Genomic DNA, 56385 nt, shown 5'->3' on the forward strand with positions numbered 1-56385 from the left:
GCCGAAGCGGAAGAACTCCTCCTGGCTCTTGCCGGACCGGGCAAAGGCCGAGGCCACGGGGCCGGGCATCTTGCGCACAATGGCCAGCCGGGCGGCGTTGGCCTCCAGCACGCTTTGTTCCTCATCCCGCAGGATGCGGGACACGCGGGCGCTCTGGGCGGCCCGGGCCGCATGGCTCACGGTGTGGGAGGCCACTTCTTCCGGCGAGAGATGATCCACGAGATCCGCGGTTTTGAGTTTCTCCGCCGCCGCCGCGGAGGCAATGGCCACCGCATCGGACTCGGTCACCCCCAGGTCCCGGGCAAACTGTTCCACCGTCTGCCAGGACAACACCGGGGCGATGCTTCGATAATGCTGATGAAACAGCGCATCCTCATACGGGTTCGGATGGTAGGGCGTCAGCATGATGAAGCGTCGCAACGGCAGGGGCACGGCCTTGAGCTTCTCGGCCATGATGTTGAACATGGCCGTGGGCACGCGGGAGCGGATATCCACGGCCGTGAGCCCGAACTCGGGATCCTCGTACAGGTAATTGATGGAGTTCTGCAGGGTGACGGGCACCTTGCGCAGGCTTCGGCCCATGAGCGACAAAAGCGAGCCCACGGAGCTCTGCAGGGCGACATAAGTGGAAATGGACACGAGCCACGGTCCTGGTTCGGGTGGCGAACCCGCTAAAAATAGCGCAGAGCGGCCAGGGGGGCAAGCGGCCCTGCGGCAAGGCGTCATGTGCCCCGGTCCAGCATACCGCTGGAGCCAGGCCGTGTTATTCCCTGGAGGTGCGGGTACGCTGCAGCTGGATCCGGCGCGGGGTGAAGCCGAAGCGGCCATACCAGTTGAGGGCCCGCTCGTTGCCGGCCACCACGGCCAGGGAGATGGGCGCGGCGCCGTGTTCGTCCAGCCAGTGCAGCGCCTGACGCATGAACTGCTCGCCCAGACCCGCGCCACGGTGTTCGCTGGCCACGAAGATGGAGTCGATCTCCCCGGCGCCAGTGGCCGTAATGCTGCTGATGCAAAAGCCCACGGCCACGTCGTCCACCATGCCCAGCTGCACCAGCAGGCCGCCGCTGGCATGGCCCAGGACTTCGGCTGCCCGGTCGGCAAAGGGCCGGCAGCGGAACCAGTCTGCAAACACCGGAGCCACCTGCGCGTGATGCTCGCAAAGCGCCCGCCACATCGGCTCGATGGCCGGAAGCAATTCCTGCCCGCCGACGCGCACGGCATAGTGCTGTAATTTCAACATGTCTGGCGTGTCCTTTCCTGCGTGCGCAGCAGTGTTCACCGGCAAGGGGTGTCTGCCGCACGCGCGTGCGGGAAAGGGGATAGCCGAAAACCATGCGTTTTGCCAGGACGCGCCCTGGAGGATCCTGCCGGAATTTGCGCCGGGCGGAAAAAAGGGGCACCGCCGGCATGCGCGGCGGTGCCCCTGTACCATGGAATCACTGTATGCTGACCAGATGCTGACCAGGCCGTCCGGCCCGGCGCGCGGTCTTATTCAGAGGCCTCGACGATATCCTGGACAATTTCCATGAGCCGCTTGTCAGGATCGCGCTGGCATTCCGTGCCAATGGTTTCGGCCAGTTCTTCGATCCAGGCTTCATCCATTTTCAGGTCGCCGGTTTCGCTGCTCAAATAGCCATCCACCCACATCAGCACCAGGGCGATGTCCTGGGTTTTTTCCTTCATCAGGTCGGCGCAGGTGTATTTGCCCATGTCCACGCCGGTGCGTTTCTTTGCCTGGGCGGGCATGGCGAAGGCAAGCAGCAGCAATGCCAGCAAGGCTCCCGTCATCACTTTGTTCATGATTGCTCCTTTTAAGGCTGCATAACGTTGCCGCGTAATGCGGCGCGGGCGTGCCATCGGCAGCGGTGCGGCAGGAATGCTGATGCAAGCCCCCCAATGTATAGCGCCTTATCCCTATTCAGACAGTGGGTGTCAAGGAGAGTGGGGAAGCCCGGGGCGTTCAGAGCCCGGAAGGCACCGGGGCTGCTTCCAGACGCCTGCCCCTGCGCTCCACAAACAGCGCCCCCAGGCTGCAGCACATGCCCATGAGGCACACACCGGTCCAGCCCCACCATTCGAAGGCCAGGGCTCCCGCCGCAGCGCCCAGGGCCCCGAAGAGGAACATCACCGTCATGTACACAGTGTTCAGCCGGCTGCGGGCGGTGGAGTCCAGGGCGTACACGCGGGTCTGGTTGGAGATCATGCAGGCCTGCAGGCCGATGTCCATGACCACGATGCCGCCGATCAGCACCAGCATGGAGGATTGGAACAGGGCGTAACACAGGAAGGAGACGGCCACCGAGGCCGCACCGAGCAGGAGAATCCGGCTCTGGCCGCCCTTGTCTGCCAGCTTGCCCACCCGGGGGGCAGCCAGCACGCCGGCCACGCCAAAAAGGCCCAGGGCCCCGGCCACGGTACTGCCCTGCGAAAGCGGGGGGTGTTCCAGAAACAGGGCCAGGTTGGCCCAAAAGGCCACAAACGAGGCGAACAGCAAGCCTTGCACCACCCCCGAACGGCGCAAGACCGTATGCGTTCTGGCCAGCCCGATCAGGGAGCGCATCAGCTGCAGGTAGCTGGCCGTGGAGACGGGCCGGACCTCGGGCAGGCGCGCGCGCAACTGCAGCCCCATGCCCAGGGAGGCTGCGCCAGCCAGGGCGAACATGGCCCGCCAGTGCACGTATTCGGCCATCAACCCGCTGAACATGCGCGCCAGCAGAATGCCGGCCAGCAATCCGGCCATTACTGATCCCACCACCTTGCCCCGCTCCCGTTCGGCGGCCAGCTGCACGGCCATGGGCACCACCTGCTGGGCCACGGAGGCAAACAGGCCAATGCCAAAGCTGGTCAGGTTCAGCACCTGGATGGAGGTGGCGCATGCGGCAAGGAGCATGACCGCGGCCAGGGCCATGGCAGTCAGAAAGATCAGATTGCGCCGCTCATACCGGTCGCCCAGCGGAGCGAGAAACAGCAGACCTGCGGCGTAGCCGGCCTGGGTCAGCACGGGAATGCCTGTTACCTCATGCTGGGAGATGCCTAAATCCCGGGCAAGAATGCCCAGCATGGGCTGGTTGTAGTAGATGCTTGCCACAAACAGGCCGGCAGCCGCCGCCATGAGCCTGGCCTGTGGGGGAGAAAGGGACACCTCAGCGCCGGAGGCAGGGCCAGTATGATCGTTCACCGGATACTCCAGGAGCTGCGCAGGAGGACGCCTCGGAGCAGGCACGAGAAGCAATGCGGGAAGGGAGAACGCCGAGGCAGGGAAACGCAGCAAGTAGATTGATAAAACAACATGGTCATGATGGCATAGAAGCAGGCCGGGAGCAAGCTGCGCCAGCTCGTGTGACCTGGGGATGTTGTGTTCGCGGATGCGGCAGGGCCGGTTCGTTGGAGACAATTGACACGCGATGCAAGATAGAGAATAACCGGAAGACTGGAAAACCTTCTGCACTGGAGGGGTGTATGAAGCGGGCCTTGGTGATCCCAGCGTGCCTTGGGGCGGCCCTGTGCTGGAACGTGGCTGTTGGCTATGAAGTTCCCAAAGACATCACCATTAACCGACCGGAAAAGAACGCGCCCATTTCGGCGTGGGTGGGGCCGGTTGCCTTTCCACACGGCAAGCACGCCACGCTCAATGCGTGCACCGCCTGCCACCATGAGGAATCTGACAGAACCCTGGGTCAGTTCCTGCCGTGCACCCAGTGCCACAACCAGGGAGGGACCAAGGAGACCACCAGCGCCTACCGCGCCTGGCACGACATCCGGCCCATGAGCTGCCTGGGCTGCCACAAGCAAAAACGGTACAAAAACGAGGCCATGCCGCCCATTTCCTGCGTCAGGGGCTGCCACAACGCGCCACAAGGAGGGGAAGGGTCATGAGTGCCAAAACGCAACTGGCGGCCAGACTCCTGGAACGGCAGGCCGGCGGTGGACGCATGGACCGCCGGGATTTCATGAAATTCTGCGGCATGGTGGCTGCTGCCATGGGCATGGGGGCCAGCTTTGCCACGGAAGTGGCTGCGGCCCTGGAGAGCAAAAAACGCCCGTCGGTGGTCTATCTGCATGGCGCGGAATGCACCGGCTGCACCGAAGGGCTCCTGCGCTCCATTGACCCGTATATCGACGTGCTGATCATGGAAGTCATCTCCCTGGACTACTGCGAAACGCTGATGGCTCCGGCGGGCAAGGCGGCGGAGAAGTCCCTGGAAGAGGCCATGCACAATCCCAGCGGCTACTACTGCGCCATCGAGGGCGCCATCCCCACGCGCCAGGGCGGCGTGTATGGCCAGGTGGGTGGGGAAACCATGCTCTCCCTCTTCGGCAAGGTGGCTGGCAAGGCCCTTGGCGTCATCGCCATGGGCTCCTGCGCCAGCTATGGCGGCATTCAGGCTGCCCGACCCAACCCGTCGGGTGCGGTGGGCGTGGGCGAGGCCCTGGCGCCCATGGGCATCAAGCCCATCAACATCGCCGGTTGTCCGCCCAATCCCGTCAACTTCATCGGCACCGTGGTGCATCTGCTGACCAAGGGGCTGCCGGAACTCGATCAGTATGGCCGGCCGACCATGTTCTTTGGCCAGACCGTGCACGACAACTGCCCCAGGCTGCCGCACTTCCTGGCCGGCCGCTTTGCCAGGGGCTTCGAGACCCAGGAGGCCCGCGACGGCTGGTGCCTGCATCTGCTGGGCTGCCGTGGCCCGTTCACATACAACAACTGCCCCACGCTTCAGTTCAACCAGACCAACTGGCCCGTGCGTGCCGGCGCGCCCTGCATCGGCTGCAGCGAGCCCGGTTTCTGGGACCACTATGCCCCATTCAACCCCGACGTCCGTAAAAAGGGCGATCCGGTCTAAAGGAGACGGTCATGGCAGAGAAGAAATTCACTGGCCCCATCATCCTTGACCCGATCACCCGCATTGAAGGACACTTGCGGATTCATACGGAGCTCAAGGACGGCGTCATCGCCAATGCCTGGTCCAGCGCCCAGTTGTTCCGCGGCCTGGAGCTCATTGTCAAAGACCGCCCGCCCGAGGATGTGAACCTCTACGTGCAGCGGGCCTGCGGCGTCTGCACCACCACGCATTCCCTGGTCAGCATCCGGGCCGTGGAAGACGCCATCGGCTTCACCCCGCCGCCGGCGGCCCAGCTGGTGCGGCTGCTGATCCTTTCCTCCCTGGTGGTCCACGATCATTTAGTGCATTTTTACCATCTGCATTCGTTGGACTTTTGCGATATGGCCGCCGCCCTCAAGGCCGATCCGGCCGCCGCGGCCAGGCTGGCCACGGAGGTCAGCGGGCGGGAGATTGCGCCGGGGGACTATTTTATCGTCCACGGCCGGCTCAAGAAGTTTGTGGAAAGCGGCCAGCTGGGCTTTCTGGCCAATGCCTATTTCCTCGGCGGCCACCCGGCCTACCGCCTCACCCCGGAAGAAAACCTCATCCTGGCAGCCAATTACCTGGAGGCCCTGCGCATTCAGCTCAAGCTGGCCAAGGCCATGGCCATTTTTAGCGGCAAGAACCCGCATTCCCAGACCATGCGTGTCGGCGGCGTGACCTGCTACGAGAGCATGCGCCCCGAACGCATTCAGGAGTTCCGCGAGCTGTATGAAGAATGCCGGACCTTCATCAACCACAACTACAAGGGCGATCTGTTCATCCTCGGCAAGCGCTATCCAGAGGTGGCCAGGTACGGCCGCACCTCGAACTTCTTTGATTTCTCGGATTTCCACGATCCTGCCACAGGCACGGATCCTTTTTTCAGGGGCGGCGTCCTGTGGAACCGCGACTTCAAAAAGGTGGAAGAGTTCAATCCAGACGAGATCAAGGAACACGTGGCCCACGGCTGGTACAAACCCGGCGAGCCTCGCCATCCCTACGACGGCGAGACCGATCCGGACTATACCGACTACGACCCCAAGGACCGCTATTCCTGGTCCAAGGCCCCGCGCTACAAGGGCGAGCCCATGGAAACCGGCCCCCTGGCCCGGCGGATTCTGGCCTATGCCCGCGGGGAAAAGGAAACCGTGGACCGGCTCAACGAGTGGCTCACGGCCAGCAAGCTCAAGCCGGAGAATCTCTTCTCCACCCTGGGCCGCACGGCCTGCCGCATGGTGGAATCCATTGCACTGGTCAACCGCATGGAGGGCTGGCTCAACGAGCTGGAGGCCATGATCAAGGCCGGGCCCGTGGAGATCTACAAACCCTGGAAAATGCCCGATTCGGCCAAAGGCGTGGGCTACAGCGCCGTAACCCGCGGCGGGCTCTCGCACTGGATTCGCATTGAAGGTGGCAAGACAGCCAATTACCAGATGGTGGTTCCCAGCACCTGGAACCTGGGGCCGCGCTGTGGGGCGGGCAAGCTCTCGCCGGTGGAGGAATCCCTGGTGGGCACGCCCATTGCCGATCCCGAGCGGCCGGTGGAGGTGCTGCGCACGGTGCATTCCTTTGACCCCTGCATCGCCTGCGCCGTGCACCTGATCACCCCGCAGGCGGAACACGTGGTCCGGGTGCTGTAGCGCCGGGCTGCCGAGCTAAACAGGCCGGCCCGGTGCCCGTGGTGGCTGGGCCGGCTCAGAATTTGGGGCTCAGCGGGGCCTTGGTCAGGACGATGGAGGCCGCCTGCAGCCCGACGCCGAAGCCGGAGAGGAGCATGGTTTCCGCATGCTGGGACTCGGGGGCGTCCATGTGGTCGCGCAGGATCAGGGGAATGGAGGAGGAGACGGTGTTGCCGTATTCCCGGATGTCAAAGGGGACCTTCTCGCGAGGCAGGCCCATGTTTTTGACGAGGCTGCCGATGACATATTTGTTGGCCTGGTGGAAGATGTACAGATCCACATCCTCCTCGGGCACGCCGTTATCCTGCAGACAGCGGCGGACATTCCCGGGCACGCAGCGGATGATGAAATTGAAGATCTCGCGGCCATCCATGTACAGGTGCTGGCCGGTCCGTTTGATCAGCGTGTGGTGCTTGTCGCCGTAGGTGTCAAAGGCGCCCTTGCCGATGTGCCAGCGTGGAATATCCGTCAGCAGGGTCACGGCGGCGGCATCGCCGAAGAGCAGGGAGGTGTTTTTGTCCCGCTCGTCCAGGATGTCCGAGTATGGATCCGCGGTAAAGAGCAGGCCGCGGGTGAGGTCGTTGGCTTCCATGAAGTGCCGGGCCACGGAGAGGGCGTACACATAGCCGGCGCAGCCCAGGCCGAGGTCAAAGGTGGCCACGCGCGGGGAGAGCCCCAGCTTGGCGTGCACCACGGCCGAGGTTTGAGGCAGGGTATAGTCGCCATTCTGGGTACAGACACAAAGAAAGTCGATATCTTCCAGTGGGTTTTGCAGTCCTGGCGCGTCGGCGTGCTCCTCGCACAGGGCGGCGAAGGCTTTGACACAGAGATCCGAGGCGCTTTCGTCCGGTGCTTTCCGGCTCAACCGCTGGATACCGATTTTGTCCAGAAAGGCCGGCTGGACGCCGAACTGGCGGACGAGTTCAGGACTGTCCACGTACGCATTGGGGATATACCCGCTCACCGCGGTGATGCCGATCATCACTGTTCCTGCCTTGCGCGCCCGGGCGGTGGCCGCCCTGCGGTGTCGTTCAATCTACAAGTAGTGTCAGGGCCCGCTGGTGCGTCGGCTGTAACGAGCCGTATCGCATCCCGGCCTCTGCCGTCCGCTCCATTCCTGGCCGCACACGGGGAAAGACAAAAAGCGGGGCGCCACCAGCACACGTGTGGTGCCCTCAGCCCGCGCAGCACATTCGGATTTCGCCCTGGGCATTCCCGTTCGGAAATTCTTGCCTGGGAACCTCCCGCCAAGGGATTCCGAATCCACCTGCGACTCGCCTGTGCATGTGTTCGGAGCAACGACGTTGGGCGTTGCGACATGGGGCGTGATGCGCGTTGGCATCGTGCGGCCCAGCATGTTCGCAACGTGAGACCGGTTGCGGCGCTACCGAGCGTGCGCCGGCAGCATCCCGGCCTTGCAGGAACGACCAACAAGACGCCTTATGCCACCAGCAGCGGGCTTGGGTTGTATATAACTGCAACGCCGTTCGTCAACGAAAAGCGACTGTCCCCGCGGTGCGGCGAGCAGATCCGGGATGTTTTTCCTGGATTGACCCAAAGGCGTTCACCGGCTCCGCCTGCCCCTGCGTCACCAAGTAGTCCCATATTGTTGCGCTTTAGTGATTGCCTTGACCGAAATCACATGAAACGTGGCCCGGCCGAACCACTCTTTTCCGCGCTGTGCACTTTTTTTGGGGGAGTTCCGCGCCGCCTGCGCGTCCAGGCCAAACCCGACCGTACAGGTACTGGAAGTCTGTCCCCTCCCATGGTACCCATAGAAGGAGTTTGGCTGCCTGAAGGCCGGGAGTGCCTTTTCCCTGCCTGGCGGTGCACGGCATGCTCATCCCGCGGATTGCGGACAACAGGAGGCACCTCTCTGCATGTGCGCTGCCACACCAACCGCGACACGCCGCCTCAGTCGGCAGATTCTCGGCAAGGTCCTCCTCCTTGGCGTGCTCATCGTCAGCGTGGCCACCATCGCAGGCTACTACCTGGTGTACGATCAGAGCAGGAGCAGAAGGCTTGCCGCCTTGCGGCTGTACATGCAGGAGCGCCAGCAACAGGAAAACCAGCCCTTTCTTGATGCCTCTGACAAACTGTCCTTCTTCCGGGACGAGTTCCTCAGGCTGTACACTTCGGGCCTGCGCTTTTCTGACGAAGACTTCTGGCGGCAATATTTCGTGGATAAAGACGGCGCAACCCGCATGCGGGAGGCGTATTTTCAGGAACAGTTCGACCCGCACCTGGGGCGGGTCTGGGGTATGTCGAGTTTTATCGGCAACAACCAGCCCGTGGACTCCGTCGACTTCAGGCGGCGGTTGCTGCTGGCGAACATCCTTGTCAGCCGCTACGGGCCGGCCTGGCAGGCAGAAGGAATGCTGCACGCCTCCTTCCCGGAAAACGCGCTGACCATTTTTTCTCCGGACGATCCATGGGGCCTCAAGGCCAGGCCGGATCTGCCCATGAACGAACTGGGAACGATCAAGGCCACGCTGCAGTCAGTCAATCCGGAACGCACCCCTGTCTGGACCGGCCTCTACTATGATGAGACTGCCGCCCGCTGGGCCATCACCTTTGAACTGCCCGTGGATTACCAGGGCCGCCACCTGATCAACCCCAGCCTGGACATGCCGCTGGAAGCGATCATGCTCCGGCTGGAGGTCAGCCATCCTGCCGGCGCCAGCAACCTCATCGTCAGCAAGGACGGCTACCTGATTGCGCACCCCGGCACGCTCAGCAACGAGCTGAAGAAGCAGGGCCAGCTCTCCATGGAGAAAATCGACAATCCGGACATTGTCCGCATGTACCACGTGATCGCGAACAGCCCGGCCTCGGCGGAGCAGGGAGTGTTCCTTGTGGAAGACGAGCAGGGCGGCAACTATCTGTTTGTCGCTCCCCTTGCCGGTCCGGGCTGGTGGTTCGTGACCGTGTACCCCAAGGCGCTCATTGCCAGCGAGGCGAACCACACCGCACAGATAGTGCTCGCACTCGGCTTCCTGCTGTTCGTGTTGTATTCCCTGGTGGTGTACAGCATCACCGTCAGGCAGGTGGAGCAGCCGTTGCAGCGGCTGCAGCACGCGGTTTCCCTGGTGGCGGACGGCCAGCATGAAGCCGTGGTACAATCGCCCAGGCTGTTGCCGCTGGAGCAGCAAAACGAAATTGGTCAATTTGCCACCATGTTCCAGGAAATGTGCAAGGATGTCATGGAGTCACAGGCCAACCTGCAGCATGTGGTGGAACATCGCACGCAGGAGCTTGAGGATGCCGTGGCCAAGCTCCGGGCCCTGAGTCTGTTGGACGGCCTGACCGGCATCCACAACCGCCGCTCCTTTGACCGGGATCTTGCCGCGGTGTTCGCCCAGGCGGGATTCGGCGTGGAGTCATTCAATCTCATGCTTATGGATGTGGATAATTTCAAACATTATAATGATATGTATGGACACACCGCCGGGGACGAGGTGTTGCGCAAGGTGGCCGAAACCATTGCTGCCAGCATCAGGAAGGAAGACAGGGTGTACCGCTATGGGGGCGAGGAGATGACCATTCTCTTCAACACCACGGACGCGGAGGCGGCCAGGGAATTCAGCACGCGGATCCTGGACGCCGTGCAGGCCCTGCGCATCCCGCATGCGGGTAGCCCGCATGACGTGGTCACCGTCAGTGCGGGGTTGGTGGCGTTTGATCCCAGTTTCCCTTCGGCAACGGCCATGGTTGATGCGGCTGACGCACGCCTCTATGCGGCCAAGGCTCGCGGCAAGAATCAGCTCTGCAGCAGCGCGGCCTGCTGAGGGCAGTGCCCTGCGCCCATTCCGGGACTGTTCCCTTGACGCTGCAGGGGGGATTGGCTATTCCCCCAACCAGTAACCATTTTTATCAGTAGAGGATTGTGTGAACCTTTCCGCAATGGATCTTGCGATGCTGGTTGCTGGCGAACGCCGCGGCCAGTAAACGCCCCTTCCCACAGCATCCGTAGCATGCGTTCCGCCTTGCTTGCGGACGTCTGCCAGCTGCTGCGCGTTTTCTTCCGCGCTGATCTCCCCGCTCGTCTGCGCCGGGAGTTCGGCCTGCCCTCCCTCGCGTTCTCCGGCAACCCCTGCCTGGTGTCTGGAACGGCCTGTTCAGGCCTTCTCCTTTCCCGTGCCCTCCTGCTTGTGGCTGCGCGCGTGCGCGTCCGCCCCGGGATGGCCTGCCGCGCCATGGCGCGCATGGAGCACCATCATGACGTTGCAGTTGGAGTTATTGCTGAGACCGGAACGAGTTGACGAAAGCCCGCGCATTGCGCGCATCCAATACGCCGCCTTTATGGGGCATCCCCAGCATCCTCCGGGCGCTGCGCCTGTGGAGCATCTGATTGTTGCACGGCTGCGGGCCTCGGGGGCGCTGACGCTCTCCCTGGTGGCGGAGCTGGGCGGCGAGGCCGTGGGCCATCTGGCGCTCTCCCCGGCAAGGGTTGGCAGCGAGCGAGAATGGCTCCTGCTCGGCCCTGTGGGGGTGCTGCCTGCGCATCAGGGCCGCGGCATCGGCTCCGCACTGGTTCGCGAGGCCTTGCGGCGCGTGCAGGCCCTGGAGCCGAGCCCCGTCGGCGTGGTCCTGGTGGGCGACCCCGGCTGGTATGGCCGCTTTGGCTTTCGGAGCTGGCCCGGCCTGTACTGGCCTGGGGTGCCAGAGCGATACGTCCTGGCCGCCAGCCTTGGCGAACGCATCCCCTGTGGCGAGATCGTGGCCCATGCGGCCTTCACCGGGGCTGGCTGTTGAACGGCGCGTCTGCACATTCCCTTTACCTTACATATTGCCTTGTTGCCGGGCGGCTGCCACTGCAGGCGCTCTGGCTGAGGAGATTCATCATGTCTTTGGAACAGTTGGGGTTTGACCAATGGTTTGTCTCGCACGCGGCCGGGCTGTGCCCGGCGGGATGCGATATCGCCCGCGTGGTGGCCGTGGACCGCGGCATGTACCGCCTTGCCGACGGCGAACGAGAGGCCGCGGCCGAGCTCGCCGGCCGGTTCACTTACCTCGCCACGCACTCCATGGCCCTGCCCGGCGTGGGGGACTGGGTGGCTGCGCAATTCTACAACCAAGGCACCGCCGCCACCATTCACAGACTCTTGCCGCGCAGGAGCATGCTCCGGCGGAAACGCCCCGGCGAAAGCACGGAGCACCAGCTGATTGCCGCCAATATCGACACCGCCTTTCTGGTGCAATCCTGTCAGTATGACTTCAACCTGCGGCGTCTGGAGCGCTATCTGGTCATGGCTGCGGATGGGCAGGTGGAGCCGGTGGTGCTTCTGACCAAGGCCGATCTGGTGACCCCAGAAGCGCTGGAGGAGATCATCGCCCGCGTACGCGCCGTGACCTCGGCCAGGGTGCTGGCGGTAAGCAACGTCACCGGGTGGGGGTTCGAATCGCTGGAGGCGCTGCTGCTGCCGGGCAACACCTGTTGCCTGCTCGGTTCCTCTGGTGTGGGGAAGACGACGGTGCTGAACCGCCTGCTTGGGCAGGACGGCTTTGCCACGGGCGCAGTGAGCGGTACCGGCGAGGGCACGCACACCACCACCCGTCGGCAGCTCAGCATCCTGCCTGGCGGCGGGTTGCTGGTGGACACGCCCGGCATGCGTGAGCTGGGCCTGATTGGCGCGGAGGAGGGCTTGCGAGAGGGCTTTGAGGGCATCGAGTCCCTGGCTGCCGCGTGTCGCTTTGCCGATTGCAGCCATCAGCACGAGCCCGGCTGCGCCGTGCGGGCCGCGCTGGAACAGGGAACCCTGCAGGCGGACCGGCTTGCAAGCTACCTCAAACTCAGGAGGGAGGCGGCGTTTCACGAGATGTCCGCATTGGAAAAGCGACAGAAGGACAAGGCCTTTAGCCGGCACGTCAACGCTGTGAAACAAGGGAAGCAACACAACAGGCGCTGAGCCGGGCCGGCCTTTGAGCCGGCCATGGGGGGCGTATTGGAACGGCTCCAGCAATCAACACCGTCTCCCTGCAGCGCGGTTGGGCGGGGCCTCGGTGGCCGAGCAAAAAAATGGGGGCAGCCTGCTGCCCCCATTCTTGAAGATCCCGGAGGGTAACGTCGGAGCTAGCCGTCTTTGGCGTCAGACTGCAGGGCCCGGATGAGTTCGCGGAGCTGCGTTGCCTGGGCGGCCAGCTCCTCCACGGCCTTGGAGGCCTCAGCCATGGCGTAGGACGTCTTGCTGGCGATGACGTTGATCCCATCCATGCTGCGATTGATCTCCTCGCTGGCAGAGGATTGTTCCTCCGCCGCGGTGGCAATGGAGCGCACCTGATCCGTGGTGGCATCCACCAGGGAGACAATATCCTTGAGCGCCTGCCCGGACATGGAGGCCAGGGCGCTTGTTTCCTTGATGCTTGCGACGGAGCGCTCCACGCTTTCCGCGTTGGCCTGGGTGCTTTGCTGGATGGCCCGGATGGCGGTATCGACTTCCTTGGTCGCGGTCATGGTTTTTTCGGCCAGTTTGCGCACCTCGTCGGCAACCACGGCAAAGCCGCGCCCGGCGTCACCGGCCCGCGCGGCCTCGATGGCGGCGTTCAGCGCCAGCAGGTTGGTCTGGTCGGCGATGTCGCTGATAACCGTCAGAATGCGGCCGATATCCTGGGCTTGTTGCCCCAGCGCAGTCATGTCCTGCTTCAGGCGGTCAGTCTGCAGCTGCACTTCGTTCATGCCCTGCAGGGAGCGCGTCACCACGGTGTCGCCCTCCAGTGCCTTCGCCCTGGCCGCTTCTGCCTGGCTGGCCGCGTTGCCGGCGTTTCTGGCCACCTCCAGCACGGTGGCGTTCATCTCTTCCATGCTGGTGGCTGTTTCGGATATTCTGGCGGATTGATCGCCGGCGCCGCGGCTGGATTCATCAACCTGGGCCGCCAGTTCTTCCGTGGCCGTTCCCAGGGCAAGCACAATGCCTTCCAGTGCCCGCGCCGCCTCCAGCATGCCATCGCGCCGCGCAGAGACGGCCTTGAGGCGGGCTTCCTCCGCATGATGAAAAGCATCCTCGGCATCCCGGGCACTTTGTTGGGCCGCCTCCGTATTGTGGACGATGTCTGCGATGTTATCCTGGAGCACCTGGGCCGTGGCGTTGAGGGTCGTCATGATTTCCCCAAGCTCGTCCGCACGGGTCACAACGGCACGATACTCGTAGTCCTTGCTGGCAATGTGGGAAAGAAACGTGCGGACCTGGCTCAAAGGTTTGACGATGACATGGTTGGAGAAGATCCACACCCCAGCGGCAAGCACCAGCAGGCCGATTCCGGCAATCCAGGCGAGCTCGAACACAGTGGCCCGCACCGGGCCCATGACTTCCGCCTCGGAAATCATGCCCACAAGTTTCCACCCGAGGTTGGGGGAGGTATACACCATGCCGATGAACGGCTCCCCGTCCTGGGAGAGTTCCAGACTGCCCTGATTCATTTCCAAGAGCTTCCTGAAGGCAGGGTCGTCTATTTCCTTGACTTGTTTGAAGTTCTGCTCAGGCCGGCGGGGATTGGCCAGGATGACGCCATCGTCCTGCACCAGGATCAGATAGCCTTCCTTGCCCACCCGGATGGACTTGGCAAGATCCGTGAGTTTTTTGAGGGAGATATCCACCCCAACAACGCCCAGCAGGCGGCCATCCCGAACGACCGTGCGCATTACGCTGGTCACGGCTTCGCCTGTGGTGCTCAGGTAGGCCTTGCCCAGGACGGCCTTGTCAGGCACGCCCTTGGCTCCGAGATACCACGGACGTTTCCGGGGGTCATAATCCGCGGGCATGTCACCGGCTTGCAGTGAACTGACGAAGCTCCCTTTCTCCGAACCCACAAAGACTTCCACAAAGGCCGGGTGCGTGTTCTGCATCAGGGAAAAAAACTCCGCCAGCGCTTTGCCCGCCGTGTCGTCTGCCAGAACCGTGGCCTTTTTCGCGGGCTGCCCTACGTGGGTGGAGGTCACGGCATCGAGCTGGGAGGTGAGCGGGCTTGCCGCAAGCAGCTCCGCATTCATCTTGGATTCTTCGATAAAGAGCGAGATGGAGTACTCCACCTGCGCCAGCTGGCCAAGGCCGCCACGCACGGCATCCTCAAGTGATTGCTGTGCAAAATTTCGCGTGACTAACAAAAAGAGGGCGAGAAGGATAAGCGAAATCATGGCGAGGAGGCCAGCAATGAGCTTTATCTTTATTGAGACTCGCATGGAATACCCCCAATCTGCACGTAGGTTAACTGCTGTTGTGCGGCGTCAATGAAATCTTACTCGTTTTGAATTTACAACTATACCAATGGGGTGATGACAATAATGTGACAAGCCCATACATCGCAAAAACAGGCCAGCCTGGGGGATATCCCCTTGGCATGTTGAGGCACTTCACGCGGCGTTATGGCGGAGACAAAAAAAAAGCGCACACGGCTGTGTGCGCTTTTGCGTTCGTATGGCGTCCCCAAGGGGATTTGAACCCCTGTCGACGGCGTGAAAGGCCGTTGTCCTGGACCAGGCTAGACGATGGGGACGCGCTCTTGGGCGGTGGCAGCAGGGCCACCGCAGGCCGCAGTGAAAATCGGGCAAGCCAATTCCAACCGCGGAAGAGAGCCTATAGATGATTTTCGGGTCACCCGTCAATCAAAAAATGCAGGGGAAGGGAAACCCATCCGGGCCCGCGCAGCCATGAGGATGCCTCGCCGCCACGGCCCCTGCAGCGCCGGCCGGAACGCTCACCGAGGCACTTTCGTTTTGAGCGAGATGTGATTGACTTCAATTTCCTGATTGTTGAACACCACAAACCCGACCTTTGCATGGGAAGGGCGCTCGTATTTCGTCGTGGTAACGTAATTGCCATTGATGTAATACTGCACTGAGTTCCCGACCCGATGCATTTTGAGTTTGTTCTGGGCGCCATTGCCTTTTCGTATGAACGCGCAGGGAGTCCAATCCACAATGATGGTCAGTTTGTCATCGCTGAATTTCTGAATGGAATAACTGCCATCACCACTAATCAAATACCTGTAGGTAGTGGAGGGATCCTTGCTAACCCCCCAGATCAGGCCGAATCCATAATTCAGCGGCCCGCTGATTTTTTTGAAAGTCGCATCAAGAATAAAATCATCATCCGGTCGGAAGCCGATGGATTTGTAGGAGAGCCAGCTGCCATCGGTTCGTTTGTGGTACATGCAGTACGCACCGGGTTTTTTCTGCAGGCGAATTTCCTGGGTCTCCTTTTCGGTCCACCCGTGGTCAGGTGACGTAAAATTCTCTGAGTAGGTCAGGGTATAGCCCTGCTCGCTCACAGGGCTGCCTGCCGGCCCCGGAGTTGGGGCAGGAGCGGGGGCCGCCGTCTCTTCCTGCTCGGGTTTCTTCACTTTTTTGGGCGGGCGTGGCTTGGCAGCAGGCGTGGCTTCCGCCGGCTTGGGCTGTTTCTGCTTGGGTGCGGGCTTCTCGGCCTCACCGCCATCTATCAAGGACTTGGGCATGGTGGGTTGCTGGGAAACGGCCTCACCCGGTCGCAGCACCGCAAGGCCCGCCAGGGAGGCGAGCAGGGCGGCAGCGAGAAGAAGCCTCCGGACCGCACACATATTCAGTAAATGATGTTGCCGACTGGCAACAGTTGTCTGGTGTCGAGTTTCTCTTGCTTTTTCCATTTGGTGCTGCAGTTCATCACGTTCACCTCAAATCCCGATGCAGTGCGTTTGACCATCAGGCATGATGTCGGGCTCTTGTCGCATTTGATGCTGTACTTGGGGTTGAGCCACATGGTTTCGTTGCCGTCCACGATCAAGGCCTCGGGGGCTGTCCAGGCGATCTGGCCAGCCACCATCTTTCCGGTGGAGGGGATGAACAGCTCTGTCAGCTTTTCAATGACAAATTTCGACGCGTTAAAGATGCTTTCCAGGTCATTCTTGGCAAAGGAACCGTGAGCGAATTCAATCTTGCCGTCTGTGACTCTGATGATGCGGGCGTCAATGCGGATGGAATCGTTGTACCCGGTGACCGATCCGGAAATCACGAACTGCGCGCCGAACAGCTGGCCGATCTTCTGGGCCACGGAGGTGATGCTTTTGCCCTGTTCGCCGTATTCCATTTCATCCAGAATTTTCTTCAGGGCCTCGCGTTCAACGACATCGTAGGCGCCAATATTAACGGCCGCAGTGGTCATGAACTCGGAGACCATTCTGCCGCGGGACACGTCTTTCGTGTCTCCCCCCAGCGAGTCGAACTGCAGGATGGCGATTTTGATTGGCGGCTCCGCCTCTTGCGGGGCTGGAGCCTGGACGGCAGGCGGGTCGGCTAAGGCATGCACTGCGGGTTGGGCCTGCAGGGGCAGGGTCCACAGCGCGAACAGCAGGAGGGCTGTCCCGAGAATGACCTCCCGGACGCGCAGGATCGCGGCTGCACACGCAGGCCGTGCCTGAGGCGCACGCCTGAAGCTCCCGGGCAAAGGATCCTGCCAGATCATGTTCCCGCCTTGTTGCCGGAGGGTTGAAGGCCTCCGCCAGCATAGCAGTATTCCACGCCTCTTGGGAAGGGTGGAAGCCCTATGGCCGGGTGCGAAACACAGATCTGGTGGCAGCGGGCAGTATTCTGTGGAATGTGTGGTGCAGGCCGAGGGAAAGGATGCGCGGTCTCAGATCCAACAGACCCGCGCGAAAAGGCCCTGACACGAAACGCAGGGGCGTGCGGGCACAAAAAAAGGCTTGCACGTGCGTGCAAGCCTCAAAATTCGGTGGCGTCCCCAAGGGGATTTGAACCCCTGTCGACGGCGTGAAAGGCCGTTGTCCTGGACCAGGCTAGACGATGGGGACGCGCTATGCAAGTTGGCTGGGGGACAAGGATTCGAACCTTGGTTAACGGGGCCAGAACCCGTCGTCCTGCCGCTAGACGATCCCCCAGCGCGGAAGAAGAGCTTTTATACACTTCCGCCGGAGCCGTCAAGCTCCAACTGCTCTTTCAGCAATTTTTGCTACACCGCAGCAGCAAGGCGGCGGGTGCGCTTTTTCAGCTTGTTGATCTTGCGGCGCAGGGCGTCACGATCCTTGCTGGATTCCAGCTCGGTCTTCTGGGCGCGCATTTCGCGGATGGACTTCTTGAGCTGATGGATCTGGGCCTTGTAGGGGGAAACCTTGCCGCCTTCTTCGGTCATGCCAAAGGCTTCCTTGATGGCCTTGATGATGGCATCCTTGTCCATGCCGGAGGCGCCGGTGATCATGGGCAGCTTGGCGATCACGAGGTCGCGCAGTTCCTTGGCGGTCATCTTGTCCAGGGGCTTCTTCAGCCCAAGGCTCTCAAAAGAAATTTCTTCAGCCATGGTCTTCATCCTTATAATGTGCCTCCCCGGGAGGGGAGGGGGGCGTTCAGTCGCCGCGTTCGCCAGTTTCCCCGGGCGCGTCGCCGTGGGGCACGGTGCGGCCGGTCACCATCTTCACATAGGCCCTGTAGGCCCTGGCCCAGGGGGTGTCCCCAGCGGCCAAACGCGCAATCGCCGTCGGTGCGCCCAGCTCGCCGACTTCTTGCAGCGAGGGGATGGGCAGGGCCGGCGGCGGAGCAGGCGTTGCATTCAACGGAGTCCGGGTCATTAGCAGTTCACCCTGGACATTGTCAAATAGTTCCTGCCCTAAAAATTGATGCACGTCGTATAAAATTTGCGGGGCGTAGAACACCAGCTCGTGCATGCCCATGGCGTCTTCCACTCCCACGCGCAAGATGCCGTGGTGCGAGCCCAGGGGATGTGCCCAGGCGGCGATCTCCGGCCCCACGGCCGTGTCCCACTCCCGCCACAGCCGCACCAGGGCCAGGCCCTCAGGGGCGCCGGGGATGCGGGTGAGCAGGGTGTCTGCCAGGGAACCGGCGCGGGCCTGGCCGGTGTGCTCTCGGGTGCGTGCCATGGAAGGACTCTAGCGGATTTTTGGGGTTGACAAAAGCCCCGGCCTTGGGAATAAAGATATCAACAATTCTTGATATGCAAAATTCCTGAACCACACATGGATCTTCTTGCCTGCCACAAGGCCCTGGCCGACGACACCCGGCTGCGCCTCTTCCACCTGCTTGCCCACCATGAACTCAATGTGGGCGAGATTCTGGACGTGCTGCAGATGGGTCAGAGCCGCGTTTCCAGGCATTTGAAGATTCTGGCTGACGCGGGCTTGCTCGTGGCGCGGCGGCATGGGGCCTGGGTGTTTTATGCCGTGGACCGGGAAGGGCCGGCGGCGGCCTTTGTGCAGGCCCAGCTGCCGCTGCTGGCGGCGCTGCCTTCGGCTGTGCAGGATCTGGAGGCCGCGGAACTGGTGGTGGAGGAACGCGCCCGGCAGAGCCGCCAGTTCTTCGACGCCCTGGCCCCCCGGCTGGACGCCATGCACCGCGAGATGCTTGGTGGCGAGGATGTGGCCGGGCTGGTCATGGAGTCTTTTGATTCCCTGCCCCCCTGTGCCGTGGTGGCGGATCTGGGCTGCGGGGCCGGCGCGCTGCTGCCACCGCTACTGACCAGGGTGACGGGAGTGCGCGAAAGGGGCGGGCGAGTTATCGGGGTGGACAGCTCCTCCCGCATGCTGGCCCAGGCGGCCAAGCTCCTGCAACGCGAGGGCCTGCCGGCCGAGCGCGTCTCCCTGCGGCTGGGGGATCTGGAGCATCTGCCCCTTTCGGACGGCGAGGCCGACTGCGCCGTGCTCTCGCTGGTGTTGCACCATCTGCCCTCGCCCCGCCGGGGGCTGGCCGAGGCTTGGCGGGTGCTGGCGCCGGGCGGGCGCTGCGTGGTGGTGGAATTCGCCCGGCACGAACACGAGGCCATGCGCAAAAAATACGGCGACCGCTGGCTGGGCTTTGCGCTGGAAGAGCTTGCCGCCTGGTGCGGCGAGGCCGGCTTTGTCATTGCATCAACCACGTCCCGGCCCCTGCCGCATGGGCTGGGACTGCTTCGCGTGATTGCACGCAAATCCGAACACAACCCGAACAGGACATAATGGAGTGCCCATCATGGTAAAACCGCTCGATCTCTCCCTTGAGTTCAAGGTCGCCGACATGGCCCAGGCCGATTGGGGCCTCAAGGAAATGCAGCTGGCCGAAAACGAAATGCCCGGCCTGATGGAGACCATCAAGAAGTACGGTCCCCAGCAGCCCCTGAAGGGCCTGAAGATTACCGGCAGCCTGCACATGACCATCCAGACGGCCATGCTCATCAAGGCCCTGCACGCCCTGGGCGCGGATCTGCGCTGGGCCTCCTGCAACATCTTCTCCACCCAGGACCATGCCGCCGCTGCCGTGGCCAAGGCCGGCCTGGCCAAGGTCTTTGCCTGGAAGGGGGAGACCCTGGAAGATTACTGGTGGTGCACCGAGATGGCCCTGACCTGGCCCGACGGCTCCGGCCCGGATCTCATCGTGGACGACGGCGGTGACGCCACCCTGCTCATCCACCAGGGCGTGAAGTGCGAGAAGGATCCGTCCCTCCTCGACAAGCCCGTGGACAACAAGGAATTCGCCATCGTCATGGCCCGGCTCAAGGCCGCCTACGCCCAGAACCCCGGCCGCTGGCAGGCCGTGGCCGCCAAGATCAAGGGGGTGTCCGAGGAAACCACCACCGGCGTGCATCGCCTCTACCAGATGCAGAAGGCCGGCGAGCTGCTCTTCCCGGCCATCAACGTCAACGACTCGGTCACCAAGTCCAAATTCGACAACCTCTACGGCTGCCGCGAATCCCTGGTGGATGGCATCAAGCGCGCCACGGATGTCATGATGGCCGGCAAGTGCTGTGTGGTCGTCGGCTACGGCGACGTGGGCAAGGGCTGCGCCCAGTCCATGAAGGGCTACGGTGCCCGCGTGAAGGTGGTGGAAATCGACCCCATCTGCGCCCTGCAGGCCGCGCTGGAAGGCTATGAAGTGGGCACCATGGACGAGTTCGCCGCCGAGGGCGACATCTTCGTCACCGCCACGGGCAACTACCACGTCATCAACTACAGCCACATGCAGCAGATGAAGGACGAAGCCATTGTCTGCAACATCGGCCACTTTGACTCGGAAATCGACATGCACTCCCTGGAGACCGATCCGGCCTGCAAGAAGGACGAGATCAAGCCCCAGGTGGACAAGTGGACCCTGCCCAATGGCCGCTCCATCATCGTCCTGGCCGAAGGCCGTCTGGTGAACCTGGGCTGCGCCACCGGCCACCCCAGCTTCGTCATGAGCGCCAGCTTCACCAACCAGGTGCTGGCCCAGATCGAACTGGCCACCCGCGAGCATGAAGCCAAGGTGTATGTGCTGCCCAAGGTCCTGGACGAGGAAGTGGCCCGTCTGCACCTCGCCCGCCTGAACGCCCGCCTGGCCCCCCTGAGCAAGGAACAGGCCGCCTACATCGGTGTGCCCGTGGAAGGCCCTTACAAGCCGGATCATTACCGGTATTAATGTGTTCCACGGCGGCAAGGCGATGCGACCATCGCCTTGCCGCCGGCAGGCTCGCCAGCCGGAGTGCGCGAAGTTCGGGGGAGTCCTTTCTGCAGAAAGGGCTCCCCCGTTTTTTCAAAGAAAGTGGGAGGGCGGGAGGTTGCAACAATCTGCAGTTTGATCTTGTGCTTCAGGGGGAGCACGACGTATAGTTGCATCCAACTGCCCTGAAACCCGGCACAATGATGAAGCTATTCCCCCCGCGAACGTCCATCAAAAGCCGCCTGAGGTTGTTCAGTCTGGCGCTTGTCTTCCTGCCCCCGACGTTGAGTCTGGGGTTCTTTGCCGTGTATGCCGTGTCCTTCCTCAAGGACAGGGCCTTCGAAAGCCTGCACCATGTGCTGGAATACGATAAAAGTTTCATAGAGCGCTGGGTGCGGGAGCGTCAGCGTGACGTGCGGTTTCTGGCGTCCCTGCCTGTGGTGGAACGGCAGGAGCTGGCCGCCATGGACGCCGTGTTCCGGCAGTATGCCGCCACGCACGATGATGTGACCGGGGTGATTTTCCTGGACGCCAGCGGGGTGAACGTGGTGGACACTGCCACCTCGCAGCGGTTGTATTTCCAGGATCGGGACTATTTCAAGGCCGGGCAGCAAGGACAGCCTTTTATTACGGACATTTTCATCGGGCGCACCTCGGGCAAGCCAATCATCATTTTTTCCGCCCCGGTGCACGTGAACGGGCGGTTTTTGGGGGTGATTACCACGCCGGTACGGCTGGCCACGGTGGATGGCCTGCTGAACATGCTGCGCATCGGCCGCCAGGGCAGTGCGGCGCTGCTGGACAGTCAGGGCGCCTGGTATGCCGGCGCAGGGACCGGCCTGGACGCGGTGTCGGAACAAAGCACCCGGCGGAGCGAATTCATTCCCAAGGAAGTCCTGCGAACCTGCCTCGACCAAGATACGGTGATCCCGACGACCAATGCGCAGGGCCAGCGGGCCCTGGCGGCCGCCCTGAGCATCAACAACGGCAGGTGGGTGCTGGCGGGACAGCTGCCCCTGGTGGACGTGCTGCAAGAATACACCGCCTTCCTGCTGATGGCCCTGCTGGGCGGCGGGGTGACCCTGGCGATCCTGACGCCGTTTTTGTTGCGGCTCATCCACTCGCTCGAACGCCCCATGCAGGATCTGGCGGAAATGGCCAAGCATATGGCCGAGGGGCGCTTTACTTCCGAATGCCCGATGCTCAGGACCCACAAGTCGGAGCTATGGGAAGTGCGGGTGCTCACCGACGCGTTTTGCCGCATGCAGGAAATGGTGGGCGAAAGCGTGGACAGCCTGAAGCGGATGACCATCACCGACCAGCTGACCGGCTTGTACAACCGGCGGCATCTGCTGGAAGAAGGGCGGCGCATTGTGGATGTCTGCCTGCGCGGCGGTCGGGAGTGTGTCTGCATCATGGCCGATGTGGACCGCTTCAAGCAGGTCAACGACACCTGGGGGCATGAGGTGGGCGACACCGTGCTGCAGCTGGTGGCAGACGCCTTGCAGCATACCTGCCGGAACTCGGATGTGGTGGCCCGGTTTGGCGGGGAGGAAATCGTCATCGTGGCTCCCAACGCAGGGCTCAAACAGGGGCTGGAGCTGGCCGAACGCTTGCGGGCCGCCGTGGAGGCCCTGGTTCTTGAGGTGGGCGGGGAGCGTGTGCCGCTGACCATGAGTTTTGGCGTGGCTGCCTGCATTCCGCCTTCCGGAGCGCACGACGCACTGACTGCCGAACTCGTGCTGCATGACACCTTACGCCGGGCGGATGGGGCCATGTATGCCGCCAAGCAGGCCGGGCGCAATCAGGTGAAAGCCGGATGAGGACAGCGTGCAGCATCAGACCGCATGCGTATTGAAAGCCGAAATCATTCACTTGCCTTGAACCGGGGAACGTGCCAAGGATGCGGCCATGTTTGCAGCTGCATCCTTCGACCTTGCCCTCTTCTGTGCCCAGGCAGCAGCCATTGTGCTGGAAGCCATGCCCTTTTTGCTTGCAGGCTCCTTTCTTGGCGCCTGTGTGGACGCCTGGCTCACCCCCGAGCGCGTGGCCCGGTATGTCCCTTCCAGCCCCGTGGGCAGTGTCTGCGCCGGGCTGTTTGCCGGAGCGCTTCTGCCCACCTGCGAATGCGGCGTGGTGCCTGTGGTGCGCCGGCTGCTGGCCCGCGGCGTGCCTTCCGGGGCGGCCTTCGGCTATCTGCTGGCCGGGCCGGTGGTCAACCCGGTGGTCATCGCCTCCACCTGGTTCGCCTTCAAGGGGGATTGGACCATGGTCGCCGCGCGCCTGGGCATGACCCTGGTGACGGCCGGCTGCACGGCCGGGGTGCTGGCGGGCATTGCGCCGGGTCTGGCCGTGCGGGGTAATGGTGCTGCGGCTGCGGCCTGCGGCTGTGGCTGCGGGCACGAGCATGGGCATGGTGACGCCTGCGGCGATCCGGAATCCGCCGCCCTGCCGCGCTGGGCGCGTCTGGCCCGGGCCACGGCGAGGGAGTTCATCGCCATGAGCCAGTTTCTCGTCCTGGGGGCCCTGGCGGCATCGGCCTTTCGCAGCTTTGTCCCCGGCACGGTGGTGCAGTCCTTTGCGGACAGCCTGCCCCTGGCCGTGTTCGGGATGATGGGCCTGGCCGTGCTGCTCTCCATCTGCTCCGAGGCCGACGCCTTTGTGGCCGCCAGTTTTTCCACCTTCCCCTGGCCGGCCCTGGCGGCGTTCACGGTCATCGGCCCCATGCTGGATCTGAAGCTCATCCCCATGTTCTGGGCTTCATTTCACCCCCGGGTGGCGCTGGTGCTCACGGTGTTGCCGCTTGTGCTTGTGAGTCTGCTTTCCCTGTGCCTGGGGTTGTTGTGGGGAGGGAGTTAACCATGACCACATCCACGCTGCGCACGGGGGTTCGTGTGTGGGGCCGGCTGGAGGCCCTGGTGTTCCTGGTCCTGGGCGGCTGGGGACTGCAGTTGTTTTTCTCCAATGAATTCTGGCTGTTTCTGCATCCGCGCTTCGAGTGGCTCCTGGCAACTTCGGCTGGAGTGTGCGTGTTTTTTGGGATGCTGCTTTTGCTGCGACCCATGCCCCGACCGCACTGGCGGGGCATGATCAGCCTGCTGCTGACCGTGACCCTGGGGATGATCGGGCAGCAGGGACTGCGCTCTGGCGCCGCGACCACGGAACCCCTGGCCCGGGCTGCGGACGAGGCTCCCGAGGTCTTTACCTACGATGGCCGCGACTACCTGCCCCTGAATCTGGCCGAGCTGTTCCTGCTTTCGGAAAACGGCAACGCCGCCACTGCGGACCCCGAGGCGCGCTACGCCATGCAGGGCATGCTGCTGCCGGACCCGGCCGGCATGGCCCCGGCAGTGCTGCTGCGCCTGCAGATCGTCTGCTGTCTGGCCGACGCCGTGGGGGTGGGGTTCCGGGTGGAAGGGGGCAAGCTGCCGCCGCCGGATGGCCGCTGGGTACGGCTGCTGGGCCGGCTCCGGCCCGTGACCGAGGAGATGGCCCGCGCCGCGGAAAAGCCGGCCCAGTTTGAAGGCGTCTTTGTGACTGTCGTGGCCCCCGGGCATGTCTTTGTGGTGGAGGAGGCCCAGTCCATCGAAGCCCCGGCCATGCCCTTCATCGCGGACATGCGCATGGAACCGCCCTTCGCCTACTAGGGCCTGTCTCCAAACCATCGCGGCCAGATGAGGCATGAAGCGATGGTGACCACGGCCCGGAATGTGACTTTGGGTGTTTCGTAGCGGGTGGCGGTTTTCCTGAACTCTTTGAGTGTACAGAAAATACTCGGCCAGTGCCGCTTTTTGTGAAAGGAGGTTCGGGGGAAAACCTCTCTTCATAAAGGTGCCTCCCCCGAGCCGTCTTGTTCCCAATCAGCATGCGTTCACCAGCGCTAACATGCACTCGCCTGGCGATTTCGCCGCCGATGGCTGCGCGACTACACCGGGCAATCCGCATCCCTGGTGGAGCCTGGCCCGGCCAGCGGGCGGAAGCATTTCTTGCCGGCCCGGCAGATGGGGCAGAGCCAGTCTTCCGGCAGATCCTCAAACATGGTTCCCGGTGGGATTTTCCGCCGCTTGTCGCCCTTGTCCGGGTCGTAAATGTAGCCGCAGTTCACGGTCTGGCATTGCCACATGTCTTCTGGTCTGGCCATGTCTGTCCCCTCTTCAAGGTACCGTTGCGATTCGTGGTCCGGCCCCGCGGGAAGCGGGCATTGTCACAGCTTACGGATGCCGCCGGGGAAGTCAAGCTGCCTGCGGAAGTGGCGGCACATTTCCCGCCATCCGCGTGCCGGACGCGATGATGCATTGTCTCAGACGGGCAAACAGGATATGGTGGCGGCCTTCACACGTCTTAAGGAATGACACATGCCCAAAACTATTCAAGAAATCAACGAAAAGATCAAGGCCGGCAAGGCCGTGGTCCTGGATGCCGAAGAAATGATCCAGGCCGTGCAGGACCTGGGCGTCAAGAAGGCGGCCGAAACCGTGGACGTGGTGACCACGGGCACCTTCTCTCCCATGTGCTCCTCGGGGATGCTCTTCAACTTCGGCCAGGAGCCGCCGACCATCAAGGCCTCCTCGGTCAGCCTGAACAGTGTGTCGGCCTATGGCGGTCTGGCTGCCGTGGACGCCTACCTCGGCGCCACGGAACTGCCCAAGGACGACCCGCTGAACAAGGTCTACCCCGGCCAGTTCAAGTACGGCGGCGGTCATGTCATCGAGGACCTCGTGGCCGGCAAGCAGGTGCGCCTCAAGGCCAAAGGCTACGGCACGGACTGCTACCCCCGGCGCGAGCTGGAGAAGCTCGTCACCCTGGCCGACCTGCCCTCCGCCCAGCTCCTGAACCCCCGTAACGGCTACCAAAGCTACAACGTGGCCGTGAACCTGGGTTCCAAGATCATTTACACCTACATGGGGCCCGTCAAGGCCAAGCTGCGCAACGCCAACTACGCCACGGCCGGCTGTCTTTCCCCGTTGTTTAACGACCCGCTCTTCAAAACCATCGGCCTGGGGACCAAAATCTTCCTGGGCGGCGGGGTGGGCTGGGTTCTGGGTGCGGGCACGCAGCACAACCCCTCGCCCAAACGCACCGAGCGTGGCATCCCCCTCTCCGCCGCCGGCACGCTGATGGTCCGCGGGGACATGAAGGGCATGCAGCCCCGGTACCTGCGCGGGGTGTCCTTTGTGGGGTATGGCTGCTCCCTGGCCGTGGGGCTGGGCATCCCCATCCCCATCCTCAACGAGGAAATGGCCTTCTACACCAGCGTGCGCGATGAAGACATCCCCATGCCGGTCAAGGATTACTCCCACGACTACCCCCAGGGCGTGCCCCGCGTGCTCAAACACGTGACCTACGCCGAGCTCAAGACCGGGACCATCGAGGTGGAGGGCAAGTCCGTGGCGGCCGTGCCCCTGACCAGCTGGGTGCTTTCCAAGGAAATCGCCCAGACCCTCAAGCAGTGGATCCAGGGCGGGCAATTCACTCTGACCGAAGCCCAGGAGCTTCTGCCGGCGGGCTGATGGGCGACGACGTGCTGGATGCCAAACTCGAGCGGCTGCGGGAGGCGCTGACCCTGCGCACTCCCGCGCTGCTCGCCTGTTCCGGGGGGCTGGACTCCCGGTTCCTGGCGCACATGGCGCGCCGCTGGAATCTTGACGTTGCCGCGGTCTTCGTCACCGGCCCGCACCTGACGCCGCAGGAAATCGCCTATGCCAAGGATTGGATTGTCCGCAGTGGCATGCCCCTGCACCTGCTGCAGTTCAACCCCCTGCACGACGAACACGCCCGCCAGAATCTGCGGGACCGCTGCTACCACTGCAAACGGGCCATCTTCACCCGCATCAGGCTGCTGGCAGAAGACCTCGGCCGGCCATACGTGCTGGATGGCACCAACTTTTCCGATACCCAGCTCTTCCGCCCCGGCAGCACCGCGCTCAAAGAGCTGGATATCATGAGCCCCATGGCCCTGGCAGGCCTGGAAAAAGCGGATATCCGCACCGCTGCCCGGCAGACGGGGATGGAACTGCCGGATCAGCCTTCGCGCTCCTGCCTGATGACCCGCCTGGACTACGGCATCGTCCCCACCGAGGCCCTGCTGGCCCGCCTGGCCCTGGCCGAAGATGCGCTGGCCCGCCTGGGCCTGCGGCAGTTCCGGGTTCGCATCTCCCCCCCGCTGCCCGGCGAAGGCGGGATGCTGCGTTACGCCCTGCACATTGCCCAGGAGGAACAGGACCGCTGGGTCCGGATCCGGGCCCAAGGGGTGGCGGCCTTGCGGCTGGAAGGCTTTTTCCCCTGCAAGGTCCGGCTGGTCGACTCGGTGCATGGGTTTTTTGACGGGCCGCCCCGACCAGATGCGGAAAAAAAATCTGGACAAGATACGGATGAGTAGGCTAGTCTCAATCTTTTCCATTCACATTCTGAGCGATCCACAAAGGAACACCCATGGGCGCGCATAAAAAGATTGAACGCAAAAAGGAAATTGACCGCCGCCGGCATCGCCGCAAGGAAAGCCTCAAGGCTCGCATCCGCGAAGCCAAGGCTGCTGCCGCCAAGGCCAAAGCCTAATCTTCGCCCGAGACGCTCCGCTTTTTTTTGCGTTTTCAGGGGGATTCCCGCAGCAGGCGGGGATTCCCCTTGCCTCTGTTGCAAGACGGACCCTGCGATTCGTGGTAGCTCTTGCGTGTCAGTAGGTTAAAAAAACTCTAGAGGGGCGTGCGCGGCGGCGGTTGCAGTGCATCCGGTGCGGATCGGGTGCGTTTGTGTTTGGCCCGGTTAATGCATCGTCCCCTCCCAGGAAAAGCTGACGGGTGCGCCGGCGGGATCGGGCGGTTGCCGAGAATTGACAATCTCGTGCAGGCTGCTTAGAGGTTCTCCCCTGAGCACGTGTTGTATAGTTGGAGGGAGTCATGCCAATTTACGAATACCGTTGTCAGGATTGCGAGCAGATTTTCGAAGAGTGGCAAAAGGATTTTCAGGAGCGCGAAGTGCCCTGCCCGGTGTGCGGGGCCAAGGCCGAGCGGCTTATTTCCAGCACCTCCTTCATTCTGAAGGGCTCGGGCTGGTATGTGACCGACTATTGCAAGCGCCCGGGCTCCAGCGCCCCGGCGCCTGCGGCCGAGGCCTCCGGCGCGGGTAATGGCGCTGCCAATGGTACGGGCAATGGCGAGAGCAAGCCTGCCGCGCCCGCTCCCGCAGCTGCCTCCCCGGCTCCGGCTGCCGCGTCTGCCAGTGCTGCGGCGGATTAATCGCAGCACGCCTCGCCTCGCTTTCGTTACGGATCGGGCCGCGACCGCAGTATTGCAGCCGCGGCCCGATTTTTCATGGGAGTCCCATCTATGCTCGACCGCTATAGTCGTCCCGTCATGCGTGCGCTCTGGTCCCCTGCCGCCCGGCTGCAGGCCTGGCTGGACGTGGAACTGGCCATCTGCGAGGCCTGGCATGCTGCCGGTGTCATCCCGGCCGAGGCCATGGCCGAAATTCGCGCCAAGGCCAGCTTCGAGATCGACCAGGCCTTCGTGGACCGCGTGCTGGAAATCGAAGAGACCACCCGGCACGATGTGATCGCCTTCCTGACGGCCCTGGAAGAGCGCGTGGGGCCGGCGGCCCGGTTCATCCACCTGGGCTGCACCTCCTCGGACATTGTGGACACGGCCAACGCCGTGCAGCTGGCCCGGGCCGGGGCCGTGCTGGAGGAAGGCTACGTCCGCATCCTGGGTGTGCTCAACAAGATGGCGCATGCCCACAAGGGCGTGCTCTGCATGGGCCGCACCCACGGCGTGCACGCCGAGCCGACCTCTTTCGGGCTGAAGATGGCCGGTTTCTATGCCGAATTTTCCCGCCATCATGAGCGGTTCCAGCAGGGACTGGCCCAGATTCGCGTGGGCAAGCTTTCCGGGGCCGTGGGCACGTACACCCACCTGAGCCCGGCCATTGAGGCCGATGCCTGCGCCCGCCTGGGCCTGGGCGTGGATCCCATCTCCACCCAGATTGTCCAGCGCGATCGGTATGCCCAGTTTTTCACCGCCCTGGCCCTGACCGGTGGCGGGGTGGAGCGGCTGTGCGTGGAGCTGCGCCATCTGCAGCGCACCGAGGTGCTGGAAGTGGAGGAAGGCTTTGGCAAGGGGCAGAAAGGCTCCTCGGCCATGCCGCACAAGAAGAACCCCATCAGCGCCGAGAACATGAGCGGTCTGGCCCGGGTGCTGCGCGGCAACGCCCTGGCAGCCATGGAGAACATGGCCCTCTGGCACGAGCGGGATATCAGCCATTCCAGCGTGGAACGCATCATCATGCCCGATTCCACCGGCCTGCTGGATTACATCCTGCATCGTCTTTCCGGCGTGCTGGAGCGTCTGGTGGTCCGCAGCGACAACATGCGCCGCAACATGGACGCCTCCTTTGGCCTCTACTTCTCCCAAAAGGTGCTCACCGCGCTCATCGAAAGCGGCATGCCCCGGCAGGAGGCCTACGCCATGGTCCAGAAAAACGCCATGCAGAGTTGGGAAACACGCACCAGCTTTCCGGATCTCGTCCGCAAGGATCCGGCCATCACGGCCCGCCTCCCGGCCGAGGCGCTGGACGCCCTGTTTGATCCCGCCGCCTGCCTGACCCATGAATCCACCGTCTTCGCCCGCGTGTTCGGGGAATAGGAGATACCGCAATGTCCTCGACCACCATGCAGGAACTCAAGGTCCGGCTGGCCCGGCTGCTGATCGAAAAATCGTACAAGGAAGGGGACTTTACCCTGACCTCGGGCCGCAAGTCAGACTATTATTTTGACTGCAAGCAGACCGCCCTGCATCCGGAAGGCGCGTATTTGCTGGGCCGGCTCTTTTTGCACCTGCTTGAGGGCGAGGCTGTGGACGCCGTGGCCGGCATGACCCTGGGCGCAGACCCGCTGGTGACGGCTGCCAGCATGGCCTCCTTCATGGCCCAGGACGGCACCCTGCCCGATCCCGCTCCGGCCAAGGCCTGGCCGGCCTGCATCATCCGCAAGCAGAGCAAGGGGCACGGGACCAATCAATACCTGGAGGGCCTGGGCAACCTGCCTGCCGGCTGCAAGGTGGCGCTGCTGGAAGATGTGGTGACCACGGCCGGGACACTTTTGACCTCCATTCAGCGGGTGCAGGACGCCGGCTTTATCGTGAGCGCCGTGGCCACCGTGCTGGATCGGGAAGAGGGCGGTCGGGAGAACCTGCGCAACGCCGGGTTTGAACTCAAGGCGCTCTTTACCCGCAACGAGCTGAAAACACTGGGGCTTGGGACGGCTGACGCCTGAGGGGGCGCAACAACATCCCGTCTTGGTTGACATTCCCGCACCACCTGAGATAGGGGAAAACCAGGGGTGCTGTGTATGCAGAGGTAGATCCTCATGCCCGGAGCCTCTTGCCAGCAGCCCATGTGCTGCGATATGCAAAAGAAATGTGCCTTCGGTTTCGTTGGTAAGGCGTAAGCCATGACGTGTTGTGAGCGGGTGTTTGAGTCGATATAGACATGGCCGCTTCTGGTGAGGTGGTGTGGTTCTGCAAGTTGGCCCGGAGGGGTGGCCAATGCGGGGGAAGATGCACGCAGCATTGTTCACAGTTTGCAGGCCTGCTCGCCGCGCGGGTGCCGTCAGGCGCCGCGCAGGGCGAATTGCCTTGCTGGTTGCGCTGGTTTTGTCATCTGCCGTGCCTGGTCCTGCCACTGCGCAATCTCGCGTGGCGGGGCAGGTGTTGCAGGGCGGGGAATCTGGCGTGGCGGCTGCCGCCCCTGGCGCAGGGGCCGTCATTGCCGTCAGTGCGGGCACGCCGCAGGGGTGGATGGCGCAGTTTGCCGGCAATCCGGCGGGTCCGCCACAGTTCCTTGCCGTGAACAAACAGGCGCAGGAGCTATACGTTTTCGAGCAAAAAAGCCCGCTGGCCATGGTGGAAAAGCTCTCCTGCACCACTGGCGAACGCGAGGGCGACAAGTTCGTTGAAGGCGATCTCAAGACCCCCGAGGGTGTGTATTTCATTCAGACCCGCTTGAGTTCCGGGCTGGATTATAATGATTACGGTACCCTGGCCCATACGCTGAACTACCCCAATCCCGTGGACCGCCTCAAGGGCAAGACCGGTGGCGGCATCTGGATTCATGGCCGCGGCCATGATATCACCCCCCGGGAGACCAAGGGCTGCGTGGCGCTGAACAATCCGGTTATTTTGGAGTTGGACAAGCGGCTTTCCCGCAACATGCCCGTGCTCATCGCGCATGATGTGGCCTGGCAACCCGTGGAAACCAACCCTGCCGACTCCATCAAGCTGGTGCAGCGGGTGGAGGAGTGGGCCCAGGCCTGGGAATCCCGTTCCCCGGCTTTCTTTGATTTTTTTGACGGCGAGCGGTTCTCCAAGTCCGGCGACGAATCCTTCCAGGCGTTCCGGGCGAACAAAGAACACCTGTTCAAGAGCCTGCCCTGGATTCAGGTCCGCACGCACAATGTCCGTGCCCTGCCGGGTCCGGATTACTGGGTCACCTGGTTTGAGCAATACTATCGCTCCCCCTCCCTTTCCAGCGGCGGGGTCAAGCGGCTGTATTGGATGAAAGACAAGGCCGGGGCCTGGCGCATTGTGGGCAATGAGTGGATTGATGCGGATGGCGAGTCGCTGCGCGGCATGGAAGCCCGGTATCTCCTCGATTCCCTGCAGCAGATGCGCGAACTCGTGGACGCCTGGCGGGACAGCTGGCGCAAGGCCGATGTGGAAGGCTACCTGCGCTTTTACGATGACAGCGCCAACCAGGGTGGCCGCTATGGCAAACAGGCCATCAAGGAGCATAAGCTCTCCATCTGGACCGACAAGCGCCCCACCAAAGTGGAACTCGGGCCCCTGGATCTGAAGCTGCACCCCCGCGGGCTGGAAGTGGCCTTTTCCCAGGAATACGAGGACGCCAAAGGCTACAAGGACAAGGGATATAAAACCCTCGTCGTCCAGCCTGCCGACGGCGGCTGGAAAATTGTCGAAGAGGACTGGAGGGCCATGTAGCCCGCCGGAAACGAAGGGCTCAAGGCGTTCTCACCGCATGTCTTCCAAAAGCTACAATGTCATCCTTATGCGGGATGACGCGCATGTCCGCAGGTTGCGCATCAAGCCCATCTGGCTCAAGCTGGCGGTGTATCTGCTGGCGTGCATCGTCCTGGTGGCTGCCGTCAGCTGCTGGCTGGTGGTGAAACTGTGGTCCGAGCACGGCGCCCTCATGGACGAAACGCTCATGCTGCGGCGGCAGGCCCACGAAAACACCGTGGAGCTGCAGCGGCTCAAGAACATGGAGCGCATGCTCAAGTCTGCGGATCCCTTGGGGCAGCAGTCCGTCCTCGAAAACCTGATGGACCCCTCAGGCGAGGCTGCCCAGTCTGGCGACTCCTCCGGCGTGGATCTCAATGCCCTGCTCGGAGAAAAGAACACCGGCCGTGCGGTGATCAAACGCGTCTCCCTCTCCCAGGGCGACCTGGTGTGGAAGCTTTCCTTCGAGCTCTCCAATCCAGACCAGCAGCACGCGCTGGAAGGGCATTATCTCATCCAGATCGTGGGAACAGACGCCCAGAACCATGCCGTGACCCTGGAGAAAGAGCTGACCCAGTTTCAAATTTCCCGCTTCAAGAAAATCGAGGTCGAATTCACGCCGCCCTCAGACCTGCCAGCCTCGGAGATCTTCGGCTTGCGCCTGACCATCGACCAGAAGGACGGCCCCACGATCTACTCCAAAGTCTGGCAGATATCCTCCATCCTCAGCGTCTCGTAAGTTGAATCCGCCGGGTGCAGCATGGCGGTGTTTTTCTCGTATCCGTTGCGGCTGGTTGAGGCCGAGCCGAACTGGCCGGCCACCTTCCTGGCCCGGGGCGCGGCCCTGTCCGAGGCCTTGGGGCGCGAGGTCCGCTGCGGACCGGAATTCGGCTTCGACAGCCCCACCCTGCAGGCCATGCCGGCCTCCTGGTTCACCCGTCTCCGGCACACCCTGCGCTGCCACGGCCTGCCCTGCACCGTGCACCTGCCCTTTTGGGATCTGCATCCTGGCAGCTTTGACGACAACATCCTCGCCGCCACCCGCAAGACCCTCAGCCTGGCGCTGGATTGCGCCCTGCGGCTGGAGCCGGGCCATTGCGTGGCCCATCCCGCCTACACCAAGCACGTGCATCAGCTGAATGAACAAGAATTCATCCGTCGCAGCCTCGACACCTGGCTGCCCCTGGTGGCCTCCCTTGCCGGCGAAACAACACTGCTGTTGGAGAACACCCACGACGAATCTCCCCGCCTCCTTGTGGAGCTGCTGACCCGGCTGCGCGAGACCGGGCCTGGCGCTGCAGTTGGCCTCTGTTTTGACGTCGGGCATTGGTATTGCTTCAACGGCGGGGTTCGCAAGCAGGATTTGTCTGACTGGATCGCCGCCCTCGCCCCATGGATCCGCGCCTGCCACGTGCATGATAACGATGGCAGCGCAGACCAGCACCTCGCTCCCGGCTGGGGAACGATTCCCTTTGGCCGATTCTTTGCCGGGCTCTCCGGCCACAGCCTGACGCCCACCATTGTGCTTGAAGCCCACGGTGCGGATGCGATACAAGGCGCCATGCAGTTTCTGAACACTGCGGATGGCCCCTGGCAGGCCTATTTCTGACGTCGCGCGACAGCTTGCTGGCGGCGACGCTGCACGACGAGCCCAGACAGCGCAAAAGGCGGCGGGCATGGATGCAATGGAACGCAGGGCGGTGGTGGCTGGGCGCAAGACACAGCCGCGCAGCCGGTGGCGCGTGGTGGCCCTGGTGGTACTGGGGCTGGTGGCCGCGGCGCTGGTCGTGGGCTGGATGCTGCTGCGGCCGGAATCGGCCGTGCCCACCCCGGAGGACCATGCCGCGTTGCTGGCCGTGTTCGGCGGCACGACTGACCCAGGCCCTCCCCGGTATGCCGGGCGGGTGCGGCAGTCTTTTCATCTGCCCATGCGGGATGGCGTCGATATTGCCGTGGACTTGTACCTGCCTGCCGGGCTTTCCTCCGAAGTCAGAATCCCCGTCATTCTTCTCCCCACCCGGTACTGGCGCCGCTGGAACCTGCGCTGGCCGGCCTCGGCACTCACGGATGCCCCCCTGGCCACGCGCATGTTCACGGACTACGGCTACGCCGTGGTCAGCATCGACGCCCGCGGCACCGGCGCCTCCTTTGGCGTGCAGAACTACCCCTGGTCCAGTGACGAGATCGAGGATTATCTGGAAGTCCTGGACTGGGCCGTGCAACAGCCCTGGAGCAACGGCCGCGCCGGCGTGGCCGGGGTCTCCTATGGCGGCAGCTGCGCCGAGCGACTGGCCGCTGTGGGGCATCCGGCCCTGAAGGCGGCCATCGTCCAGTTTGCCCTGTATGACGTGTTCACGGACGTGGCCTATCCAGGCGGGGTCTTCAATTCCGGGTTTGTGGGCCGCTGGGGACGGTTCAACGAGGCCTTGGACAACGGCACCCTGCCCCAGGGCATGCCCTGGCTCGCCCGGGCCTTCGTGCAGGGGCCGGCTCCCGTGGACGGCCCGCAAGGGCCGCAGAAGCTCGCCCAGGCCTTATTGGAGCACGCGGACAATGCCGATATCTATCTGGCTGCCGCAGGGGCCTCCTCCCGCGACCAGACCGCGGTCACCGAACGCGGCGTGGCCGTGGCCATGGACGACTTCAGCCCGCACACAGCCTGGAAAAAAACCGGCCGGGCCCAGCGTCCGGCCGTCTACGCCTGGGGCGGCTGGTTCGACGGGGCGTATGCCCGCTCCCTGCTGCGCCGCTACTGCGAAGCCCCGGTGGTGCAACGGGCGGTGCTCGGTCCCTGGAACCATGGCGCAACAAAGGATGTGGATCCCTTTGCCGAGCGCGACGCCCCGGTCAGCCCCTCGCCACGGGTGCAGGTGCTGGAGCAGATCCGCTTTTTTGATTGGTATCTGAAAGATGTGGGCGAGCAGCCCGAGTCCGGCCTGCGTTATCGCCGTTTTGGTGAGGCGACCTGGCACACGGCAGCGCAATGGCCGGCCGTTTCAGCGCCTCAGGTGCTTCAGTTGCGGCAGGATGCGACCCTTGCGGCGCCGGACGTCGGGCGTGCGCAACCGGAAGTCGGCCACACGGAAGGCGCTGCCTCCGGCCCGGGCCGGATCCTCAAGCCAGGCCCCGCGCCCACGGGCGCGAACAACCGCTGGCGCACCCAGCTCGGCCGCGGGGATGTCTACTACCCGGATATGGGGGAACGCGCCGGCGAGCCCGGTCGCCTGTCCTGGACCTCAGCCCCCCTGGAACAGACGATGCTCCTGGAAGGCAGCCCGGTGCTGCGCACGGCCCTGTCGGTCAATGCCACGGACCTGTCCCTGTTTGCCTATCTGGAGGTGCTGACGCCAGAGGGCAAGGGCAGCCAGGGCAGCACGCCGCAGATGCTCACCCCGCGCATGCTCACCGAGGGCCTGTTGCGGGCCCTGCACCGCAAGGAGAAGCCCTGCGAGGCGCTGCAGGACCGCAATGCCAGCGCCACGGTCTGCACGGGCACGGGGGCCCTGCATTCCTACGTCAGGGCGGACATGGCCACCCTGACGCCGGGCGAACCTGCACAGATGGCCGTGCAGCTCCTGCCCGTGGCGGCGCGGCTCCCGGCCGGCTCCCGGTTGCGGCTGACGCTCACCACCTGCGACACCGGCCAGTTCACCTGCCAGCCCTTCGACAGCAATCCGGATGTGCTGATCCTGCCCGGTGGCGTCCTGGAGCTGCCCCTGGCCGAGGCCGCGCCGCTCGGCCCGGCCACTCAGGCGAATCAGGCCCAGTAGGTCACTCAGACGACTCAGGCTGACGGGACGCGTGTTCTTCGCGGGCCCCTGCGTTCAGCATGGCTTGCACGTCCCACGGGCCAGGCCAGCGGGGCAGGGAGAGGAATTCCCGGCCTTCCCAGGCCACGGCATAGGCATGCAGCAGCAGGCCGGGAGCCGGGGCACGGTCGCCGTACTTGCGATCTCCGACAATGGCATGTTTGCGGCTGGAGAGCTGCACGCGCAACTGGTGCGTGCGGCCGGTGTGCAGGGTCAGCAGCAGGAGCGAGGCATCCGGCCGGACCTTGACCGGCTCGGCCGTGGCCAGGGCAACCTTGCCGCGGCCGGCAGCGTGGTCCCGTCCGGCCCGCACCCGCTGTGAGTTGCCTTCCCAGAGCTTTTCCAGGCGGTCGGAAAGCACGGTCTCCTCGGCAAAGGGCCAGCGGCCGCGGACCCAGGCCAGGTAGGTCTTGCGGATGGTCCGGGTCTCGAAGGCCTCCAGCAACCGCGCCAAGCCCTGATAGGTCTTGCCCACCAGGAGCAGGCCGGCGGTGTCGCGGTCGATGCGATGGGCCGGCGCCGGGACAAAGGGGGCGTGGGCGTAGGCCGTGGCCAGACGGGTGGACACGGCGTCGCCATGGCCGGTGCCGGGCTGCACCGGCAGGCCGGCCGGCTTGTCGATGACCAATATTTCCTCATCCTCAAAGACAATGGGCAGGTCCAGGGTCACGGGCGCGGGTGCGGCCTGCTCGTCGGGCAGGTCCTCATCCACGGCAAAGGGCGGGATGCGCAGCACCTGGCCAGCCTTGAGGCGCTGGTAGGGCGTGGCGCGCTTGCCATCCACCCGGAGTTCGCCGGAACGCATCCAGCGCATCACCAGGCTGGTGGGCACGCCACGGCGCAGCCGGCGCTTGAGAAAGTTGAAGAGCTTCTGCCCGGCCTCGGCCTCGGTGACGGTCCACTGCTGTACGGGATACTGCGGCATAGGGATGAAAAAGCCCGGCCGCAGAGCACGGCCGGGCTGAAGTTGAATGATTGCGGGCCAGAGCTCCCGGGGCTGCCTTCTGTTACGGCGTTACAGGCGCTGCTGGAGGCCCCTACTGGGCGACGTGGAACGCGCCGTCCTTGACCTGCAACATGAGCATGGAGGCCTCGTCCAGGCCGTTGTGGTCTTCGGGGGTCATGGAGAACACGCCGGAGACCCCAACCACACCCTTGAGCTGTTCCAAAGCATCGCGCAGGGCGGCGCGGTCCGCTGTGCCGGCCTTTTCCAGCCCGGCCTTGAGCAGCAGGAGGGCGTCCAGGGCGTAGCCGGAGTGGGTGTTGATGGGGAATTCCTTGTCGTAGCCGTTGGCGGTGTAGTCGGCGATGAATTTCTTGATGACCGGCCGCTGCGGGTCGTCTTCAGACAGGGTTTCCGGGGCCATGAGCTTGGTGCTGGGCATGAGCGCGCCTTCGGAGGCAGCGCCGGCCAGCTCGATGAATTTGGGATCCGGCTGGCCGTGGCACTGAACCACCAGCCCGGCGTAATTGGGCAGGGCCTTGAAATTCTTCTGGGCAATGGCGCCGGAGGGGCCGATGACCCAGACCACCACGGCATCGGGGTTGGTCACGGTCAGCTTGAAGGCCTGGGCGGAGTAGTCGCTGTCCTTGGGGTCCAGGGTTTCCTTGGCCACGACGCTGAGCCTGTAGTTGGCAGCCTGGGCTTCCAGGTGCATCAGCCCGTCCTGGCCAAAGCCGTCCTGGGCGGTGAGCACCGCCACGGTCTTCAGGCCGCGGGCCTTGAGCAGGCTGTAAATCTTCTTCACGGCCGTCTCGGTGCGCTGGGGCACCTTGAAGGTCCAATGGAAGGGGCCGTACTTGCCGCCGGCGACGATGGCGTCCCCGCCCACGGTCATGATGGAGGGGATTTTCTGGGTTTCGGTGTACTGTTTGATGGCCATGCCGCCACCGGTGGTGGTGGGGCCGATGATGGCCAGGACCTGATCCTTTTCCACCAGTTGCCGTGCTTTCTGCAGGGCAATGTTGGGGTCGGATTCGGTGTCGTAGATGACCATTTCCAGCGGACGTCCCAGGATGCCGCCAGCATCGTTGATCTGTTTGACGGCCATTTCGGCCACCAGCCGGCTGGCCGTGCCGACAAAGGCCGACTTGCCGGAACTGGCGAAGAGGCCGCCCACCTTGATGGGTTCGGCGGCGAACCCGTGTGCCGGAACCATGAGCGCCACCAGCAAAGCCAGCGGTGCAATACGACGGAAAATGCTGCCCAGAACGCTGCGCATGGCCGAATCTCCTTGAAGGGATGGAATGGCTGTCTGTAGCACAGCCCGGGCCGGAAGGCTAGGCAGAGGGCGTGCCGGCCCGGCGAAGGCTGGTCAGCAGCCGGCGCGGCGAAAGCTGGCCCCGCATGGCCGGGCCGAGCACCAGCGCCACGGCCAGCAGCAGCCCCTGGACCAGGGAGCGCGCATCGCCGAGAAAGTCCAGCCTGGTCAGCAGGGCTTCCAGAATCACCACGGCCACCAGCGGGGAAAACAGCCGCCCCTGCCCGCCGATGACCAGATACAGGAGCGTTTTGAGCGAGAGGCCCAGATCGAACTGCCGCGGGCTGATGAAGCCGGCGTAGTGCCCGTACAGGCTGCCGGCCAGGCAGGAGAGGGCCGCGCCGATGGCAAAGGCCTGGGCGCGGATGCCGGGCCGGTTGATGCCACAGGAAGAGGCGGCCAGGGGATCTTCCCGGCAGGCCAGCAGGGCCCGGCCGGGCCGGGACGACTCCAACGCCGCATAGACGTAGGCCGCGCCGAAGAGGAGCAGCGCGAAGGCGATGAAATAGAACTGGTCGCCGGTCAGCGTTGCGCCGCCCAGGGCCTCGGGCAGACGCAGGGGCCAGGCGTTGACCATGCCTTCCGCCCCGCCACTCAGGGCCGGAAAGGCCAGCACCACATTGATGAAGATGCTGTGCACCCCCACCGTGGCCATGGCCAGAAAGCCGGAATGCAGCTGTTCCAGCGGGCGGGACACGGCCGCGCCCACGGCGGCCGTCAGCAGCGCTGCGGCCGGCAGAATCCACAGGCTGCCGCCGGGGTAATACTGATGCAGGATGGCCGAGAGATAGGCCCCCATGCCGCAGAATGCGCCCTGGGCCATGCAGACCTGTCCGCCGAGGCCCAGGCAGAAATTGAGGGCCAGCACGTTCAGGCACAGCAGCAGATGCTGGTTGACGGCCAGGAGCTCATAGGAAGGGGCCAGCAGGCCCACGGCGGCGAGCACGCCGAAAAATCCCAGAAAGCTCCATCCCCGTCCTTCGGCAAACACGCGGGCGGGCTGGATGGAGGGGAGCTGGACGTTATCTGGCCTGGGCATGCTTTTCTCCCAACGGCATGACCACCAGCAGCACGATGAGCAGCAGGAACGTCAGCGCTTCCTTGAGTTCGTTGCCGAATGTCAGCACCAGCCCGGCTTCCAGAATGCCCAGGAAGATGCCGCCCAGGAACACGCGTCCCAGGGAGGAATAGCCACCCACGGTGGCAGCCACAAAGCCCTTGAGCCCCACGGCAAAGCCCATGTCGTGCCGGAGCATGGTCTGCGGCCCCACACACAGGGCGGCCAGGGCGGCCAGGGCCCCGGAAAGGGCAAAGCAGATGGCATAAGTGCGGATGGGATTGACCCCCTGCAGCGTGGCGGCCAGGGGGTGCATGGATACGGCCCGTACCGCCGTGCCCGTGCGCGTGTGCCGCAGAAAAAGATGCAGGAGCACGCCGGCCGTCAGGGACAGGACCAGCGCCGTGACCGTGTCCTGCGAAAAATACAGCGCGCCCAGACGCAGATCCGGCAGGGGAGCCATGCGCGGCAGGACCACCGGCTGCTTGCCCCAGATGAGAATGGCCAGACCCTGCCAGATGAGGCTGGCGGCCACGGTGAGCATGAGCTGGCGCAGCGGGTGGGCGCGCATGGTCAGGCCCAGGGTGGTGGCGTACAGGAAGATGCCCAGCAGAAAGCCCCAGAGGCAGGCAGCCAGAATGCCCAGGGTCCAGTGCAGATGCAGGGCCTGGACGAGTGAAAGAATTCCCAGGCCGGAGAGCAGCAACAGCTCGCCCTGGGCGAAGTTGATGAGCTTGGAGGCGTTGTAAATGAGGCAGAAGCCCAGGGCCATCAGGCCATAGACCGCCCCCAGCGCCAGGCCGGATGTGACTGCTTGCGCAAGATACAGACTGAACATGTCCCGCTGGGATTAGACGGCGCGGCGCAGTGCGTCAAGATCTGCGCCGGGGCGGCGAGGGCGTCGGGCAAAAAAAAAAGCGCCCCCCGAAGGGGGCGCTCCACTGCACGCGGCAGGCTACTCGGTCAGGCGGCTGGTTGGTTCGCCGCTGAACTCCTGGTCGATGGCCCGGTCGGACTGGGACATATCCAGCGGATAGACCAGCACGATGGACTTGCGGTTGTTCAGGCCCAGGGCGCCGGGGTGGGTGTTCACGAGCACGTAGAGGTCAGTGATGCCGTCGTTGTTGATGTCGGTGATGCCGTAATCAACCACCGAGCCTTTGATGCTGCGGGTCTTCCAGACCAGGTTCATGCCCACGCCGTCCCAGTACAGGGAGTGGATTTCGCCCTGGGGGAAGTAGCGGTAGCGCTGGAAGAACTGGGCGGCCATGGAGATGGGCCGGTTGACCAGCAGTTCGTAGCGGTTGTCGCCATCCATGTTGAAGGGCACCATGCGCATAGGGATGTAGTACTTGTCGCGCATGAGAACTTCGTCTTCGAAGCCTTCGGGCATGATGTCCTCGAACATGCCCACAAAGGAGCCAAAGTAGGGCTTGTCGGTCCGGGCCTGACGTTCGCCGGTATCGGTGAAGACGAGGATGTAGTCATCCTTGTCCACCACAAGCATCTTGTAGCCGTCAGGCTGGGGCAGGTAGCCCAGGTTGAAGACGTTGGCCTGGTCCGGAGCAAAGAGCATGGAGCCGAGGTCAAAGCCGTTCTGCGAGGGGATGGCTTCGTAAATGCCCTTGTCAAAGAGCTTCTGGCGGCCGGGCTTCTGGGCATAGAGCTTGGCCTCGAAGCGGGGGGGCGTGTTGATGGCGTTCAGGTAAAGCTTGATATTATCCTTGATCAGATTCAGCTTGCTGCCGTCGAAGGAAAGGACGTAGCTGCGCGGCTCGTACTTTTCGTACTTGTCGTGGTTGCCGGCCTTGGTGGTGCGCACGGCGCTGACGATGATTTCCTTGCGCTTGTCGTTGTTGTAATCCACCGCGCTCACGTGCAGGTTGGAGAGGCTCACCGGCGCTTCATAGACGGCAATCTGCTTCAGGGTCATGTCCGTATCGAAGTGATAGGCGTAGACCTTGGTGTCGTCGATGATGATGATCTCGCGCTTGCCGTCGCCATCAAAGTCGTCGGCAATCATGCCGGCCGAGGCGAAAGCCAGGCTTTGCGAACGCAGGCGGCCTTCGGACTGGGAGTCCCCGGCGTAGCGGAACTGCGGGTTAAGGTAGAATTCCTTGCTCTGATCCGCCTGGTTGTGCACCAGCGCCGGGTTCATGGCGTTGACCTTTTCCGTGGCCTTGCCTGCATCGCTGCTGCTGGCAGGGGCCGTGCCGGAGGCAGAGGTGCGGCCAAAGGCCTCGGCGCTCAGCTTGCGGGCAATGCCCTCCAGGGAGGGGATCAGGTTATCCAGCTTCACGGTGCCACTCTGGGGCCATTGGCCGCCCTTGGCATCCATGGCGCGCAGGTCGATGCTGGCATCGTTGCCCATCACGGTCACGCTGCCCCAGATCAGGTAATCGGCCCGCAGCCGTCCCAGCAGCTCGCGGCCCTTTTCGGGGGTCATGTCCTTGGCGGCGGGCAATTCCGCTGGCAGCTGGGCCATGGGGCGGGCATGGTCCTTCCAGTACAGACGGGAAGAAAGCATGTCCTGCAGGCCCTTGGACAGATACTGGTACTGTTGCGGGCCGTTCACGGAAAAGGGCAGCACCGCAAAGGTTTTTTCCGCGGCCTGGGCAGCGGTCGCAAACAGGGCGCCGCACATAGCCAGGATGAAAAGCCCCGCGAGACGCTGAAGCAGTCGCATAGAGACTCCTTGCAAAGACGGAAAGAAGGCAGGAAAGGGTTCTTGCTTATGTAAGTCGAACCAGCCGGACTATCAAGGCGCAATAGTCCATCCTTGCGCTGCCGTCCAGAGGCAACGGCCCGCCACGGATTACGAAGTGGCAAGGATGCCTGTTTGAAATGTGAAAGATTGACAAGTTGCCGGTGGGGCGGCATGCCTCCAGAAGCCATGAAACACCCCGTCTCTTCTCCGGAACGCAGCTCCGGCCGGACCTTCCGCTTTGTGGGGCCGGCCCGGGAACGCTTGGCCGTGGCCGGTTTGCTGGCTGCGGAAGGGCTGCCCTGGGAGCCGCTGCCCCTGCATGACATCGCCGCCCGCGCCCTGGCCGAGCCCATCCCCCTGGGCCGGACCCTGGCCGCGCGCTTTGGAAGAATTTACATTCAGGACGCCTCCTCCATGCTGCCGCCGGTGGTGCTGAACCCGCCGCCAGGGGCCATGGTGCTGGACATGTGCTCCAGTCCCGGCTCCAAAACCGGCTTTCTCTCCGAGCTGGTCGGCCCCACAGGCTGTGTGGTGGCCAACGAGCCCAATCCCGAGCGCCTGGCCACCCTGCGGCGGACCTTGCTGGAAACGCAGCGCCTCAATGTCGTCACCTGCCGGCATGAAGGGCAATCCCTGCCTCTGCCGGACCATTTTTTCAGCCATATCCAGTGCGATCCGCCCTGCAGCGGCTGGGGCACGGTGGAGAAGCATCCCAAGGTCGCAGCCCTCTGGAAAGGGGACAAGGTCGCCCCCCTCGTCGGCCTCCAGCGGCTGCTGCTGAGGGAGGCCGCCCGGCTGCTGGCTCCCGGCGGCCGGCTGGTCTATTCCACCTGCACCACCAATGTGGAGGAGAACGAGCGTCAGGTGGCCTGGGCCCTGGAGACGCTGCCCCTGGAGCTCGCCCCCGTGACGCCGCCGCCGGGCTTTGTATTCAAAACCCCGGAGCCGCCCTTTGGCCCGCAGGACTGCCTGCTGGTGGATGGCGAGGAAAGCCGCGCCCAGGGCTTTTTTCTGGCCTGCTTCACCAAGCCGGGGGCGCAGGAGGGGTGCAGGGACGATGCCGCCCTGCCCCAGTGCGGCGAGCCGCCACCGGGCATGCCTGTCTCGCCCCTGCTCGTGCGCGCCGCCGGGGCCAGCCCCGAGGCCTGGGATGGCGAAGTCTATGATTTTTCCGGCAGCTGCCACCTGCTGCCACGCCTGGCCCTGGCCCGGCTGCCCGCGGCCCTGCGCTGGCAGGCGGTGCCCATGGGGCGCTTGACCGCCAAGGGCCTGGCGATGCATCCTCGCGCCTGGAGCCTTCTGCCCCAGGGGCCGGATGGACTGGCACAGGCAGAGGCCGCCGGCCTGCCATGCGTCGTGGCCAGGGAACCGGCGGAGTTGACCGGTCTTTTTGAAGGCCGGGCCCTGCCCATGCCCACCCTTCCGCCCGGCCAGGGCAAGACACGCGCCGCAGGGTTGTGGTATGGAGACCTGGCGTTGGGGTGGCTCCAGGCCAAAGGCTCCCGGGCGCTGTGGACAGCCCGCTGAGTTTCCGGATGGCCAGCACCCCCGGCGTCCCTTTCATTTTCCATTTGCCAAGGACATTCCATGATTGGCGTGATGCGCAGGCTTAAGCGTTTCTTTACTGCCCCCAGCAAACGGGCCTTTGTGCTCACCCTGGACCACGGCGCCAGCGATGGCATGCTTCCCGGCCTCATGCACATGACCACGCTGCTGGAGGCCATCGGCCAGCCGCCGGCGCAGGGGCTGGTGCAGGGGGTGGTGCTCAACCGCGGCATGGCCCGGGCCTACGCCACCAAGGTGGACCCTGCGGTGCAGGTGGTGGTCCAGCTCTCCGCCGGTACCAAGCACGGCCTGCCTACCTATATGAAGAGTCTGGTCTGCAGCGCGGCCGAAGCCCTGCGCGTGGGCGCGGACGCCGTGTGCATCCATATGAATATCGGCAACGACCTGGAAGACCGCATGCTCACGGATTTCGGTTCGGCCTGCGAAGACGCCCACCAGCTGGGTCTGCCGGTCATGGCCGTGATCTACCCCCGCGGCGGACAAATCGTGAACGAGCGCGACCCCAGCCTTATCGGTCATGCCATCCGGGTGGGCGGCGAGCTTGGGGCAGATCTCGTCTGCGCGCCCATGCCCCTGGATCCACGGTCCTTTGCCGACGCCGTGGAGAGCTGCCCGGCGCCGGTGCTGGTGGCCGGCGGCGCGGCGCGTTCGGACTTCGAGCAGTTTCTGGTCGAATTGAACGTGGCCCTGGAGTGCGGCGTCATGGGCGCCTGCGTGGGCCGGAACATCTTCCAGCATCCTGACCCCATCCGGGCCCTGGGGCTGGTGGCCGCCGTGGTGCACGGCCCCGAGGCTTTGCGGGGCATGACGGCAACAGAGCCGGAACCGACGTCAACGTAGGAAGGGGGCCGCAGGGCCCCTTTTTGGGGGAGATGCGTTCTGCTCCTGTTTTCCCCCTTGCCTGACTGTCTGCCTCAGCTTTCTTCCCGCATGGTCTTGATGGCCTGGTTGTACGCAGCAAAGACATCTTCGCGGTTGAGCATGCCCAGGAGCAGCGGCACGGCCTTGAGCCCGCCATCCGGGGCTTCCGCGGGCGGCAGGGCCGGCAGCACCGGGATCTGGCTGACGTTATGGCCCACAAAGGCCAGGAGCGCCGTGTACAGGTCATCCTCGGGTGTCAGGGTGCTCACGGGCCTGAGCGGCAGGTCGCGCACCAGGATGAGGTCGAAGAGCGAATCCTCAAAGAGCACGCGGCGCACGTCCTCCATGGTCAGGAGGCCCTTGATCTCGCCATCGGCGTTGCGCACGGGGAAGCAGAGCTGGTTGGTGTGGCAGATGATGTCCGTCAGTGCCTTGAGGGACACATGCTCCTCCAGCACCACCACCGGGCCGCGGGCATAGTAATCCTCCACGCGCAGGCGCTCCAGGATGTTGATGGTGGCGTCGGAGCGGTGGGCCGGGGATTCGAACTTGTTATCCACTTGGTTTTCATACAGATGGACCTTGCGGTTGAAGACCAGACACAAGGCCGAGGAGAGCATCAGCGGCGCCAGCAGACCATAGCCCTTGGTCAGTTCGCAGACCATCATGATCGGCCCGATGGGCGATTTGGCCACCCCGGTGAAGAACGCGGCCATGCCCACCAGCACGAACGCGCCGGGCTGGGTGACGATATCCGGAAAGAGCGCATGAGCCGTAAAGCCCACCACACCGCCGCTCATGCCGCCCACAAACAGCGCCGGCGCGAACATCCCGCCGCTCATGCCCGATCCAAGGGTCAGGGACGTGGCCACGATCTTCAAAAAGATCACTGCCAGCATGGCCGTCACAGCCATGTTGCCCAAAATGGCCTCTTCCACCCAGCCAAAGCCGCCCGAAAGCACTTGCGGGAACTGAATTCCCAGGAGTCCGGCCAGCAGCCCGCCCAGGGCCGCCGTGGCCGGCAGGCCGATGCGGTCGGCCAGGGGGGTGAACAACGAATACTTCACCCAGCGGAAAATGCGCACGTACACCCAGCCCGTGGCCGCGCAAAACATCGCCAGGACCAGATAAAACGGAAGCTCCAGAAAATTGTTGAACTGAAATTGCGGAATGGAGAAGAGCGGCGCCGTGCCGTAAATCAGCGCAAAGACCGTGTACGCTGCCACGGAGGAAAGCACCGAAGGCAGCACGGCTTCGGCCTCGAAGTCTTCGGCATAGATGACTTCGATGGCCGTGAGCGCCCCGCCCATGGGAGCCCGGAAGATGGCCCCCAGGCCGCCGGCCGCGCCGGTCAGCAGCAGGATGCGCCGTTCTTTGGGCGAAAGATCTAGCTTGAGGGCCAGCCAGGAGCCCAGCCCCGCCCCCAGCTGGGAGATGGGGCCTTCCCGGCCGGCGCTGCCGCCCGTGGCCAGGGTCAGGATGCTGGTGGCTCCCTTGATGAGCGGCGCCAGGGGGCGGATGATGCCGCTTTGCTGGTGGAAGGCCTTGATCATCCCGTCCGTGCCGTCCGTGCCGCCGAACCGGGTTTCCGGGATGACGTGCTGGACGAGCCAGCCGGTCAGCAGCCCGGTCGCCGCCAGCAGGACCGGCACAAGCCAGGGGCGATAGACCCCGCCGGGCTCGCCGTGGAAGAGCACCTCGCCATCGGCCGGGGGCAGATGCAGGCCTGCCCATTCAATCAAAAAAATGTGGTGGAGATATTCCACCAGGAAAAAAAACAGAGAGGCCACCAGCCCGGCCAGCACCCCCACCCCAATGCCCAGGAGGAGCCAGCGGACGGAGCCGATGGTCCGGTAGGTGTTGACCAGGGCCCGCCAGTGGTTGAGCCAGTATCGCAGTTGCGCGTTGACGCTTGAGAACTTGGTCGGGACCATGGCAGCACTCAGGCCGGGGCCCAGCAGTTGGCTTCGGGTTCCGCCAGGATACGCCGAGCCAGGGCCACGTCCTCAGTGATGCGCGCCACCAGGGCATCCACTCCGGAGAATTTTTGTTCCGGCCGGATGAACTGGACAAAATGCACGTGGAGGTCCTTGTCATAGAGGTCGGCATCGAAGTCCATGATATGCACTTCCACGCTGACGTCCGTATTGCCAAAGGTGGGGTTCAGGCCGATGTTGGCCACGCCGGCCAAGGCCTCGCCGCCGGGGCGGTTGCCGTTCAGGTTGACCCAGACGGCATAGACGCCATTGCGCGGCCGGACCTCGTTCTCCAGTTTCAGGTTGGCCGTGGGAAAGCCGAGCAGCCGGCCGCCGCGGTTGTGCCCGTGGATGACCGTGCCGCGGACGGCGTAGTACCGGCCGAGCAGGCAGCGGGCCTCCCAGACATCGCCGGCCTTGATCAGGTCGCGGATGCGGGTGGAGCTGACCACGGCGTCGTTGATCATCACCGGGGGCATGCGTTCGCAGCGGAAGCCGTACTGCTGGCCCAGGGCCTGGATGACGTCGAAATTGCCCTTGCGGCCCTTGCCAAAGGACCAGTCATAGCCCACCACGAGTTCCTTGCAGTTGATCCAGTCCACCAGATAGGTTTTGACAAAATCCTCGGGCTCCATGGCGGCCATGGCCTTGGTGAACTCCAGCAGAAGAGTCATGTCCACGCCCATGGCCTCGATGAGGTCCAGCTTCTGCTCGCGGATGGTGATGAAGGGCGGGGTGTGGGGCCCCACCAGTACCTGCAGGGGATGCGGGCAGAAGGTGGCCACCACGGACGCGAGCCCGCGGGCCCTGGCCTTGCCCAGCACGCGGTGGATAAGGGTCTGGTGGCCTTTGTGCACGCCATCAAAGTTGCCGATGGTGACGCAGCTGCCTGCGGACAGATCCAGGGTGATTTCCTGGCGGGTGCGGGCGATGAGCATGAGTGTGCTTGGGTGCGAAAAAACGGGTGGTAGAAAGCCGGGGGCCGCGCGCGACGGGTGCAACGCGGCACAACCCCGGCTGCGGGCCGGAGACCGGCTCTCTGGCTACCCTAAAACGTCCATCGGGGCAAGGCGGCCCTGCCCCTGCAGGCCGGCCGGGCTACATCACGCAGTGGCATGGTTCCGCAACGGTGGGGGTGGGGTCCGAATACAGGGCATAGCCGTCGCGCCCGGCGGCATTGACCCGGTAGAGGGCCTCGTCCGAAGCCCGAAGCAGGGCTTCCATATCAAACTGCACGTCCGGCACTCCTTTGCGGACCCCATGGCACAGCCCGTCGGCACCTGACAAGCATCCAGCACAAGCATCCACATGGAAGGGATATGCTGGAGGGGAGTTGCCCGGCGCGTCAAGAAAAATCCGCAGCCAGGCAAAAAAACGCTTGCCAAGGGCGTCCAGCTTGGATAGAAGCGTCTCTCCAGTGCCGAAGTGGTGGAATTGGTAGACACGCTAGGTTCAGGGTCTAGTGGTCGCAAGGCCGTGGGAGTTCGACTCTCCCCTTCGGCACCACCCACAGTCGATGCAGCGCTCCCGCCCTGAACAGGAGCGCTTTCTTTTGCCCAAATTTCTGCAGCCGCATTTTTTCACTTGCCAAGAACCGACGGCTTGGATAGAAGCATCCCCTCCAGTGCCGAAGTGGTGGAATTGGTAGACACGCTAGGTTCAGGGTCTAGTGGTCGCAAGGCCGTGGGAGTTCGACTCTCCCCTTCGGCACCACAAAAAAATCAACGGGTTAGCGAGAGCTGCGGCTTTTGCTAACCCGTTTGATTTTTGCGCGTCCCTTTTTCTCCCCCACGTCTCCCCCACAGCGCCAGAACACCGCGTCTTCATCACGCTCCCCCGCATTCTTCCTTTGCCAGCCATGGGTTCACCCCTGTGCCCCGCCATGTGGGGGAAGCGTGGGGGCGGTGTGGGGGAGATTGTGTTCCTCCTCTGGTTTGCATCCCACAACACGGCCGCGAAGAGCGTTGCACGAAGTGGCCACTCCTGCAGCAGCTGCGTCGTGGCCGTGAGCTTCGCGGCCGTATCCTTTCGCGGGCATAGCCCGCTCTTGCCCTCCTGCCTCTCGCCCTCTCGCTTTTCCCCCTCCCCTTCCACCCCTCTCCCCAGATTCCATCCAAAGCTCCCAGGGGCGGCGGGTCCTTCCTGGCTGCAAACGCCTCCGCGGGTGCGCGCATCTCGGGTGTTTTTCGCGATGTCCGGAATATGGTCGCGGAAAAACGGAATTCGCTGGTGTGGCAACAGGACTTCCAATAGCCGCGGGAGGGCGTCATGAGTTCGGGGAATATGAATAAAGACGCCATCATCGCGCAAATTGAAGCTCGGGTGCACGAAGAGTCCCTGAGCATCGAAAAGGTTGCAGGGCAACAGCAAGAAAAGCTGCCAATGAGCTTTTTGATGACCTGCCTGCGCGGCAACCGCGTGGGGGATGCGAACCTCTACGCCGCCATGCATCGAGGCAAGTTCCTGTATGTGGAGCGGTGGGGGAGGTGGCTGTACTGGAATGGCCACTACTGGGATGAGGACATCAACAACCGCCGTTCCCTGGCCGCAGTGGAGCGCGTTTGCGAGGAGTATCAACGGATCCTGCTTGAAAACCCGGAGGCCGAAGAAGGGTCCGACCTCGCAAAGCTTGTGTACAAGCGGTTGAATGTGCTGCGTGACAAATCTGGACGGGAAAACCTGCTGGAGTGCGCTGCCACCATTGATGAACCGCTGTGCATCACTGGCGAGGAGCTCGACAAGCAGCCATATCTGCTGGCTTGCCCGAATGGCGTCATCGACTTGCGCACCGGCAAGGTGTCTCCAGGGCAACCGGACCAGTACATCCTGAACGCCTGCCCCACGGAATGGACCGGCCTGGAGACGCCAAGCCCCGCCTTCATGGAGTTTCTGCATTCCAGTTTTGATGGCGATGAAGAGCTGATCCGCTACATCCTTCGGCTGCTGGGGTACGGGCTGTTAGGGGTCAGGGATGATCACATCTGGGCCATTTTCCACGGCCCGCGCGGGCGCAATGGCAAGGACACCCTGATGAAGGTGGTGAGCAAGATCCTCGGGAAGGCGCTTACCATCAAAATCCCCACGGCCATGCTGCTGCAACAGACCTTTCAGCGTTCCGGCTCCCAGCCGGAGCCGGACATCATGGCCCTGCGCGGTGCGCGGATCGCCTTTGCCTCCGAGGGTGAGGCCGGACAGAAAATGGCCATGAGCAAGCTGAAGGACCTGACCGGCGGCTCCATCATCACGGCGCGGGGCATCAATGACAAGCTGATGACCTCCTGGGAGCAGACCCATCTGCTCTTCTTCCTCACCAATGAACTGCCCAAGATGAAGTCGGATGATGACGCCTTCTGGACCCGGCTGCATGCCGTCCACTGGCCCATCCGGTTTGTGGATGACCCCCAGGCCCCGGACGAACGCAAGCGCGATCCGCACATGGCAGCGCGGCTGGAGGAGGAGCGGTCGGGCATCCTGGCCAGGCTGGTGGAAGGGTGCCTGGACTACCTGAAGCATGGACTGTGCCCGCCGGAGAAGGTCACGGCCTATACACGCGAGCAACGGGATCAGTTCGATGACATCGGGCAGTTCCTCCACGACTGCTGTGAACGGGAGGAGCCGCCGGCGTCTGGCATGGATTGGAAGACCCGGACGCCTGGATCGGAATTCGCCGCCGTATGCAACTGGTGGTGCAAGAAGACCCTCGGCAATGCGTACGCCTATTCACCAAAGCGACTGACGCAGACCCTGGACCGCAAGGGCATCCCCACGAAAAAATCCAGTGTGATGTACTACCTGGGAATCACCATCCGGCCGGGGGTGCTGGCCGAATTCCAGGATGCCCAGGACGACGAGGACAGATCCTCCTGGAGGCGGTCATGACCATGCCCGGCTGTCTTTCTCATGACTGTCTTCCCCAGGGCCAACGTCCCATTATCCCGCATTTTCCTGGAACCACCCGCCCGCAAACCCGCACCAGCCGCGGACTTGGGAGCTTGGGAGCGTCTCTGCCCGACTCCCCGCAGGCGCGATATGTGTCTTCTCGCGCCTGCATGGACATATCGTACTCCCTCCCATCCTCCCAAAATGAAATAAAGAATAGTAAAAATAGTAAGTTGGGTACAGGAGCATGGCCCGCCTTCCTGGGGCGTTGGGAGGGGCGCACGCATGCATGACTTCCTGCTGGACTACCTGCGCGCAAAGGGAGCCAAGCCCCGCCGTATCAGCGCGGCCAAGGGCGGCGAGTGGTGCAGCCCCTGCCCGGTTTGTGGTGGGGATGACCGCTTTCGGTCCTGGCCGAATCAGGAGGGTGGCGCAGCTTGCCAGCAGGCCGGCCTCACCGGAACCTGGTGGTGCCGGCGCTGCGACAAGGGCGGCGATTTGATCGACCTGCTCATGTACGCGGAAGGTCTGGACTTTGCCGGGGCCTGCCGCGAGCTGCGCATCGACACGTCAAAACCGGCGCGCCGGATACGGCTCTTGCGCCAGCCCCGTGCTGACGGCGCATGGGAGCCGCGGCATTGGGAGATGCCGTCTGCGAAATGGCGGGCCCAGGCAACCAAAATGGCCACCGAGGCGCATGGCCGGATCCTTGAAAGCGCTGCGGCGCTCCACTTCCTGGCCGGCCGCGGCCTGCCGCGCGCCGCGGTGGAACAATACCGGCTGGGCCTGTTCGAAGGCGAGGACAAAAGCGGGACGTGCCTGTATCGCCCCCGCGCCGCGTTTGGTCTGCCTGACAAGCTGAACAGCGACGGCACCAAGGTGCGCAAGACGCTGTGGCTGCCGCGTGGCGTCGTCATCCCCTTGTGGGCTGGCCAGGAAGTGCACCGACTGCGCATCCGCCGGCGCGCTGGCGACCTGCGCGTCGGGGAGAGCAAGTTCATCCTGCTGGAAGGGTCTGGCCAGGCGCCCATGGTGTTGCCGCCTGCCAGTGTGGCCCCGGCCCGTGCCGTGTGGGTCATTGTGGAAGCCGAACTGGACGCCATGGCCGTGCACCATGCCTGCGGTGGCGAGGTTGGCGTGATGGCCTCCCTGACCAACCTGGGCAAACCGGATGCCCTGGCCCACGCATTCCTGCGCCAATCCCCGCTCATCCTGGTGGCCTTGGACTTTGATCCCCCGGACAAAGACGGCAAGCGCCCCGGCGCCCAAGGCTGGGCATGGTGGCAGAAACAGTATCCCAATGCACAGCGCTGGCCCGTGCCGGTCGGGAAAGACCCTGGCGAGGCCTATGGACTGGGCCTGAATCTCGCAGCATGGGTGCGCGCCGCCCTGCCCGAAGCAGGCCCGTCGCCAATGTCGTCGCCAATGCCATCGCCAGGGCCGGCACAGGCGACGGAAGCAGGGCAAGGCGGGGGGAGCCTGGGAGCTTATGCAAGCGGTTTGCCTGCTGGGGGAGGGGGGCAGCGTCCTCACCAGAATAACGGCCCTCGGCAGGCGAGGCGGTGGCAGGGCGCGACTCCGGACATGCCGCCGGAGGATGTGCAATTGCCTGAAGGGGCCCCACCATTGTCGTATTTACAGACATGTTATGCGGGCAAGGGCTGCAATGATGCCGGCCTCCTCATGCCGTGCCCTGCGACGCGAACCCCGTGGCATTGGGTGTATTACCAAAAGGAGTGCCTGAGGTGTCGCGGGCATGCAGAATGCATTATTGAGTTTATCCTGTCGCTTGTGAGTGCGCAACAAACTTGCAAACCTGACTGCTGTGTTATTGCCTAGTGGGTATAGCAATGCATGACACCACAGCAAAAGACTTCAAGAATCCCGGTGAAGTGTTGCGGTATTTGCAAGACGCTGGAAGAAAGATCGCGAAAACAAAACTGTACGAGGATATTAAAGCGGGCCTCCTCCGAAAGGAGCAACACTGCTTCCGGAAGCGCGATGTGGATCGGTATGCGGCCTCCCTGCCGTTGGAAACAACGCCTGATGGACGCACCAGGGATGCGGAAGAACGGCAGCGGCGCAAGGAAGAGGCGGACATACGCATCAAGGAGGCCGTGGCCAGGCGGGAAGAGCGGAAAACCGCGGTGCTGGAAGGCCGGTACGTGTTGCGGGAGCAGGTGGATCAGGAGCTGGCCGCGCGGGCCGTGGCCTTCAATGCAGGTTTGAAGTCGCAAGTGGAGGCCGCGGCCCTCGATCTGGTGACGTCGGTCGGTGGCAGGCCCACGCGTGCGCGCGCGCTGGTGCAGGCCCTGGAACGGATCATCGATGCCGCAAGCAATGAGTATGCACGTGAAATGGAATTTGAGGTGAATATCCATGCGGACGAAGAGGCAGATGCAGCCGGTCAGGCTGAGCATGAAGACGCATAACGGAACGCGCTGCGAGTTGTCTGGCCCCATGCCTGACTGGATGCCGCCGTATCTGGTGCAACGCTGTGGCGGGCGCTTGCGGACGGCCTTCCGGTTCAGCGAATCGGAGCGCCAGGTGCTGCGCAGGCGCAGGCCTGAAACGCCATCCGTGTGGGCGGAGCGGCACCGGGTGGTGCGTTTGTCCAGCATCCCCGGCAGGTGGAAGCACACCTTCACCCCCTACCTGCCAAGCCTCATGGACGCCCTGCGGTTTCCTGGGGTGGAGATGGGCATTGCCTGCAAAGCCCCGCAGACGGCCCTGACCGAGATGGCCATCAACATCCTGGGGCACTCGGCAGATCATGCCCCTGGCCCGGCGATGGTGGTCTACCCGGATCGCGACACCGCGAAGGACGTGGCCAAGGATCGCATTCTGCCCATGTTCGAGGATTCGCCCCGGCTGCGCAAGCACCTGACGGGCGCTTTAGGGGACGAATCGAGCATCCGGATCAATCTGCGGCACATGCCCATCTATCTGGGGTGGTCGGGATCGGTCTCCCGGCTGGGGAGCCGCCCGATCCGGCTGCTGATCCTGGATGAAATCGACAAGTATCTGAACTCAAAGAGGGAAGCCAGCTCCGAAGCCCTTGCAGAGAAGCGGACGATCACCTGGCGGGGCCGCAGGCTGGTGCTGAAGATATCCACGCCCACGGAGGAGCGCGGCCCGATCTGGGTGGCGTTTTCGGAAGAAGCGCATGCGCGGTTTGACTGGCACGTCGCCTGCCCCCACTGCGGGGCGCAGCAAGCCATGGTGTTTGACAACATCTGCTGGCCGGCGGACGTGCGGGATCCGGAACTGGTCCTCAAAAACAATCTGGCGGTCTATCAGTGCGCCCACTGCCCGCAGCAATGGGACGACGCGGACCGCGACCGGGCCGTGCGCAGGGGGCAATGGATCGAACGGGGATCGGGCCTGGAGCTCTTCACGCATCTGGAAACGCAGCGCCCCACGAAAATTGCTTTTCATATCCCGTCCTGGCTGTCCTATTTTGTGTCCCTCTCCGAGGTCGCCCATGCCTTCCTGAAGTGGGAGAAAAGCGGCCGGCTGCAGGACCTGAAAGACTTCATGAACCAGCACAAGGCCGAACCCTGGGTGGCCCTGCGAGCTGAACGCCGGGAGGACGCCATCCTGGCCCTGTGCGACACCCGGCCGCGCGGGGTGGTGCCGGGGGTGAGAGACGGAGCTCAGCGCGTCGCGGCCCTGGTGGCCGGCATCGACACCCAGGCGCACTACTTCCGGTACGTCATCCGCGCCTTCGGCTATGGCCCGGAGGAGGAAAGCTGGCTGATCCAGGCCGGCTCAGCTCCCACCTTCGCCGCACTGGACGAGCTGCTCTGGAAAAGCGTCTACCGTGACGCCGCCGGGAACGAATACCGGGTGAAGGTGGCTGTCATAGACGCCATGGGCGCATCGGGGCGCACGAAACAGGTGTATGCATGGTGCGCAAAGCGTCCGCGGGCCATGGCCTATCAGGGCAAGCAAAGCCAGGCGACGCCGGTGGCGTACACGCCCATTGAGTTCTTCCCGGACGCGAAAGGGCAAAAGATCAAAATCCCCAATGGGATTCTGCTGCGCCGGGTGGATACGACGTTCTTCAAGGGCGATTTGTCCGAAAAGCTGAGCATCTCACCGGGGGATCCTGGCACGTTCTGGCTGCACGCCAACACCGCGTCGCGGTCGAAGTCGGCTGAGGCCACGGGCATGCTTGAGGAATATGCGCGGGAAATGTGTGCCGAAGTGTTCAACCCGGAAACGCTGACCTGGGAAAATCCCAAGCAGCGGGCCAATCACTTCTGGGACTGCGAAGTCATGTGCCTGGTGGGGGCGTGGGAGTTGGGGCTTCGCAATCGCCAGGCGCCCAGGACGGCATCGCCAAATCCGCAGTCGCCAGTCTCGAAGCAGGCCGCTGCACGCCCTCTCCAGTCGCCTCAAGCCGGCAGCGCGGCAGAACGCCTTGCCGCACTGCGCAGGAGCTAGCCATGCCCGAATCCACGGTAAACTGGAAACAAGCCTGCAAGATACTTGAGTGCTCCAAGTCGCATTTTTATAACCTGGTCAACGCTGGCGAGCTCCCTGCGCAGCGATCTGGCAAGGTCCGCGGCGTCAGGGTGCTCCGTTCGGATTGCGAGAAGTTCCTGCTGCGGTGGCGTGAGCGGCTGGAGGGTGAGGACGCGTAATTAATCGTCCACGAGTTCCACGACGTCCACGAGGTCCACGACGCGCAATTTGCCCCGGTGTAATTGCGTGGGCATGAGATCGAACACGTACAACGGGTATACCCTCCAGGAAGCAATGCAGGAGCTGGCGCTTTGGAAAGAAGCCAAGCGCGCCGCTGCGACCGGGAAGAGCTATCAGATTGGTTCCCGCCAGTTGACCCGTCATGACCTGTTCGAAATTGACAGGCAGGTCACCTTCTTTGCCAGAGCGGTGGAGGCTCTTTCGTCCGGCTCCGGCGGTGGGCCCGTGCGTGTTGTGGCCCGGCAGCACAGGGGCGGGCGATGACCAGAACGAGCCCACCGCCCGCGCCCCTTGCCCCCTCGCCTGTGCGGGTGTCGCGCAACGCCGGGGCCTTTCGCGGGTCCGTGTCCGCCTGGCGTCCTCCCCAGGCCATGAGCCTGGATCAGCAGGCTGGCGAGCGCGCCCTCTCACAGGCCCGCGCCGAAGATTTGGTGGCCAATGACTGGGCTGCCAATTCCGGCATCAACACCATTGCCACCAACGCCGTCGGCACCGGCCTGCGCCCGCAGTCGAGGATCAATGCCAAGCGGCTGGGCATCACGCGGGACGCGGCCCTTGCATTGCAAAATGACATCGAAGCCGTGTGGGCGGACTGGGCCCGGCAGGCGCACGTGCGCGGCATGCTGCACTTTGAGGACATGCAGTTGCTGGGATTGCGCACCATGCTGCGCCTGGGGGAGATGCTGCACCTGCCCGTGCAGCTCGATGTGCCCGGACGCCGCATCCAGCACGCCTTGCAGGATGTGCACCCTGCAAGGCTGCGCACTCCCGCGGACAAGCGAGCTGATCCCTCCATCGTGGATGGCGTCCAGCTGGGCAGCTACGGCGCGCCCGAATGGTATTGGCTGGCCACGCCGCAGGCTTCCATATCGTCCAGCGTTGGCTTCTCCGATTTGTCCTCAGCCCAGTTCACGCGCATTCCCGCGCGCATCGGGCATCGCCCTGGCTGCTTTCATCTGTTCCGCCATGTGGAGGATGAGCAGGTGCGGGGGGAATCGATCCTCAGCGCAGGCATGCCGCTGTTCAGGCACCTTTCGGACTCCCTGGATAACGAGCTGCTGGCGCAGGTGGTCACGGCGTCCATGGCCATGTTCATCTCCCGTGACGAAGGGGCCCAGCTGCCGGGCTATGTGCGGGAAGAGACGGATGGCGAAGCGCCCAACTACTACCAGACCGTCGAGCCCGGCACCATCCTGTACGGCAACAAGAACGAAAAGCCGCACCTGCTGGAGTCGGCAAAGCCGTCCCCAAACTTTTCCGCCTTCTATGAGTTCGTCCTGCGCGCCCAGGCGGCCAGCCTGGGAACTACCTATGAAGAGCTCGCCAGGGACTTTTCAAAGGTCAACTACTCAAGCGCACGGGCGGCCCTGCTGGAATCGTGGCGCATTTACATGATGTATCGCACCTGGCTTGTGCGCCATTACTGCCATCCGAATTTTGCCATGGTCATTGAAGAGGCCTGGCTGTCCGGCATGTTGCAGCTCCCTGCCGGCGCGCCTGATTTGTACGACGCCATGCCGCTGTACACCAATGCCACATGGATTGGCCCGCAACGCGGCTACATCGACCCCGTGAAAGAAGTCGCCTCCACGGCCAAGGCGCTGGAAAACCACCTGATGACCT

The 56385-nt window shown here is 63.6% G+C and carries 49 protein-coding genes and 5 tRNA genes (2 of these 54 only partly in view); 32 read left to right on the plus strand and 22 right to left on the minus strand.

What is annotated here, in order from left to right; translation table 11 throughout:
- From ACYQ00_RS06030 to ACYQ00_RS06045, 4 genes are all read right to left on the minus strand, one after another.
- Positions 1-639, minus strand: the 5' portion of a protein-coding gene (locus ACYQ00_RS06030) for an adenylate/guanylate cyclase domain-containing protein (protein WP_460031261.1). Its footprint begins 627 nt before the window's first position; only the first 639 of its 1266 coding nucleotides appear in the window; it begins with the start codon at positions 637-639; its stop codon lies beyond the left edge, outside the window.
- A gap of 124 nt (positions 640-763) precedes the next feature.
- Positions 764-1240: a GNAT family N-acetyltransferase gene (locus ACYQ00_RS06035; RefSeq protein WP_460031262.1), complete on the minus strand. Its 477-nt coding sequence runs from the start codon at positions 1238-1240 to the stop codon at positions 764-766.
- Positions 1241-1488: 248 nt separating this feature from the next.
- Positions 1489-1800, minus strand: coding sequence for an HdeA/HdeB family chaperone (locus ACYQ00_RS06040; protein ID WP_460031263.1), 312 nt, complete (start codon positions 1798-1800; stop codon positions 1489-1491).
- Between the two features lie 160 nt (positions 1801-1960).
- Positions 1961-3178: an MFS transporter gene (locus ACYQ00_RS06045; RefSeq protein WP_460031264.1), complete on the minus strand. Its 1218-nt coding sequence runs from the start codon at positions 3176-3178 to the stop codon at positions 1961-1963.
- Between the two features lie 281 nt (positions 3179-3459).
- Between ACYQ00_RS06045 and ACYQ00_RS06050 the strand changes: the two genes are divergently transcribed.
- The 3 genes from ACYQ00_RS06050 to ACYQ00_RS06060 are packed head-to-tail and all read left to right on the plus strand — an operon-like array spanning position 3460 to position 6508.
- A complete protein-coding gene (locus ACYQ00_RS06050) occupies positions 3460-3876 on the plus strand; it encodes a cytochrome c3 family protein (RefSeq protein WP_460031265.1) in 417 nt (138 codons plus the stop codon).
- Entirely contained in the window at positions 3873-4847 is a 975-nt protein-coding gene (locus tag ACYQ00_RS06055) for a hydrogenase small subunit (RefSeq protein WP_460031266.1), read from the plus strand. Before ACYQ00_RS06050 ends, ACYQ00_RS06055 begins: the two co-directional genes overlap by 4 nt.
- Before the next feature lie 11 nt (positions 4848-4858).
- Positions 4859-6508: a nickel-dependent hydrogenase large subunit gene (locus tag ACYQ00_RS06060; protein ID WP_460031267.1), complete on the plus strand. Its 1650-nt coding sequence runs from the start codon at positions 4859-4861 to the stop codon at positions 6506-6508.
- Between the two features lie 55 nt (positions 6509-6563).
- Here ACYQ00_RS06060 and ACYQ00_RS06065 read toward each other — a convergent pair whose 3' ends face one another.
- Positions 6564-7529, minus strand: coding sequence for a ketoacyl-ACP synthase III (locus ACYQ00_RS06065; protein WP_460031268.1), 966 nt, complete (start codon positions 7527-7529; stop codon positions 6564-6566).
- Between the two features lie 898 nt (positions 7530-8427).
- On the opposite strand from ACYQ00_RS06065, the gene ACYQ00_RS06070 reads away from it, so the two are divergent.
- The 3 genes from ACYQ00_RS06070 to rsgA all read left to right on the plus strand — a co-directional run bounded on the left by ACYQ00_RS06070 (position 8428) and on the right by rsgA (position 12456).
- Entirely contained in the window at positions 8428-10335 is a 1908-nt protein-coding gene (locus tag ACYQ00_RS06070; protein WP_460031269.1) for a sensor domain-containing diguanylate cyclase, read from the plus strand.
- A gap of 430 nt (positions 10336-10765) precedes the next feature.
- Positions 10766-11302 carry a GNAT family N-acetyltransferase gene (locus ACYQ00_RS06075; protein WP_460031270.1) on the plus strand — a complete coding sequence of 179 codons (537 nt, stop codon included), beginning with the start codon at positions 10766-10768 and terminating at the stop codon, positions 11300-11302.
- A gap of 89 nt (positions 11303-11391) precedes the next feature.
- On the plus strand, positions 11392-12456 hold the full coding sequence (gene rsgA, locus ACYQ00_RS06080) for a ribosome small subunit-dependent GTPase A (RefSeq protein WP_460031271.1): 1065 nt from the start codon (positions 11392-11394) through the stop codon (positions 12454-12456).
- A 164-nt stretch (positions 12457-12620) separates the two neighbouring features.
- Here rsgA and ACYQ00_RS06085 read toward each other — a convergent pair whose 3' ends face one another.
- The 8 genes from ACYQ00_RS06085 to ACYQ00_RS06120 form a co-directional block, all read right to left on the minus strand.
- On the minus strand, positions 12621-14603 hold the full coding sequence (locus ACYQ00_RS06085; RefSeq protein ID WP_460031272.1) for a methyl-accepting chemotaxis protein: 1983 nt from the start codon (positions 14601-14603) through the stop codon (positions 12621-12623).
- A gap of 356 nt (positions 14604-14959) precedes the next feature.
- Positions 14960-15037 (minus strand) — tRNA-Glu (locus ACYQ00_RS06090).
- A gap of 201 nt (positions 15038-15238) precedes the next feature.
- Positions 15239-16162, minus strand: a complete 924-nt coding sequence (locus tag ACYQ00_RS06095) for a hypothetical protein (RefSeq protein ID WP_460031273.1) — start codon at positions 16160-16162, stop codon at positions 15239-15241.
- Positions 16099-16977, minus strand: a complete 879-nt coding sequence (locus tag ACYQ00_RS06100) for a FlgO family outer membrane protein (RefSeq protein WP_460031274.1) — start codon at positions 16975-16977, stop codon at positions 16099-16101. The genes ACYQ00_RS06095 and ACYQ00_RS06100 overlap by 64 nt, the downstream gene beginning before the upstream one ends.
- Positions 16978-17245: 268 nt before the next feature.
- Positions 17246-17323, minus strand: a tRNA-Glu gene (locus tag ACYQ00_RS06105).
- A gap of 13 nt (positions 17324-17336) precedes the next feature.
- Positions 17337-17410: transfer RNA gene (locus tag ACYQ00_RS06110), tRNA-Gln, on the minus strand.
- 71 nt (positions 17411-17481) lie between these two features.
- On the minus strand, positions 17482-17826 hold the full coding sequence (locus tag ACYQ00_RS06115) for a hypothetical protein (protein WP_460031275.1): 345 nt from the start codon (positions 17824-17826) through the stop codon (positions 17482-17484).
- Between the two features lie 46 nt (positions 17827-17872).
- Positions 17873-18403 (minus strand): DciA family protein, encoded by a 531-nt coding sequence (locus ACYQ00_RS06120; RefSeq protein ID WP_460031276.1) that lies wholly within the window; start codon positions 18401-18403, stop codon positions 17873-17875.
- Positions 18404-18499: 96 nt separating this feature from the next.
- Here ACYQ00_RS06120 and ACYQ00_RS06125 point away from each other — a divergent pair, with 96 nt between their 5' ends.
- From ACYQ00_RS06125 to ACYQ00_RS06145, 5 genes are all read left to right on the plus strand, one after another.
- Positions 18500-19474: an ArsR/SmtB family transcription factor gene (locus ACYQ00_RS06125; protein ID WP_460031277.1), complete on the plus strand. Its 975-nt coding sequence runs from the start codon at positions 18500-18502 to the stop codon at positions 19472-19474.
- 13 nt (positions 19475-19487) lie between these two features.
- Positions 19488-20909, plus strand: coding sequence for an adenosylhomocysteinase (ahcY, locus tag ACYQ00_RS06130; protein WP_460031278.1), 1422 nt, complete (start codon positions 19488-19490; stop codon positions 20907-20909).
- 221 nt (positions 20910-21130) lie between these two features.
- On the plus strand, positions 21131-22753 hold the full coding sequence (locus ACYQ00_RS06135) for a sensor domain-containing diguanylate cyclase (RefSeq protein ID WP_460031279.1): 1623 nt from the start codon (positions 21131-21133) through the stop codon (positions 22751-22753).
- A gap of 88 nt (positions 22754-22841) precedes the next feature.
- Positions 22842-23789 (plus strand): permease, encoded by a 948-nt coding sequence (locus ACYQ00_RS06140; protein WP_460031280.1) that lies wholly within the window; start codon positions 22842-22844, stop codon positions 23787-23789.
- Between the two features lie 2 nt (positions 23790-23791).
- On the plus strand, positions 23792-24577 hold the full coding sequence (locus tag ACYQ00_RS06145; RefSeq protein ID WP_460031281.1) for a hypothetical protein: 786 nt from the start codon (positions 23792-23794) through the stop codon (positions 24575-24577).
- Positions 24578-24855: 278 nt separating this feature from the next.
- On the opposite strand, the gene ACYQ00_RS06150 is transcribed toward ACYQ00_RS06145, so the two are convergent.
- On the minus strand, positions 24856-25071 hold the full coding sequence (locus ACYQ00_RS06150) for a rubredoxin (protein ID WP_460031282.1): 216 nt from the start codon (positions 25069-25071) through the stop codon (positions 24856-24858).
- Between the two features lie 214 nt (positions 25072-25285).
- On the opposite strand from ACYQ00_RS06150, the gene ACYQ00_RS06155 reads away from it, so the two are divergent.
- The 10 genes from ACYQ00_RS06155 (at position 25286) to ACYQ00_RS06200 (ending at position 35706) form a co-directional block, all read left to right on the plus strand.
- A complete protein-coding gene (locus ACYQ00_RS06155) occupies positions 25286-26440 on the plus strand; it encodes a homocysteine biosynthesis protein (protein ID WP_460031283.1) in 1155 nt (384 codons plus the stop codon).
- The gene (gene larE / locus ACYQ00_RS06160) at positions 26440-27309 is read left to right on the plus strand and encodes an ATP-dependent sacrificial sulfur transferase LarE (protein ID WP_460031284.1); all 870 of its coding nucleotides are present in this window, start codon (positions 26440-26442) and stop codon (positions 27307-27309) included. The genes ACYQ00_RS06155 and larE overlap by 1 nt, the downstream gene beginning before the upstream one ends.
- Before the next feature lie 53 nt (positions 27310-27362).
- Entirely contained in the window at positions 27363-27485 is a 123-nt protein-coding gene (locus tag ACYQ00_RS06165; RefSeq protein ID WP_460031285.1) for a hypothetical protein, read from the plus strand.
- Between the two features lie 341 nt (positions 27486-27826).
- Positions 27827-28165: an FmdB family zinc ribbon protein gene (locus ACYQ00_RS06170; protein ID WP_460031286.1), complete on the plus strand. Its 339-nt coding sequence runs from the start codon at positions 27827-27829 to the stop codon at positions 28163-28165.
- 90 nt (positions 28166-28255) lie between these two features.
- Positions 28256-29566 carry an adenylosuccinate lyase gene (gene purB, locus ACYQ00_RS06175; protein WP_460031287.1) on the plus strand — a complete coding sequence of 437 codons (1311 nt, stop codon included), beginning with the start codon at positions 28256-28258 and terminating at the stop codon, positions 29564-29566.
- Positions 29567-29592: 26 nt separating this feature from the next.
- Positions 29593-30195 carry an orotate phosphoribosyltransferase gene (gene pyrE, locus ACYQ00_RS06180; RefSeq protein ID WP_460031337.1) on the plus strand — a complete coding sequence of 201 codons (603 nt, stop codon included), beginning with the start codon at positions 29593-29595 and terminating at the stop codon, positions 30193-30195.
- A 391-nt stretch (positions 30196-30586) separates the two neighbouring features.
- Entirely contained in the window at positions 30587-31918 is a 1332-nt protein-coding gene (locus ACYQ00_RS06185) for a L,D-transpeptidase Cds6 family protein (protein ID WP_460031288.1), read from the plus strand.
- A gap of 37 nt (positions 31919-31955) precedes the next feature.
- Entirely contained in the window at positions 31956-32675 is a 720-nt protein-coding gene (locus ACYQ00_RS06190) for a hypothetical protein (protein WP_460031289.1), read from the plus strand.
- A 21-nt stretch (positions 32676-32696) separates the two neighbouring features.
- Complete coding sequence (locus ACYQ00_RS06195) at positions 32697-33545, plus strand: sugar phosphate isomerase/epimerase family protein (RefSeq protein WP_460031290.1); 849 nt, start codon at positions 32697-32699, stop codon at positions 33543-33545.
- A 67-nt stretch (positions 33546-33612) separates the two neighbouring features.
- Positions 33613-35706, plus strand: coding sequence for a CocE/NonD family hydrolase (locus ACYQ00_RS06200; protein ID WP_460031291.1), 2094 nt, complete (start codon positions 33613-33615; stop codon positions 35704-35706).
- A gap of 1 nt (position 35707) precedes the next feature.
- Here ACYQ00_RS06200 and ACYQ00_RS06205 read toward each other — a convergent pair whose 3' ends face one another.
- From ACYQ00_RS06205 to ACYQ00_RS06225, 5 genes are all read right to left on the minus strand, one after another.
- Complete coding sequence (locus ACYQ00_RS06205; protein WP_460031292.1) at positions 35708-36670, minus strand: RluA family pseudouridine synthase; 963 nt, start codon at positions 36668-36670, stop codon at positions 35708-35710.
- Positions 36671-36782: 112 nt separating this feature from the next.
- On the minus strand, positions 36783-37967 hold the full coding sequence (locus ACYQ00_RS06210; protein WP_460031293.1) for an ABC transporter substrate-binding protein: 1185 nt from the start codon (positions 37965-37967) through the stop codon (positions 36783-36785).
- Between the two features lie 58 nt (positions 37968-38025).
- On the minus strand, positions 38026-39045 hold the full coding sequence (locus ACYQ00_RS06215; protein ID WP_460031294.1) for a branched-chain amino acid ABC transporter permease: 1020 nt from the start codon (positions 39043-39045) through the stop codon (positions 38026-38028).
- Positions 39029-39901 carry a branched-chain amino acid ABC transporter permease gene (locus tag ACYQ00_RS06220; RefSeq protein ID WP_460031295.1) on the minus strand — a complete coding sequence of 291 codons (873 nt, stop codon included), beginning with the start codon at positions 39899-39901 and terminating at the stop codon, positions 39029-39031. Before ACYQ00_RS06220 ends, ACYQ00_RS06215 begins: the two co-directional genes overlap by 17 nt.
- 117 nt (positions 39902-40018) lie before the next feature.
- On the minus strand, positions 40019-41749 hold the full coding sequence (locus ACYQ00_RS06225; RefSeq protein ID WP_460031296.1) for an FG-GAP-like repeat-containing protein: 1731 nt from the start codon (positions 41747-41749) through the stop codon (positions 40019-40021).
- Between the two features lie 192 nt (positions 41750-41941).
- Between ACYQ00_RS06225 and ACYQ00_RS06230 the strand changes: the two genes are divergently transcribed.
- A complete protein-coding gene (locus tag ACYQ00_RS06230) occupies positions 41942-43297 on the plus strand; it encodes an RsmB/NOP family class I SAM-dependent RNA methyltransferase (protein WP_460031297.1) in 1356 nt (451 codons plus the stop codon).
- A 60-nt stretch (positions 43298-43357) separates the two neighbouring features.
- Positions 43358-44176, plus strand: a complete 819-nt coding sequence (locus ACYQ00_RS06235; RefSeq protein ID WP_460031298.1) for a class I fructose-bisphosphate aldolase — start codon at positions 43358-43360, stop codon at positions 44174-44176.
- A 74-nt stretch (positions 44177-44250) separates the two neighbouring features.
- Here ACYQ00_RS06235 and ACYQ00_RS06240 read toward each other — a convergent pair whose 3' ends face one another.
- From ACYQ00_RS06240 to ACYQ00_RS06250, 3 genes are all read right to left on the minus strand, one after another.
- Positions 44251-46131 carry a chloride channel protein gene (locus ACYQ00_RS06240; protein WP_460031299.1) on the minus strand — a complete coding sequence of 627 codons (1881 nt, stop codon included), beginning with the start codon at positions 46129-46131 and terminating at the stop codon, positions 44251-44253.
- Between the two features lie 8 nt (positions 46132-46139).
- Positions 46140-47111 carry a bifunctional riboflavin kinase/FAD synthetase gene (locus ACYQ00_RS06245; RefSeq protein ID WP_460031300.1) on the minus strand — a complete coding sequence of 324 codons (972 nt, stop codon included), beginning with the start codon at positions 47109-47111 and terminating at the stop codon, positions 46140-46142.
- A 160-nt stretch (positions 47112-47271) separates the two neighbouring features.
- Complete coding sequence (locus ACYQ00_RS06250) at positions 47272-47409, minus strand: hypothetical protein (protein ID WP_460031301.1); 138 nt, start codon at positions 47407-47409, stop codon at positions 47272-47274.
- A 183-nt stretch (positions 47410-47592) separates the two neighbouring features.
- Between ACYQ00_RS06250 and ACYQ00_RS06255 the strand changes: the two genes are divergently transcribed.
- The 9 genes from ACYQ00_RS06255 to ACYQ00_RS06295 all read left to right on the plus strand — a co-directional run.
- Positions 47593-47679 (plus strand) — tRNA-Leu (locus ACYQ00_RS06255).
- 120 nt (positions 47680-47799) lie between these two features.
- A tRNA-Leu gene (locus ACYQ00_RS06260) sits at positions 47800-47886 on the plus strand.
- Between the two features lie 555 nt (positions 47887-48441).
- Positions 48442-50052, plus strand: coding sequence for a DNA primase family protein (locus ACYQ00_RS06265; RefSeq protein WP_460031302.1), 1611 nt, complete (start codon positions 48442-48444; stop codon positions 50050-50052).
- Between the two features lie 285 nt (positions 50053-50337).
- Positions 50338-51891, plus strand: coding sequence for a primase-helicase zinc-binding domain-containing protein (locus ACYQ00_RS06270; protein ID WP_460031303.1), 1554 nt, complete (start codon positions 50338-50340; stop codon positions 51889-51891).
- A 164-nt stretch (positions 51892-52055) separates the two neighbouring features.
- A complete protein-coding gene (locus ACYQ00_RS06275; RefSeq protein ID WP_460031304.1) occupies positions 52056-52484 on the plus strand; it encodes a hypothetical protein in 429 nt (142 codons plus the stop codon).
- A 28-nt stretch (positions 52485-52512) separates the two neighbouring features.
- Complete coding sequence (locus ACYQ00_RS06280) at positions 52513-54501, plus strand: terminase gpA endonuclease subunit (protein WP_460031305.1); 1989 nt, start codon at positions 52513-52515, stop codon at positions 54499-54501.
- Between the two features lie 2 nt (positions 54502-54503).
- Positions 54504-54701, plus strand: a complete 198-nt coding sequence (locus ACYQ00_RS06285; protein WP_460031306.1) for a helix-turn-helix transcriptional regulator — start codon at positions 54504-54506, stop codon at positions 54699-54701.
- Positions 54702-54774: 73 nt separating this feature from the next.
- Positions 54775-55026, plus strand: a complete 252-nt coding sequence (locus ACYQ00_RS06290) for a DUF6148 family protein (protein WP_460031307.1) — start codon at positions 54775-54777, stop codon at positions 55024-55026.
- Positions 55023-56385: the 5' portion of a phage portal protein gene (locus tag ACYQ00_RS06295; protein ID WP_460031308.1), read on the plus strand. The gene runs 251 nt beyond the window's last position; only the first 1363 of its 1614 coding nucleotides appear in the window; the start codon lies at positions 55023-55025; its stop codon lies off the right edge, out of view. The genes ACYQ00_RS06290 and ACYQ00_RS06295 overlap by 4 nt, the downstream gene beginning before the upstream one ends.

The sequence above is a fragment of the Megalodesulfovibrio paquesii genome (genome assembly GCF_054653055.1).

Coding starts and splice junctions, on each gene's coding strand:
- ACYQ00_RS06035 (WP_460031262.1), bottom strand. CDS start 1,240: ATGTTGAAATTACAGCACTATGCCGTGCGCGTCGGCGGGCAGGAATTG.
- ACYQ00_RS06040 (WP_460031263.1), bottom strand. CDS start 1,800: ATGAACAAAGTGATGACGGGAGCCTTGCTGGCATTGCTGCTGCTTGCC.
- ACYQ00_RS06050 (WP_460031265.1), top strand. CDS start 3,460: ATGAAGCGGGCCTTGGTGATCCCAGCGTGCCTTGGGGCGGCCCTGTGC.
- ACYQ00_RS06055 (WP_460031266.1), top strand. CDS start 3,873: ATGAGTGCCAAAACGCAACTGGCGGCCAGACTCCTGGAACGGCAGGCC.
- ACYQ00_RS06060 (WP_460031267.1), top strand. CDS start 4,859: ATGGCAGAGAAGAAATTCACTGGCCCCATCATCCTTGACCCGATCACC.
- ACYQ00_RS06065 (WP_460031268.1), bottom strand. CDS start 7,529: ATGATCGGCATCACCGCGGTGAGCGGGTATATCCCCAATGCGTACGTG.
- ACYQ00_RS06070 (WP_460031269.1), top strand. CDS start 8,428: ATGTGCGCTGCCACACCAACCGCGACACGCCGCCTCAGTCGGCAGATT.
- ACYQ00_RS06075 (WP_460031270.1), top strand. CDS start 10,766: ATGACGTTGCAGTTGGAGTTATTGCTGAGACCGGAACGAGTTGACGAA.
- rsgA (WP_460031271.1), top strand. CDS start 11,392: ATGTCTTTGGAACAGTTGGGGTTTGACCAATGGTTTGTCTCGCACGCG.
- ACYQ00_RS06095 (WP_460031273.1), bottom strand. CDS start 16,162: ATGGAAAAAGCAAGAGAAACTCGACACCAGACAACTGTTGCCAGTCGG.
- ACYQ00_RS06100 (WP_460031274.1), bottom strand. CDS start 16,977: ATGATCTGGCAGGATCCTTTGCCCGGGAGCTTCAGGCGTGCGCCTCAG.
- ACYQ00_RS06115 (WP_460031275.1), bottom strand. CDS start 17,826: ATGGCTGAAGAAATTTCTTTTGAGAGCCTTGGGCTGAAGAAGCCCCTG.
- ACYQ00_RS06120 (WP_460031276.1), bottom strand. CDS start 18,403: ATGGCACGCACCCGAGAGCACACCGGCCAGGCCCGCGCCGGTTCCCTG.
- ACYQ00_RS06125 (WP_460031277.1), top strand. CDS start 18,500: ATGGATCTTCTTGCCTGCCACAAGGCCCTGGCCGACGACACCCGGCTG.
- ahcY (WP_460031278.1), top strand. CDS start 19,488: ATGGTAAAACCGCTCGATCTCTCCCTTGAGTTCAAGGTCGCCGACATG.
- ACYQ00_RS06135 (WP_460031279.1), top strand. CDS start 21,131: ATGATGAAGCTATTCCCCCCGCGAACGTCCATCAAAAGCCGCCTGAGG.
- ACYQ00_RS06140 (WP_460031280.1), top strand. CDS start 22,842: ATGTTTGCAGCTGCATCCTTCGACCTTGCCCTCTTCTGTGCCCAGGCA.
- ACYQ00_RS06145 (WP_460031281.1), top strand. CDS start 23,792: ATGACCACATCCACGCTGCGCACGGGGGTTCGTGTGTGGGGCCGGCTG.
- ACYQ00_RS06150 (WP_460031282.1), bottom strand. CDS start 25,071: ATGGCCAGACCAGAAGACATGTGGCAATGCCAGACCGTGAACTGCGGC.
- ACYQ00_RS06155 (WP_460031283.1), top strand. CDS start 25,286: ATGCCCAAAACTATTCAAGAAATCAACGAAAAGATCAAGGCCGGCAAG.
- larE (WP_460031284.1), top strand. CDS start 26,440: ATGGGCGACGACGTGCTGGATGCCAAACTCGAGCGGCTGCGGGAGGCG.
- ACYQ00_RS06165 (WP_460031285.1), top strand. CDS start 27,363: ATGGGCGCGCATAAAAAGATTGAACGCAAAAAGGAAATTGACCGCCGC.
- ACYQ00_RS06170 (WP_460031286.1), top strand. CDS start 27,827: ATGCCAATTTACGAATACCGTTGTCAGGATTGCGAGCAGATTTTCGAA.
- purB (WP_460031287.1), top strand. CDS start 28,256: ATGCTCGACCGCTATAGTCGTCCCGTCATGCGTGCGCTCTGGTCCCCT.
- pyrE (WP_460031337.1), top strand. CDS start 29,593: ATGCAGGAACTCAAGGTCCGGCTGGCCCGGCTGCTGATCGAAAAATCG.
- ACYQ00_RS06190 (WP_460031289.1), top strand. CDS start 31,956: ATGTCTTCCAAAAGCTACAATGTCATCCTTATGCGGGATGACGCGCAT.
- ACYQ00_RS06195 (WP_460031290.1), top strand. CDS start 32,697: ATGGCGGTGTTTTTCTCGTATCCGTTGCGGCTGGTTGAGGCCGAGCCG.
- ACYQ00_RS06200 (WP_460031291.1), top strand. CDS start 33,613: ATGGATGCAATGGAACGCAGGGCGGTGGTGGCTGGGCGCAAGACACAG.
- ACYQ00_RS06205 (WP_460031292.1), bottom strand. CDS start 36,670: ATGCCGCAGTATCCCGTACAGCAGTGGACCGTCACCGAGGCCGAGGCC.
- ACYQ00_RS06210 (WP_460031293.1), bottom strand. CDS start 37,967: ATGCGCAGCGTTCTGGGCAGCATTTTCCGTCGTATTGCACCGCTGGCT.
- ACYQ00_RS06215 (WP_460031294.1), bottom strand. CDS start 39,045: ATGCCCAGGCCAGATAACGTCCAGCTCCCCTCCATCCAGCCCGCCCGC.
- ACYQ00_RS06220 (WP_460031295.1), bottom strand. CDS start 39,901: ATGTTCAGTCTGTATCTTGCGCAAGCAGTCACATCCGGCCTGGCGCTG.
- ACYQ00_RS06225 (WP_460031296.1), bottom strand. CDS start 41,749: ATGCGACTGCTTCAGCGTCTCGCGGGGCTTTTCATCCTGGCTATGTGC.
- ACYQ00_RS06230 (WP_460031297.1), top strand. CDS start 41,942: ATGCCTCCAGAAGCCATGAAACACCCCGTCTCTTCTCCGGAACGCAGC.
- ACYQ00_RS06235 (WP_460031298.1), top strand. CDS start 43,358: ATGATTGGCGTGATGCGCAGGCTTAAGCGTTTCTTTACTGCCCCCAGC.
- ACYQ00_RS06240 (WP_460031299.1), bottom strand. CDS start 46,131: ATGGTCCCGACCAAGTTCTCAAGCGTCAACGCGCAACTGCGATACTGG.
- ACYQ00_RS06245 (WP_460031300.1), bottom strand. CDS start 47,111: ATGCTCATCGCCCGCACCCGCCAGGAAATCACCCTGGATCTGTCCGCA.
- ACYQ00_RS06265 (WP_460031302.1), top strand. CDS start 48,442: ATGAGTTCGGGGAATATGAATAAAGACGCCATCATCGCGCAAATTGAA.
- ACYQ00_RS06270 (WP_460031303.1), top strand. CDS start 50,338: ATGCATGACTTCCTGCTGGACTACCTGCGCGCAAAGGGAGCCAAGCCC.
- ACYQ00_RS06280 (WP_460031305.1), top strand. CDS start 52,513: ATGCCTGACTGGATGCCGCCGTATCTGGTGCAACGCTGTGGCGGGCGC.
- ACYQ00_RS06285 (WP_460031306.1), top strand. CDS start 54,504: ATGCCCGAATCCACGGTAAACTGGAAACAAGCCTGCAAGATACTTGAG.
- ACYQ00_RS06290 (WP_460031307.1), top strand. CDS start 54,775: ATGAGATCGAACACGTACAACGGGTATACCCTCCAGGAAGCAATGCAG.